Below are 57,671 nucleotides of genomic sequence, written 5' to 3' on the forward strand. Positions count from 1 at the left end.
TTCCCAAGAAGAATGCCAACGCCATGTTTTCGACAAAAATCGCCTTAATAGCAAGACTGATATACTGTTCCATTACACAGCCTCCTTCTTGGTATTTGGAGCCATTTCGAACTCAGGTGCTTCCACCTGCTTTTTATCGTAAGTACGGATAATCCAGATGAAGATACCGATCAAGAAGAACGCACTTGGTGGTAGCAACATCAGACCGTTAGCAGGATACCAGCCGCCATCTGTAATCAGTGGCAGTACTTCGTAACCAAACAGCTTTCCTGAGCCGAAAAGTTCGCGGAAGAATCCAACAAAGATCAAGACCGCACCATAACCCAGACCATTACCAAGACCGTCCATGAAGGAGATACCCGGAGGGTTCTTCATCGCAAACGCTTCTGCACGGCCCATAACGATACAGTTAGTAATGATCAAACCAACGAATACAGAAAGCTGTTTCGAAACGTCATACGCTACCGCTTTCAAGATCTGGTCAACAACAATTACCAACGACGCGATAATTGTCATCTGACAGATGATTCGAATGTTGTTTGGAATATGGTTGCGAATCAAAGATACGAACATGTTAGAAAACGCTGTAACGGCCATTACCGCAAGCGTCATAACAAGTGCTGTATTCAGGTTCGACGTAACCGCTAGCGCCGAGCAGACACCAAGGATCTGCAAGGCGATCGGGTTATTTTTTACAACCGGTGTGGTTAAAACTTCTTTAGCTGCAGACATGATTACACCCCTCCTGCCTTCAGATTAGCTAGGAACGGAGCATAGCCGTTCTCGCCCATCCAAAACTCGATCAGACGTGTAACACCATTACTCGTCAGCGTTGCACCAGCTAGACCATCGATCTGATGCTCAGCGTTCGGCGAACTAGGATCAACCTTGCCTTTCACAAGACCGAGTACAGGCGCAGTCGAGCCTTCATCATAGACTTTCTTACCCGGCCACTGAGCCTTCCAGATAGGATTATCTACTTCACCACCTAGTCCCGGTGTTTCAGCATGTGAATAGAAGCCTAAACCAACAACTGTGTTCAAGTCGCCCTCTAGTGCTAGGAAGCCGTACAGCGTAGACCACAGACCGTAACCATGAACAGGAAGGATAACCTTTTCGATTTTTCCTTCTTTTTCAACAAGATAAATAGTCTGGTAGTTCGCTTGGCGCTTGATAGATGCGATATCTTTGTCACGTGGTAGTGCTTCAGATAGCTGCGGATCTTTTGCAGCTTTACGCGCATCATATGTTTGAGGATCAACAACATCTGTGTACTTGCCTGTCTCTAGATCAACTACCTTGGTAGTGATTTGTTCGAAAGACTCATCAACAGACTTGCTCGGATCCAGCAGACCAGCCGCAGCCAAAATATTGGTGCGCTTGTCTAATAGTTTGTTCGCCTCTTGTTGTGGCTTTAACAGCACAGCAGCCGCGGATACGACAACGGAGCAGATCACACACAAAAGGACAGTAACGGTAATCGTTTTACCGATAGTATCGTTATTAGCCGACATTTCGTGCCATCCTCCGCTTGATATTTGCCTGTACGACAAAATTATCGATCAACGGTGCGAATAGGTTTGCAAACAGAATCGCTAGCATCATACCTTCAGGGAAGGCAGGGTTAACTACACGAATCAATACAACCATTACACCAATCAACGCACCGAAGTACCACTTACCCTTGTTCGTCATCGAAGCTGACACAGGGTCAGTCGCCATGAAGAACATGCCGAATGCGAAACCACCAAGCACTAGGTGCCAGTAGAACGGCATTGCAAACATTGGGTTAGTATCAGAGCCGATAATATTGAACAGCACACTGGTTGCGACCATGCCTAAGAAGACACCTGCAACGATGCGCCAAGCAGCAATCTTAGCGATTAACAGCACTGCACCACCGATAGCGATAGCAAGGGTAGACACTTCACCAACGGAACCTTGGATCGTACCGACAAAGGCATCCATCCACGTCAAGTTCTGCGCGAGGATTGCATCGATACCGCCAGCAGCTGCCAGACCAAGTGGTGTCGCACCCGCGAAGCCATCCACCGCAGTCCAGATCGCGTCACCAGACATCTGCGCAGGATAAGCGAAGAACAGGAACGCACGGCCAGTCAAAGCTGGGTTGAGGAAGTTCTTACCTGTACCACCGAATACCTCTTTACCAATAACAACACCGAAGCTGATGCCTAGTGCTACCTGCCATAGAGGAATCGTTGGTGGAAGGATCAATGAAAACAGGATAGAGGTTACGAAGAAACCTTCGTTAACTTCGTGACCACGCTTCATCGCAAAAAGTACTTCCCAGAAGCCACCCACTACGAATGTTACTGCGTAGATAGGTAACCAGTAGGTCGCGCCATGGATGAAGTTATCCCAAATACTGGATGCATCATAACCTGCTAATGCAGTGATGATAGCACCACGCCAGCCTTCAGCTTCTGCCAAACCCATCTGAGCCATAGCAGTATTTGCTTGAAAACCAACGTTATACAAACCCGCGAAAACAGCTGGGAACGTACACATCCACACCATGATCATCATGCGCTTGAGGTCGATACCGTCACGCACGTGTGCAGACGCTTTTGTCACGCTGCCAGGTGTATAGAAAATGGTATCAACCGCTTCGTAAAGCGCATACCAATTTTCGTACTTGCCGCCTTTGTGGAAATGCGGCTCCATCTTGTCAAGAATATTTCTGATGCTCATATGGCGCCTCTTAGGCCTCTTTTTCGATGCGCGTCAGATTGTCACGAAGGATCGGACCGTACTCGTACTTGCCTGGGCAAGCGAACGTGCAAAGTGCCAGATCTTCTTCATCCAACTCCAAACAACCCAGTTGCATCGCAGTGACGATATCGCCAGTAACTAGCGCGCGCAGCAATTGAGTTGGCAGAATGTCTAGCGGCATAACCTCTTCAAACTGACCCACCGGTACCATCGCACGCTCAGATCCGTTGGTTGTCGTTGTGAAGTTAAATGTCTTGCTAGATGACATAGACGACGTAAAGATATTGAGGATCGAGAACTTGTTGGCGCCAGGTGTCAACCAACCCATAAATTCGCGCTTATCACCCTCTTCCAGCACAGACACCTGTGTTGAATAACGACCTAGGTACGCTAACGCACCCGCCGCTTTACGACCATTCCAAACGGATCCGCTGATAACACGGTTGTTATCACCTTTCAATAAACCACTGGTAAGATCATCTAAGCTCGCACCTAAACGAGTTTTTAAGATAGCTGGCTTATCTACTTGCGGGCCGGCAACAGCAACAAAGCGTTCAGTAAAGATACGACCTTCTGTGAACAGCTTGCCGAACGCTACAACATCTTGGTAACCAATTGTCCAAACAGTCTTAGCTTGAGACACTGGGTCCAAGTAATGAATGTGCGTTCCAGCGTTACCTGCAGGGTGCTTACCCTCAAACTCCTCAACTGTCACACCTTCAACAGAAGGGATATCAGCATTTGGTGCTTTACACAGGTAAACAGCCTTATCTGTCAACTTAGTCAGTAACCGCAGACCATTCTTAAAGTCTTCAGAATACGCAGCAACAAATAGTGCTGGATCACCCGCTAGAGGGTTTGTATCAATAGCAGTTACAAAAATAGAAGACGGCGCGCTATCGGTAGCAGGCACTCTGCTAAAAGGACGCGTACGTAACGCTGCCCACAGACCTGACTCGCTAAGTTGTGCTACAACCTGCTCGCGCTCTAAAGCGTCCAGCTGCGCTGCATCCACTTTAGCAAACTCAACGGCCTCTTCCTCTGCGTCCAATTCAATAACAACGGACAGCAGACGACGACGTTCGCCACGATTAATTTCTTTGACAATACCAGCGCCCGGTGCCGTATAGTGAACACCTTCGGTTTTCTTGTCGGAAAAGATCACTTGACCGAGTTTTACTCGATCACCCACCTTAACGGCCATTGTCGGCTTACAGCCAACATAGTCTGGTCCGCATACGGCAACCGATCGAACTACCGGAGTTGCAGCAGAAACCGCTTGCTCCGGAGCACCCGTTATCGGTAGATCCAGACCTTTTTTGATCTTGATCATACACCTCACCCAATCACGATTAAACTTGTTCGAGATTTGGTTCTCACCACCACCAGATTATGGATCACAGGAACACTGTGCCTGCCACCCTTCTGATTTTGTTATTCGGAAAACCTTAAACCCCACCAAAAAACTTTGTAAGTATACCTGAGCCACAAGCCTCGAATCCACTCAGTGTCACCTTAAAATTGTTGCGACATTGTGATTAGCGCGCTTTTTTTATTTTTTTGGGGAAGTATCAGCTTCGTACTTGGTGAGAATATGACCAACAGCCTAGAGAGAGCCCACAAAAAAGGGCTGCATTATGCAGCCCTTTTCTTTTAAAACAGCAAGTTAGCCATTCTTTTTCGCTTTCGGGAACGCCGGTAGAGTCACGTTCGCCATTTTTTGCGCCATACGAATAACCTGGCAGCTATAACCGAACTCGTTATCGTACCAAACGTACAATACACAACGATTTCCGTTCACGATTGTTGCTAGCGCATCAACAACACCTGCCGCACGCGAACCAACAAAATCAGAAGAAACTGCTTCTGGAGAGTTGCTGTAGTCGATCTGCTTTTGCAATGGAGAGTGCAGGGCAACTTCGCGCAGGTACTCGTTTAGCTCTTCTTTGTTCGTTTCTTTTTCAAGATTCAGGTTAAGAATCGCCATAGAAACGTTTGGCGTTGGTACACGGATTGCGTTACCCGTCAGTTTACCTTCCATTGCTGGAAGTGCTTTAGAAACCGCCTTCGCAGCACCCGTTTCCGTCAGAACCATGTTCAAGCCAGCAGCACGACCACGGCGATCACCTTTATGGTAATTATCGATCAAGTTCTGGTCGTTAGTGTATGCGTGAACAGTCTCAACGTGGCCGTTAGCCACACCAAAACGCTCATTGACTGCCTTAAGAACCGGCGTAATAGCGTTTGTTGTGCAAGAAGCGGCAGATAGCACGCGATCTTCATCATCGAAATCGTGATGGTTTACACCCATAACGATGTTCTTCATACCCTTACCAGGAGCTGTCAGCAATGCGCGCGCAACACCCTTAGATTTCAGGTGAAGAGACAAGCCTTCTTGGTCACGCCAGATACCCGTGTTATCGATGACGAGCGCATTGGAGATACCGTATGCTTCGTAGTCAACCTGATCAGGACCATCAGAGAAGATAACCTGAATTGGGTTGCCGTTTACGATCAGCAAATTACGCTCTTCATCGACTTGGATAGTACCCTTGAAAGAACCGTGCACTGAATCACGACGCAGTAAGCTAGCACGCTTCTCAAGATCGTTCGCCGCTTTACCCTTACGTACTACGATAGCACGCAGACGCAGCGACTGACCGCCACCTGTACGCTCGATCAACAAGCGCGCCAGCAAGCGACCAATGCGACCGAAACCGTAAAGTACGACATCAGTACCTTCACGAGAGCCTGTACCAATAACTGGAGCCAACTCTTCAGCCAAAAAATCTTCCATTGAGCGGCCATTCGCTTCTTTGGAATATTTAACAGCTAATTTACCGATATCAACGTGAGCTGTGTTTACGTCTAGCTTCTGCAGCGCTTCAAGAACTGGGTAAGTATCTTTTACAGTCAGCTCTTGTGCTTCAACTTGACGCGCAAAGCGGTGTGCTTTTAGTACGTCAATAACAGAACGCTTAACGATGAGCCTACCGTAAACGGATGTCTCAATATTGCGGTCACGGTAAAGGCTGCCGATCATAGGAATCATTGCTTCAGCGGTTGCTTCGCGGTCTTTCCAATCAGCGAATACTTGGTCTTGGCTCACGGTTATCTCCAACATTTACGTCAGTATAAAAAACTGCGGCGTATTATCCTCTTTTCTGACTCTCCGGGCAAATCGGGGCCTTCTAGACTTTAGCAGTGTCAGAAATCAGCGACTTATATCTCTTTTAAGCCACAACAGGTAACATACGCAACCGCTGATAACTGTGATGAAAAGGAGTATGTCCGTGACACAACTCAACTTTCCCTTACCGCAAAAAGCAGGGGATACGAAATGGGTCGGTCAAGTTCACGATAGCGCCATAGGCTTATTAGTTGCACAAGCCGCAAGCAAGCACGCCGCCCCGACGCTGGTAATCACACAAAATAGTGAATCAGCCGCGTTGCTAGAGGCCGAGATCCGCTTCTACGCTGGGGAATCGCTTGAAATTCTGCCCTTCCCTGACTGGGAAACGCTGCCATACGACACCTTCTCCCCGCACCAAGACATCACATCGGCTCGCATTAGCACTCTGCATCGATTACAGCAGCTCAAGCAGGGCATAGTTATTGTCCCAGTGAGCACCCTGCTGCACCGCATCGCGCCCAGCGAGTTTCTGGCTGGCCACACACTTATGCTAGATACTGGCCAGCAGCTCGACATAGATGCACTACGAACTTCGTTAAGCAACGCCGGCTACCGCGCCGTAGAGACTGTTTTCGAGCACGGCGAATTCGCGATCCGCGGCTCGATCATTGACCTTTTCCCGATGGGTTCAGACACGCCCTATCGTATCGACCTATTTGATGATGAGATCGATACACTGCGCACCTTCGACCCTGAATCGCAGCGCTCGATAGACAAGATAGATAACATCCGCTTACTGCCCGCGCGTGAGTTTCCGCTGACACCTGCCGCGATCTCTCGCTTTAAACAAGCTTGGCGCGAGGCGTTTGATGTGGATCATCGCCGCTGCCCAACATACAGTGATGTCAACAACGGCTTCGCTCCGCCGGGTATCGAATACTACCTGCCGCTTTTCTTCAGCGACACTGCAACGCTCTTCGACTATTTACCGAACAACAGTCTTGTGATTAGCGAAGGCAACTTAGAAACATCACTGAAGACATTTTGGGCGGATGCCGAGAGCCGATATGAAGACCGCCGTCACGATATCGAGCGCCCAATACTGGCACCACTGGAGATCTTCTTACCACAAGAGGAGTTTTTCAGTGCACTGAAGCAGTTTTTCCGTCTACAAACGTTTCAAGACGCACAACCGGACACTGCCGGACACACCAACCTCGCCTGCAAGAAGTCGGAAGAGCTGTCAGTTAATGCACAATCCGCCACGCCACTGGCGGCATTGGAGGCAAACCTTAAGCACAATAAAGGCGAGAAAGTGATTTTCTGCGCCGAGTCCGCCGGGCGCCGGGAAGCGTTGCTTGAGCTACTCAAGCGCGCTGATATCACACCGACCGTGTGCGAGTCATGGCAAGCGTGCCAAGAGAGCGACCAATCGCCGCTCCTAACTGTGTTCCCACTCAGCAGGGGGCTACACCTGCCGGGTATCGTACAGGTGATTGTCGAACCCCAGCTATTCGGTCAGCAAGTATTCCAAAGCCGCCGCCGAACCCGAGAAAAAGACCAATCTGATCTGGTTGTTCGCAACCTTGCCGAGCTTGCTGTTGGCGCGCCGGTAGTCCACGTCGATCACGGCGTTGGGCGCTACATCGGCTTGCAAACGATCGAGCTAGACGGCCAAGCTAACGAGTTTGTCGCACTCTCTTATGCGAATGATTCAAAACTTTATGTACCAGTCTCGTCACTTCACCTTATTAGCCGCTACTCGGGCGCCACGGACGAGCTTGCCCCGCTACACAAACTTGGCACTGAGCAATGGAGCAAAGCTCGCCAAAAAGCGGCTGAGAAGATTCGTGATACGGCAGCCGAACTGCTCGACATCTACGCTCGCCGAGCTGCGCGAAAAGGCTTCAGCTTTGCTGATCCAGACCAAAGTTATGCTCAGTTTGCGGCTGGCTTCCCGTTCGAAGAAACACCTGATCAAGACCTTGCCATCCAAGCCGTATTACGCGACATGACCTCTGCACAGCCGATGGATCGCCTCGTATGTGGTGATGTCGGTTTCGGCAAAACCGAAGTGGCAATGCGTGCAGCGTTTATGGCGGCAGCCTCCAATAAACAAGTAGCTGTGCTTGTTCCAACAACACTGCTTGCCCAGCAACATTTCGAGAACTTCCGCGACCGCTTTGCTGATTGGCCCGTAAACGTTGAGCTTATTTCACGCTTTAGAACCGCTAAGCAGCAAGATGCCGTTATCCAAAAACTGCATGATGGTCAGATCGACATTATTGTGGGCACCCACAAGCTACTCCAATCGAGCGTCCAGTTTAAAAATCTGGGCTTAGTGATCATTGATGAGGAACACCGATTTGGTGTCCAACAAAAGGAGCGCCTAAAGTCACTGCGCTCGGAGGTTGATATCCTCACAATGACCGCCACCCCTATTCCACGCACGCTAAACATGGCCATGTCTGGTATGCGCGATCTCTCGATTATCGCCACACCGCCCGCACGACGCTTAGCCGTTAAGACGTTTGTCCGCGAGAGCGACCCTGCCATCGTGAAAGAAGCCATCTTGCGTGAACTGCTGCGCGGCGGGCAGGTTTACTACCTTCACAACGAGGTCAAATCGATCGAGAAAACCGCTGAGACCCTGCGTGAGCTTGTCCCCGAAGCACGCATTGGCGTTGGTCACGGTCAGATGCGTGAGCGTGAACTTGAACAAGTGATGTCAGACTTCTACCACAAGCGGCACAATATTTTGTTGTGCACCACGATCATTGAAACCGGGATCGATGTCCCGAACGCCAACACCATTATCATTGACCGCGCCGACAAGTTTGGCTTAGCACAACTGCATCAGCTGCGTGGCCGTGTGGGGCGTTCCCACCACCAGGCCTATGCTTACATGCTGACACCACACCCGAAAAGCATCTCCAGCGATGCAAAAAAACGCCTTGAAGCGATCGCACAAGCAGAAGATCTCGGTGCCGGCTTCACACTGGCAACACACGACCTAGAGATCCGCGGCGCAGGCGAACTGCTTGGTGAAGAGCAAAGCGGCCAGATTCAAGGCATCGGTTTTACGCTTTACATGGAGATGTTAGAGGACGCCATACAGTCGATCAAAGAGGGCAAAACACCCAATATGGATAAGCCTCTGCAGCATGGCTCAGAGGTTAATTTACAACTTCCGGCACTAATCCCCGACGATTACCTCCCGGATGTTCACAACCGCCTGATCATGTATAAACGGATCGCCAGCGCAGCAACCGATGCTGAGTTGAAAGAGCTACAGATCGAGATGATCGACCGCTTTGGAATGCTCCCTAATGCAACTAAGAACCTGTTCAGGCTAACTTCGTTAAAACTCTTGGCGGATGCATTGGGCATCATTAAACTGGAAGCTGGCTCAAAGAGCGGCAGAATCGAGTTCGACAGTGACCCCAAAGTGGATCCGTTCACGCTCGTCACTCTGGTGCAAAAACAACCACAAAAATATAAGCTCGAAGGCGCTAGCCAACTGCGCTTCTCGCTCGATATGGATGACTCAGAACAGCGCTTCGCAGCCGTTGAGTCGTTACTTAAGGAACTCGGCAAGGTAAACGGATGAGAACTCTAATTCACAGCATTACGGTTGCACTACTTCTCTTAGCTAGCGCAACCGCCAGCGCGGCAACATACTACGGCATTGAAGTGATCATTTTCAGCCGCGACAGCAGCATGACTGATGAGCTGTGGCCGGCACCACAGCAAACACCTGCGTCAGGGTTTAGTCTTACAGATAGCGGCTACCGCGAGCGCTCACCTGCCAGCTTCTTTTTAAAATCCACCAGCCGCCGTATCGAAAACGCTGCCGGGCATCGCATCCTGTACCACGGTTCATGGTCTCAACCGGTGCTTAAAAGCCGCAACTCCAAGCCGGTTGCCATTCGAGCGGGCTCGGTAATGCCAGATGGATTCTATGAAGTAGAAGGCGCTATCACTGTGGATCGCGGCCGCTATCTTCACTTCAAACCTAACCTTCAACTGCGTCGAAATGTTGTGATGGCAGATGGGTCAACACAAATGATCACGACCACGTTAGATCTTCCGCGTCGTATGCGCTCCAAAGAAGCCCACTATATCGATCACCCGTTATTTGGCATGGTTGTATACGCCGTACCGCTAAACTGAGTTGAACATCAGACACAAAAAAGCCAGCGAATTCGCTGGCTTTTTTATTACTGCTGAATATCAGCCCGCTCTAACGATAATGCCTGAGCCTGCGAAACCCCCTCAACATGTAGCGTTTGTGTTGGGAATGCAACTTCAGCGTCGTGCCCTTCAACAATCGCCATAATTTGTAACAGCACATCCTGCTTTACCTCGTGGTACTTCACCCAGTTTGTGGTTTTCGTGAACGTGTAAACGAAGAAGTCCAGTGATGAAGGGGAAAACTGATTGAGGTTGACGATCAGAGTCTGGCGCGTATCGATCTCGGGATGGTTCTGTAACATCGTCTTTACATCAGACACGATGGCCTGAATCCGCGTAACATCACAATAGCGCACGCCAACCGTCTCGTAGATGCGGCGGTTTTTCATTCGCGATGGGTTTTCCACAGAGATACTTGTGAAGGTAGCGTTAGGCACATAGAGCGGCCGCTGATCAAAGGTTCTGATTCGTGTGAGGCGCCAACCAATATCTTCGACCGTACCCTCGATATTTTGGTCGGGCGAACGCACCCAGTCTCCTACTTTGAATGGTCGATCGAGATAGATCATCAAACCGCCAAAGAAGTTTGCCAGCAGATCCTTTGCTGCAAAACCTACCGCCAAACCGCCAATACCACCAAATGCCAAGACACCAGAAATACTATATCCGAAGCTCTGCAACACCACTAATGCGATTGTGACCACCAGCGCTAGGCGAATAAGCTTACCAATCGCGGAAACAGTGGTTTCATCCATCGAAGTATCGATACCCTGAGGGTCAATCAATGCGGTTTCTGCGCGCTTAACGAAACGCACCAAGAACCAACCGATCAGTACAATAACCGCCACTTTACGTAGCGGATCGATAATATCGAGCAGTACCGTACCCGTTTTAGCATCGATGATATCAATGGCCCAGCTACCGCCTAACACCCAGACCAACATCACTGCAGGGCGGCGTGCAGCCTCCACTAGCAAGTCATCCCACACATTGCGGGTTCTCAGGAGTTGTTGGGCAAGCTTAAAGAAGAACTTTTTAACAAAGAGCGCGACAATCGACGTGGTCAAAATGACGACAAACACACTCAAAACCCAACTATTTTCCTGTCCAAGCGCTAGGTTATCGACTAACCAAGTGGTCACAGTGTTCAGTATCGCTTTTGCATCAGCATCCATGTTTCACTCCTTTGCAAACAGAAAATCTCGCGATCAATCCAATAGGCTCGCCGCTATCGCCTTGGCGCGTCTATAACGGCTCTCATCTTTTACTGCCAACGCAGGTTGGTAACGCATACGAGCAATACGGCTGGCAGGGCTAGCGTCTGGGTTTTCCTGCAGGTAATCAAGCACCTCGACTGCAGCTTCTGGGTTGTTACATACCAATACCATGTCACAACCCGCCTCTAGTGCAGCTTTGGCACGGGATGGATAATCACCAGCAACGCGCGCGCCCTCCATGGTGAGATCATCGCTGAAGATCACACCATCAAAACCCATCTCCCCCCTGAGCACTTCTTGCAGCCAAAACTGCGAGAACCCAGCAGTGTTCTGATCCACCTGCTCGTAGATCACATGAGCAGGCATGACAGCTTCCATACCTGCATCCACCAATGCACCAAACGGAACAAGATCGGCACCGCGCAACTGCTCGAGTGAACGCTCATCGCGCGGGATATCTAAATGCGAGTCGGCCACAACCCAGCCATGTCCCGGGAAGTGCTTGCCTGTAGACGCCATGCCTGCTTCCTTCATACCCGCTATAAACGCAGTAGTTAGCACAATGACCTGCTCCGGGTTATCACCAAACGCGCGATCACCAATAATTTCACTGCGCCCCCAATCCAGATCAAGCACTGGCGCAAAGCTGATATCGATATCAAGCTGGGTTAGCTCAATCGCCATCAGCCAAGCCAGCTCTTTTGCGGCGGCACACCCTGCCGCTTGATCTTGCTGCCATAAGCGCGCGACAGCAGTCATTGGCGGAATCCGTACAAATCCGTCGCGAAAACGCTGCACGCGCCCGCCTTCATGGTCAACCGCGATCAATATGTCGGGAGCAATGTTGCGGATGTCATCAACCAAAGCCTTCAGCTGCGCTGGGCTCGAATAGTTACGCGTAAATAAAATTAAGCCGCCGACTTCGGGGTGAGCTAAGAGTTCACGTTCGCGGGGTGCGATCTCTGTACCAACGAGATCCAACATTAAACGTCCGGCAGGCATAGTTACTCCTCAATAAAAACTTCAGTACCTACGGGCACCAAGTCAAAAAGTGTGATGATATCGGCGTTGCGCATCCTGATACAGCCATGGGATAGCGGCACACCCATCGGCTCGCTGTCTGGCGTGCCATGCAGGTATATGTAACGGCGCATCGTGTCGCAGTTTTGCAAACGGTTGAAGCCAACCTCGGTGCCACTCAGCCATAAAATCCGCGTTAGAATCCAATCTCGCTTTGGGAACTGCTCAGCCAGCGCTTCAGAATAAACCTCTTCGGTAAAACGGCGGCCTACGAAAACCGCTCCCTCTGGCATTTGCGCGCCAATTTTAGCCCGAATAATATGTGCGCCACGCGGCGTGCAACCACTACCATTTTGCTCGCCTGCACCATTTAGGGCCGTTGAGACAGGAAACGTTAGAACCGAACGCTCATTTAGCACCAGCGTTAGCGTTTGGGTAGGGATCGAAATTCGGATATACATTAGATACGGCTAACAAACGTGCTCTCTGGCCGCGCGAGAAATCCAGCCGTTAAAACAGGGATCATACGATGTAAGACTCGCTCAACTTCGATGTCTTCAGCGTCTTTTGAGCCGCCGAGGCCGGCTAAAACTCGGTAGTTATTCAAAGTAAAGATCATGGAGCCTAATAAGAAGTGGATTCGCCAGAAGAACTCGTCATCATGCATCGGTGCGGCGTCTTGACGAAGCAGCAGAATAAAGTCGTCCAAGCTCTCACGGTACTTTGAGGTAAGAAACTCTCGAAATTCGTCTTGGCCTGGCGCATAGGAGAGATCGAGCAGCCTAGAGAAGATAGCTAAGGCATGGCCGTTAGTTTGGTGCACTTTGAGCAGCGCACGCATGAGCATCTCGAGCAGCTCTTCGGTAGCAACCGTGGTGCCCTGATGGGTGTAGCGCGTTGTACAGACAGCATCTTGTAGGTAGCCCACAAACGGCGCTACGTATTTATCAGCCACTGACTCAATCAGTCCCTGCTTTGAGCCAAAGTGATAGTTCACAGCTGCCAAATTCACTTTCGCAGCTGTGGTGATCTGCCGCATTGTTGTTTCACTGAACCCTTGTTCGGCAAATAATGCTTCTGCGGCCTTCTGTATTTGCCGAGCCGTTTTCGATTGCTGCAACCCTCGCCTCCTTTCGAACGTGTTTGAAACACCACTATTAGAAAGGAATTAATCCAAGCAAGCAACTATTAATAGATTTCCTGTGAATTCAATAGCTAGCGAGAGATAAAACGACTGTTAGCAAGACGCGACAATGCTTTAGTAAAAAGGCCGTCTGCTGTTTTAATCGTCATGTCACTGATGCGCTCTTGCAACGTCTTTTTGACCTCGTAACGTACGCGGTATACATCAGATTCTTCGCACGCTTTCATCAGGTAATCGTCGCTCGTTGTTAGCTCATCCACCAACTGCTCAGCCAGAGCACGCTTGCCAAACCATACTTCACCGGTGGCGACTTTTTCGATATCTAGTTGCGGACGATACTGGCTCACAAACTCTTTAAACAGCGCGTGCGTATCTTCAAGCTCTTCGATGAACTTTTCTTTACCCTTTTCGGTGTTTTCACCAAACATAGTGACTGTGCGCTTGTACTCACCCGCGGTGAACATCTCATAGTCAACATCATGTTTTTGTAATAGGCGGTGGAAGTTAGGTAGCTGCGCCACAACGCCAATCGAGCCGACAATGGCAAACGGAGCCGCCAGCAGCTTATCTGCCAAGCACGCCATCATATAGCCACCACTAGCCGCGACCTCATCAACACAAACAGTCAGTGGAATATTACGCGCTTTAATGCGCTCCAACTGCGATGCAGCCAAACCATAGGTGTGTACCAATCCGCCGCCACTTTCAAGGCGAATCACCACTTCATCTTCAGGGCGCGCAAACGTTAGCACCGCCGAAATCTCCTCACGTAGCGGATCCACTTCAGATGCTTTGATGTCACCATCAAAATCCAAAACATAAACACGCTTACGCTCCGCCGACTCAGGCATACTGCCTTGCTTCAGCGTCTTTTTACGTTTCTTGCTCTCTTCTTTATCCTTCTTTTTCTGCTCTTTGGCGAGCTGCTTGTAAGCCTCACGATCAAGCACGGCAGCTTCGATGGCGTCCTTCATATCATCAAACTGATCGTTCAATGATGTCAGCTCTACCTCACCTTCTGATGCATCGCGCTTATTACGACCACCCAGCACGCCAACACCTACAACGATCAGCAGAATAGTGATTAGAACAGTGATCGCCTTCGCTAAAAAAAGGCCATATTCAAAGAAAAAGTCGGACAAGTTATTTCTCCAGAAAGAGTTCTCAGCTTGAAGCGAGCTAATGTAACATAATACGCCTACTCAGCAACCGCCTAAGGACCCCAAGAGACCCCATGAGCGATATCACTGTAGATAAAGTCATCGAGAAGTTGCCTCATCGCTTTCAAGCCGATGCTGCTCAAGATCTAGAGACTGTTTTTCAATTTATGCTGGATGACAGCACCGACTTTTATATCGAGATAAGAGATGGTCAGTGCCGCACGGAAAAAGGCGAGCATCCTGACCCAAACGTTACCTTGATTACGGACGCAGACACTTTTATTCGCGTTGTAAACGGTGAGCAAGACGGTATGGGTGCCTTTTTGAAAGGCCAGCTTCGTGCCGAAGGCAATGTTATGTTAGCCACGAAGCTAGGCAAACTATTCCGGCGCTAGGCTAAACCTCCCCTTTGATGAAGCGCTCGATCAGTTTATATGAGATAGCGAACGAAGGAGGCAGATCAGGTAGCGTTTCACGCGTGAACCAATGCGCCTCCTCAATTTCGATACCATCCGGCGCCAACTCACCTGAATCGTAGTCAGCGATAAAGCCGAGCATCAGTGAGTGTGGAAACGGCCAAGATTGGCTTTCCATGTAGCGGACATTCTTAACTTCAATGCCGACCTCTTCGCGCACTTCACGGTGCACCGCCGCTTCAGCCGATTCACCAGCTTCAATAAACCCTGCCAATGTACTTAAACGCCCCGGCGGAAAGTGCGGAGAGCGAGCCAGTAAGCATCGTTCACCATCAACCACTAACACGATAATGCATGGCGAAATGCGCGGGTAATGGACGAGCTTACAAACAGGGCAATGCTTCGCGAGATCCTTCACATGGTGCTCAGTCTTGGTGCCGCAGCGTCCACAGAATTGATGATGACTATGCCAAGTGACTAACTGCACAGCCCTCGAGAGCAACATATACTCTGTCTGATCCTGAGCTTGTGCTAATACTTGGCGCATCTGAATGGGTTGATAAGCCTCAGGTAAAGGGTCGCTAACAATAGCGAGAGTGACTGCAACTCCATCGCGCTCACCGACCGGATAGCTCGCTTCAATTTGCTGATTAGCCAAGCCACTATCATCAAGATAAGGCCGGTTTTCAATACCGATAAGTGCACCATGATAGCCAACCAGCACGAAATTTTTCACACAATTCCCCTACAAAAGATACTATAATAAGTTTTCAGAAATTAATGAAACTACCTACTATAGAGCAAAAATTTAGTAAAATAGACCACACAAAGCACACAAATCATCACTTATTGTTTATCATGCTGCCGAAAACAACGCTTAATAATAAAATTTCGTTTTCCCGCATTTTGCATTATCCACTGCTGAGTACCCTGACCCCATAAGCGAGGGGAGGTCAGATAAAGGAATACAACCAATGACAATCTCTTTCCCGCAGGCAATTATGCAGAATTTCCTCGGAAATTCTCCTGTTTGGTATAAGCAGGCCATAATTGGCTTCCTCATCCTCAACCCTATCTTGCTGTTTGTTGCAGGCCCAGCTGTTACCGGCTGGATTCTCATTTTTGAATTTATCTTCACCCTCGCTTTGGCACTCAAGTGCTACCCCCTGCAACCTGGTGGCCTACTCGCCATCGAGGCCGTAGCGATCGGCCTTGCATCACCTGAGTCGGTTTACCATGAAGTCAGCGGCAACCTCGAGGTTCTTCTGCTCCTGATGTTTATGGTAGCAGGCATCTACTTTATGAAGAGCATGCTGCTTTGGATTTTTACTAAGATCCTACTTAAAGTTCGCTCCAAGTCGTTACTATCTTTACTCTTTTCATTATCTGCGGCGGTTTTATCAGCTTTCTTAGATGCACTAACTGTGACCGCAGTTCTTATTAGCGTTTGCGTCGGTTTTTATGCGGTATACCACCGAGTAGCCTCAGGAAAAAAGAATAGCTCCGAACACGACCATGCGAATGACGATGGCGTCGAGGTTGATAAACGCAAAGACTTAGAGGACTTCCGCGCGTTCCTACGCAGCTTGCTAATGCACGGTGCTGTCGGTACTGCGTTGGGTGGTGTGTGTACACTTGTAGGAGAGCCACAGAACCTGTTGATCGCACAAAAAGCGGGCTGGGATTTCGTCGAGTTCTTTGTCTTGATGGCTCCAATTACCATGCCTGTATTGATCGCAGGCTTGGTAACGTGCTTTATGCTCGAGAAGCTGAAGCTTTTCGGCTACGGCTCTCAACTTCCTGATAGCGTGCGCTATATCCTCGAAGACTTCGCAGCAGAGGAAGATCGTAAGCGCAGTACGCGTGATAAGGCTCAGTTAGCCGTACAAGTTGTCGTTGCGGTGTTTCTTGTCGTCGCGTTGGCGATGCACCTAGCTGCTGTAGGTTTGATCGGGCTCGTCATTATCGTGTTCTTAACGGCTTTCAACGGTATTGTTGAGGAGCATCAAATCGGTAAAGCCTTTGAAGAAGCCCTGCCCTTCACAGCACTACTAGTTGTATTCTTCGCGGTGGTATCGGTGATCCACGAGCAGCACCTTTTCCAGCCTATTATTGCGGCGGTCTTAGCGATGGACGAAGCATCTCAGCCAGGCCTCTTCTTCGTGGCAAATGGTGTGCTATCAGCCATCAGTGACAACGTATTCGTAGCAACGGTCTATATCAATGAGGTTGTTGATGCGCTAAACGCAGGCACAATCACGCGCGAACACTTCGACGCTCTTGCTATTGCGATCAACACAGGAACAAATATCCCAAGCGTCGCAACACCTAACGGGCAAGCGGCATTCTTGTTCTTGTTAACGTCGGCTCTGGCACCGCTTATTCGCCTCTCCTATGGGCGCATGGTCATTATGGCATTCCCATATACCATCGTGATGAGTCTAGTCGGCTACGTTTGCGTTAACTTAGCTTTAGGTGGCTAAAAAAGTATCGCTCAATAAAAAACCTCGCCTAGGCGAGGTTTTTTATTATTAAAGCGGCAAGATAGCACTTATCGGTCGCCATCAAGCATACGGCCAATCCCGCCTAATACCGAGCCTTCACCTTGGCTGCTACCACCTGCTGATGGCGCATGAGCCAAGATACGGTCCGCCATGCGGGAGAATGGCAAGCTTTGCAACCACACAGTACCAGTACCAGACAATGTAGCCAAGAAAAGGCCTTCACCACCGAACACCATTGACTTGAGGCTACCGGCACGCTCGATGTCATAATCAATTTGGCCGGAAAAGCCCACCAAGCAGCCCGTATCTACACGCAATGTCTCGTTATTTAGCTCTTTGCGAATCACGGTGCCGCCTGCTTGGATAAACGCCATGCCATCGCCTTCGAGCGTTTGCAAAATAAAGCCCTCACCACCGAAAAGACCACTCCCCAAACGGCGGTTGAAAGTGATGTCTATCTTAGTCCCTAGCGCAGCGCACAAGAACGCATCTTTTTGGCAAGTGACACGGCCTCCGATCTGCGCCATATCGAGCGGCACAATGTTGCCAGGATAGGGCGCAGAGAAGGATACGCGGCGCTTTCCTACACCATTATTGGTAAAGTGCGTCGTAAAGACAGATTCGCCTGTTACCATACGCTTACCTGCTGAAAACAGCTTACCCATTAGGCCTTGATCAGGCTCCGAGCCGTCGCCCATACGGGTTTCAAAACCAATGCCCTCTTCCATGTAAGTCATTGCACCAGCCTCGGCAACAACTGTTTCACCCGGATCTAGTTCAACCTCAACCAGTTGCATCTCCGCGCCAAGTATCTCGTAATCAACCTCATGACAACGCATGAAATCTTCTCCCTCTGTCTGACTGCTTAAATCTTAACGATACTAATATACAACACGGCTGACACTGCCGCGTTTTAGTATGCGGACGTTATCGCCCGAGCGGAAATAACCGCTCTCACCCACCTCTTGAACGACAGACACAACATCACCGCTACGCAAGCGCAGCGTGATCTCTTGTCCTTGCTTGCGAGTCGCATCCTTCTGCACTTTTTCGCCGATGATACCGCCTGCCACCGATCCAATAACCGTTGCCAAAGCTCGACCACTACCACCACCGACGGTGCTGCCTGCAATACCACCCACAGCAGCACCCGTTAAGGTGCCTACTGCCCCCTCTTTACCTTCAATCACAACCGGCGTTACCGACATCACCGTAGCGTAGCGTACCCGCTGCTCGCGCTGAGCTTCGCCATAGCTGTAGGTATCTCCTGTCAAACGTTGCGAGGAACAACCCGTTGCAACCACCAGCACCGAGACTGCGAGTAATACCGCTTTTATTTGCTTCATCTTCTTATCCACCTATCTAATACCTGCAGATTAAGACTACTAAACCACCGTTTAAATTCCCTGATGCTGACCATAAAGTCGCGCATAGAGACCATCAGAGTCGATCAACTCATCGTGCCCACCCTCTTCTGCGATGAGTCCGTCCTCAAACACATACACATGATCAGCCTGCTTCACGGCACTCAAACGATGGGCAACGATAATCGTGGTTCTACCAGCTAAAAATGCCTCTAGTGCTTTATGTAACGCACGCTCGGTTTCGGTATCAAGTGCCGATGTCGCCTCATCCAAGATCACGAGTTTTGGATCCGACAGCACCATACGAGCAATCGCCAAGCGCTGGCGCTGACCTCCGGACAGGCGCACCCCTTGACGCCCAACTACCGCGTCCAGTCCGCCATCAAGCCCATCGATAAATTCAGCCAACTGCGCAACGGTTAGTGCCTCCCAAAGCTGGGTATCAGTGTAACTTTCACCCATGCACAGATTGCTGCGCACCGTACCGTTAAATAAGGCAGGGTGCTGCAACACGGTGGCTACGTTATCGCGAATGAGCGGCAAACCAATCTCTTGCGTTGCGACACCATTGAATTGGATCTCACCACGAGTTGGCGTATACAACCCCAACAACACCTGAACCAGTGTCGACTTACCACCGCCACTTGCTCCCACCAGCGCTATTTTCTGGCCTGCAGCGATGGAGAGGTTAATACCACGCAGCACTTCAGTGCCATCTCCATAGCTGAAATGGACATCCCGCATGGAGACCCCAACAGTCGGCTGATCTGTGAACGGGTTGGTGGTTGCGGGATAATCTGGCTCTTGATCAAGCTCGATTAAGCGGTTTAAACGCGTTAGCGCGGCTTTTGCACCATAGAACGAATACTGAATCCCGAGTACCTCTTGGACGGGGCCCATCATAAACCATAGGTAGCCGAAGACCGCCATCATCTCACCAACCGACAGGTCAGAGAAGACCACCATCAGCATCGATACCGCACGGAACAGATCAAATCCAACCAAGAAAACCAAGAAGCTAAAACGGCTCGCTGCATCACTTTTCCACTCAAACGCACACGAATCATCGCGTACTTGGCGTGCTTTACTCACCAGACCCGTTAGATAATGTCGCTCGCGATTACCGGCACGAATCTGCTGGATCGCATCCAATGTCTCGGTTAAAGCCCCCTGAAAAACCTCGTAAGCTTTGTTTTCATGCTTCTTGAGCTCTTTAACGCGCTTCCCTATCACCGTTGTAAAGTAGATAACTACCGGGTTCAAAAACATGATGAAGAGCGCTAACTGCCAATGCATCCATAGCAAGATGATCGCGGTACCAAGAATGGATAAGGTGGCTACCAACAAGCGGCTAACCGAACTTCCGACAAAGCGGTCGACGGTATCCAAGTCAGTCACAAAATGGGAACTTACGGCACCACTGCCCAGCGTTTCGTACTCCGACATTGAGATACGGCCCAAACGCTTCAGCAAAGTGCTGCGCATACGGAAAATAATATCTTTCGAGATGATGGTGAACTGCCGCCCCTGCCATACATTAAGCGCCAGCGCGATCACCCTTAAAACGACCGTGATAAAGAAGATGGCAAAGATATATAAAATCGGGCCGTGCCAACTTTCTGGGAACCATGGATTAATAGTGGCAATCAGGGTTCCAGGCGTATCAAGCAACACTTCGTCAACAAGCAGTGGCATTAGCAACGGAAGTGGTACCGAAAAAATCGTCGCTAATATCGCAACAAGGTTGGCATAAGCCAGCTCACGCTTGTGTTGTTTTGCAATAGAAAAAATATACTGCCAACTGAACTTTGGGCTTTGCATAACACCTCATAAATCATAATGAGAAACATTCCCAAAAATACCATATACACGGCCCATTTGTCTGGACTGAAAACAAAAACACCCGCATTTAGCGGGTGTTTGATCTCGTGTATTTAAAGGCTATTTTGCGGCACGTAACATCGCGTAAAGCTGATCTTTCAAGTGCAAGCGCTTCACCTTGAGCTCTTCCTCTACCTTCGTTGCTACAGGCTCGATCTCCGCTTCCATTTTCTCAACCTGTTTAGTCACGACATGGTACTCGTCGAACAGCTTAGAGAAGTGAGCATCGCTCATTTTTAGTTGATGAATCTCTTCGCGAAACTCAGGTAGCTCATGAACTAGATCGTGATGTTCGATAGACATATTGTGTTCCTTCTCGGTAACGGACTCTTAATTTCTTTAGTTTCAGTATCTACCTGAGTCAGTTAAGAGACATTGATACTTATCAACTAATTAACCGGGAATCGTAAGAATCGATCAGACGTTCACACTCTGAATGAGCTCTTTTGATGTATCTGCCAACTCTTGGCTGGCAGCCTCGGCTTCTCTGGCCGCAGCCAACGCCACATCAGCCGACGCCTTAGCCCGGTTGATCTCTGTATTTAACGACTCAGCAGAGCTACTTTGTTGCTCAAATACGCCCGCGATCGACGTATTCAGCTCCGCTATATTCGACACACTGTGCGCAATTGCCTCTAAAGCGCTGCCCGCATTATGGGCCTGTTCCACACAAGCTTGCGCTTGCTCGCCACCCTGCTTCATTTTGCTGATGGCTTGCGAAGATTCGGACCCAAGGCGTTTGATTGCCGCATCGATATCACGGGTGGATTGCTGCGTGCGTTGTGCTAACGCTCTTACCTCGTCCGCTACCACTGCAAAGCCCCGGCCCTGCTCACCTGCACGTGCTGCTTCAATCGCCGCATTCAAAGCCAGCAGGTTAGTTTGATCAGCAATATCGCTAATTACCTCAGTGGCGTTAGTGATATCGTGAGTGGCGGCTTGTAGGTTATCTAGCTGCTCAGATGCCTCTGATACCCGTTGCGCCATGCCACCAATCGCTTCAATCGTATCTGTAACGGCAGTCTGCCCATAACACGCTTTTTCCAGCGCATCGTGGGTGTTCTCTGAAGCATTGCGCGCTGAGCTTGCAGCTTCCTCAATTGAACTTGATAACGCACCAACGCGCCCAACGATAGAATCTAGCTCCGATACTTGATCAGTGATCGCCTGCTCAGCAGAGCGGGCAATCCCAATTGTATGGAGCCCCTGCTCCTCTAGTGCATTGGCCGAGTCGCCAACCCGCACATTCGCCGAGCGAATACGTGCTTTGTTTGTTAGAGCGGCCAAATAGATCGCACCGGCTTCGGAGCGCGAATTGCCGTAGACTTCCTCCAGTAACTTACTCTTAATCACCTTGTGGGAGCGCTGTTCAAGCATTTTGATCGGTTTAAAACTGTAAGCAGCCAACCCACTGAAAAGCACGGCAGATACCACACTAGAGGCCGCTACCCATGTCGCAGACCAATCGGTCAGAACACCTACCAAAAGCGGCACCGTGGCACTCAGTGCAGGAATGAGCATCACCTTTTTAGCGATCTGGATATCATGAAACGATACACGCCTACGCCCACTGTTGATGCGCGCAAATACATCTTTCGCACGGGCAACTTGCGCTTTAGTGGGGCGCGTACGCACCGATTGATAACCAATCGTCGTGCCGTTATCTAAAATTGGCGTGACATACGCATTCACCCAATAGTAGCCGCCATCTTTACAACGGTTTTTAACCACCCCAATCCATGGTTTGTTTTCTTTCAGCTTCTCCCACATATCGCCGAACGCAGCCGCTGGCATGTCAGGATGACGCACAAGGTTGTGAGGCTTACCGATCAACTCCTCCGGCGTAAAGCCAGAGATTTCGATAAACGCATCATTGACTGAGGTGATGCGGCCTTTGAGGTCGGTCGTGGAGACCAGCGGGGTGTTATCGCTAAAGGTACGTTCAGTGTTGTTTACGGGCAGGTTCTTCTTCATTAAAACATCCGTCCCTACTGCTATTTTATTGTTGTTCTTTGAGCTTAGTGCTTGAACGATTCAGTGAATCTCAAGCCTTTAAGATAATCATTTAAACAGTAAGTTTATATCAAGATTTAATAAGCGGATGTGAATATATAAAAAAGAGCAAAATTTAATCAAAAGGGATAGATTTTTCGCGGATAACTCGACCTGAGCAGCAACTCAGGCTACCTTATAGCCCCCGCATTCATAAGCTGATTATTGAGTACGTAATTGATGGATAGTTTAACGCTGCAACCGATCCACTCTGTTGCTGGAGAAGTACAGATTCCAGGTTCCAAAAGCCTGTCAAATCGCATTCTACTGCTAGCTGCGCTGGCTGAAGGTACCACTACAATCACTAACCTTCTCGACAGTGATGACGTTCGCCACATGCTGGCGGCGCTCAGCAAGCTAGGCATTCGCTATGAACTATCCGACGACAAACGTACCTGCAAAGTCACTGGCGCAGCCGGCGCGTTAGGCACCAGCGATCTGCCGCTTTTCTTAGGCAATGCTGGCACCGCTATGCGCCCATTAACTGCGGCCCTATGTCTCGGCCAAGGCGAGTACGAACTCACTGGTGAGCCGCGTATGTACGAACGCCCCATCGGCGACCTTGTCGATGCGCTGCGCGCGCTGGGTGCTGACATCGAATATCTCGGTGATAAGAACTACCCACCACTGAAGATACGCGCGAATGGCTTGGGCGGCGGTGCTGTTAAAATCAAGGGCAACATCTCAAGCCAGTTTCTGACAGCACTTCTCATGGCAGCACCACTGGCAAAAGAAGACCTCACTATCACAGTGGATGGGGAGCTGGTCTCCAAGCCCTACATCGACATCACACTGCATGTGATGTCGCTATTTGGTGTTGATGTTAAAAATAACGATTACCAAAGTTTTGAGATCGCCGGACAACAAACCTACCATAGCCCAGACACCATTATGGTTGAGGGTGATGCTTCGTCAGCATCTTACTTCTTAGCCTCAGCTGCGATTGCAGGTGGTACAGTGCGTGTTTATGGCGTTGGCGCAGATAGCGTACAAGGCGACAAGCGTTTTGCCGAAGTCTTGGAAAAAATGGGCGCGCAGGTAACCTATGGCCCCACTTACATTGAGGTCACCCGCGGCGAGCAACCACTAAAAGCGGTGGATCTTGATCTTAACCATATCCCCGATGCTGCGATGACCATTGCCACAACCGCATTGTTCGCCGAAGGCACAACCGCGATCCGCAATATCTACAATTGGCGGGTAAAAGAGACCGACCGCCTCAGCGCGATGGCAACAGAGCTGCGCAAAGTGGGAGCCGATGTTGTTGAGGGCGAAGACTTTATCGAAGTCACGCCACCACAACAGCTGCAACACGCCGCAATCGATACCTATGATGACCACCGCATGGCAATGTGCTTCTCATTGGTAGCCCTGAGCGATACACCCGTAACAATTAACGACCCAGGCTGTACAGCAAAAACGTTCCCCGAGTACTTTGATCTGTTCGCCACAATCGCGAAGTAACTCAAGCTCCCGAGATACGAAAAGCAATGTATCTCGGGATTTCACATACTAGTCATCTTTTATGATTGAAGAGCGACGATACTCATCCTCTGGAAAAACTCTCCCCGATTCTAAGCACGAAAAGATATGCTTAAAAACTTCACCAGGCTTACCCTCTTTGATGCCTGAACGGAAGTACGAGTGACCCTTAGGCATATCGTATTTATTGTTAACATCGTCACAGTCGACACTAAAAACATTTTTCGGCGTTTTATCGATATTTTCAGGTCCGGTGTGGCCCAAACGGCGTGACGCTATTTTGTTTTTAAGGTTAGAAGCTTTACTTGCTCGTAAAGCGAGATCATCTGAAGCGTGGTAAACAACAACATTTCGGGAAGCATGACAAATTAGCTCTCCGGGTTCATCCTCATGCAGCGTCTCATTGACAACATCCGCAGCGACTAGAAAGGAATTTCTAAATATCATAGGAACACCTTGCGGAAGGTCGTATTTTCTCCAAGCTAAGAGCGTCTGACGATAAACTCGATTTCCCATCGAATGAGCTAGTACATTCAACCTTTTCAAGCACGGCTCATTCTCAGGATTTAATTTCTCGTCGTTACGCCAGGCTAAAAACTTTTCCAAGACCCTAGCAAATGAAAAAGCACTCTGGTCCGCTGCTTTTTGGTCGTCCCAGTAGTCTTTGACGATTCCTAAGTCATTGTCACAAGGCCAAATTAGCGGAACCACTAAAACTTCATTTTTCTTCTCTTTGTCGCATAGTTTTTGAAACTCATTTGCCGCGGCTAGCACATCATCGGGGAGATTTGAAAAACCATGAATGTAAATTAAAAGCTGCTGATACTTTGATTGCTTCAACCTCTCTAAGAATTGCTGACTTCCCAGCTCTTTGTAGGACGCTTCTGCAAGTTGCTCACAAAAATAAACAGAGTTACTCGCTGCATTGTTGCCAAGGTCAAAATCAAACTTACGGCCAACTTTCGTACGGATACTTTGCTTGGGAAAACGGTTAGTAATAAAAAGCATAAAACGACTCCTTGTTTTATCTTACGGATGTAGAGACAAGTTTTAGATTGCATCACCCAAGGGCCAGGCAATCATAAAAAATGACCCTGTCTGGATATTAGCTTTTCCCCCCATAACAGCACATCCCAATTACTCGCATAAAAAAAGCGCCGACTGGCGCTTTTTTTATTTCAGATTGATTAAAGCGTTAGCCGCCAATCAGCCAAATATTCAAGAAGTAACCACCGAAGATCAGCAGTACGAACAGAATCAGTGCAAGAAGGATTGGCTTAACACCGGCTTGTCGCATTGTCTTCCATTGGGTTTGCGTGCCTAAAGCTGCCATCGCGATAGCCAGTAGTAGTTGGCTTGCAAGTTGAAGGCCGGTCAGCATAACCTCAGGAATCGCAATAACACTATTGATCCCTGCTGCAGCTAAGAAGCCAAACACGAACCAAGGGATCGTGATTTTACCCTTTTCCGCATCACCCGTTGCTAAGCGCATCATTGCGGCACTCAAGATCACGATAAAGGGCGCCAGCATCATCACGCGGATGAGCTTCACCACAACAGCGTTCTCAAGAGCAGTAATACCCGTTGTATCACCTGAGGCTAACGCTTGCTGCGCCACAGTATCGCCAGCGGCCACCGCTTGAGCCACCTCATGAACCGTACTACCGATATAGATACCGAAGGCTTCTGGCGACATGCTAGAAAGCTGGAAGATAAACGGGTAGCTGAACATCGCAATAGTGCCAAACAACACCACGGTACCCACGGCTATCGTGACGCTTTGCTGGCGTGCTTTTAGCGCTGATTCAGTTGCAAGTACGGCAGCTGCGCCACAAATCGCACTCCCTGCGGATGTAAGGATGGCCACTTCGCGGTCAAGCTTGAACACCTTGATACCTAGGTATGCACCAACGCAGAACACCGTTGTGATAACAATCGCATCCAATATTACCGCTTCCCAGCCGACTGCTAAAATCTGCTGAAAGCTTAAGCTAAAACCAAAGAGGATGATCCCGCCGCGCAGCAACTTCTGCTGACAGAACTTAGTGAACTTCATCTCTTTGTCCGTCGCGGTGCGACGCGAGATATGCCCCCAAGTGATACCGATAATAATTGCTAGCGGCAGCGCGCTAAGGCCAACTTGAGCGATCTCTGGCACACGCGAAAGGAGCAGAGCCGAGATTGCGATAATAGGTAGTGCGATGATAAGAGACATGATTGCCCCCGAAGTTTCTTATTAGTTAATGAATGGGGCTATGATCTTCTCCTACCATTTGTTAGTAAAATGGATTATTTTTAAGTAAAACATAAGTAAAACCGAACAATAAAATGAGCTTAAATCTACGCCAGTTAAAACTCTTTGAAGCCACAGCGCGGCTTGGCCGCCTGACCCACGCAGCAGATGAACAAGCGATCAGCCAGTCTGCGGCTAGCCAAGCGATTAAGGAGCTTGAATCACACCTCGGTTATCCGCTCTTTCAGCGAGTGGGGCGCGAGCTGAATATGACGCCCGCCGCGCATGACGTATTGCCGCGTGTGATTCAGATCATCGAGTTAACAGACAGCCTCAAAGCACCCGAGGCTAAGAGCTTGTCAGGCATCCTGCGCATCGCAGCCAGTGTGACGATCGCCAACTACCTGCTACCAGAGCTGGTTGCAGAGTTCCTTGCAGATCATCCGCTCGTGACGCCCGACATCGCCATTGCTAACACATATGGCGTGATTGAAGCCGTAGAGCGCGGGCAAGCGCATCTGGGCTTAATTGAAGGCCCAGCGCTGCATCGTCAATTAGCCATTACCCATTGGCGTGATGACGCCTTACAGGTGTTTTGCGCCCCTGATCACCCACTGGCATCACAAGGCCGCATTGATGCCGATGAGGTGGCCACACAGCGCTGGATTCTGCGCGAAGACGGCTCGGGCACGCGGTTGATTTTTGATGCTGCGGTACAGCAGATTAAACAGCAGGTAAAAGTGGCTTTTGCACTCAACCGCCAAGAGGCGATTAAACGCTCGGTGCGCGCAGGTTTGGGGATTGGCTGTTTATCGCGGCTATCAATTGCCGAAGAGGTTGAACGCGGGGAACTGGTAGTGATAGAGACGCCGCTTGAGCTATCACGGCGCCTCTCGATTGTTGCGCAGCCTAGCGCCTCGACTAACCCATTGGTGGAAACCTTCGAGGCGTTTATTCAGCGCAGCAGCTCAGATCTATAAAAGCCTAGCTCTAGACAAGCTCAGTACGTTAAAAACTAGATCTGTGCAAACGTAGCACAGAGAGTTATTGGTCGGCTTTCGAGCCGCCCAAACAGTTAGGCGATGGCATCACCTCAGCATTGCGTGCTTGCCACTCCTCTGCGGTGTAAAGGTGCATCGCTAACGCGTGTACTGGGCCTGCCAGCTCATCGGCAAGCACACGGTAGATAAGTTGATGGCGCTGTACCAACCGCTTGCCCGCAAAACCTTCTGACACCACCACCAACTTAAAGTGGCTGTCAGTTGCAGGGCCAGAGTGCATATGGCTCTCGTTCTCGAGCTGTAGGTGCGTCACCGCCAATTCCGCACGCAATTTATTTTCGATTGTTTCCGCAATTGTCATTTTTTCTTCGCCTTATTACGCGCCATCTCGTCTGCTAAATCGGCGCTACGTTGCTCTTTCGCCAATGCGAGAAAGTGCTTATGGATCTTACGTGTTGCTAACCATACACCGGCGATCACCACCGGTACCGAGATGCCCACCGCAAGGTTTTTATCAAATTCAACGCCCGCATCATACAGGGCTTCAAGGACAAGTTTAATCAGGCCAACACTGTAATAACTGATCGCCGCGACTGAGAGGCCCTCCACAGTGTGCTGCATCATCAGTTGTATTTTCGAGCGTCGATCCATTGAGGCCAATAGCTGCTGGTTTTGCGCCTGAATCGACAGCTCTACCCGCGTACGCATCATATCCGAGACTCGGTCGATACGCTTCGACATATCTTCCAAACGCTCACCTACCGACTGACAGGTTCGAACAGCCGGTGTTAAGCGGCGCGTAAGAAATTCGGTGAGGGTTAAGTGGCCTGAAACCTCATCTTCGCGCAGCTCCGCTAAGCGCTTCAATACAAGGTCATGATAGGCGCGTGTGGCTGAAAATCGGAACGTGGTGTGCGCTCGATAGTCTTCAACACGAGCCGCCATATCCGTTAATTCTGCAAGGATCGCCGGCTCATCCAAACCACCGCCTTTAGAGAGGCGTGCGGTTAGGTCTGCCAGTTGCCCATCCATCTCGCTAAGCGCCGGTGCGCAGTGTTTCGCATCTGGTAGCGCGATCAGCGCCATTAAACGGTAGGTCTCGATCTCCATTAAACGCTGGCACAAGCGGCCGATCTGGCTATCACTCATGCGGCGATTACAGATCAGAAAACGTCCAAAACCATCATCGTGTAGCTGGAATGAGGTCCAAACCCGTGCATCGCCCTGTTGTGGGCTACTGCCGACTAAGCGCATCCCTTCGAAGTGGCGTTTAACTTCGGGGATCATGAGTTCATCGGATTCATCACTGCGCTTGACCGAAAGGTGGATCGCTGTAACGAGCTGCCCCGGCAAACCGCGCAGCCACCCATCTGGCAGCGGTGTGACTCCCGTGGTTGCAAACGGGTTTTCGTCGTCTGTTGCTGAAAAGTCGATGAAGGTATAAGTCGTAAATTCAAGGTGCTTCTCGCGGCGCACTCGAAAACTGCCAATGTCCTCTTGGATACAGACATCATCGATCACCGGTGGAGCCACGCCCAACGCCGTAAATAACTGCTGAAAATGATGGAACTGCTCATCGTGCCCGCCAGAGCTGTTCAACACACTGATATGGCTGATACGAGCAGGGCTGGTGATCACCTGAAACGGCCGCGAGTGCATCTCTTGATAAAGTGCATCGCGTAACGGGTGGAAAGCTAACTGCGTCATGGATTACCTCAACACTTAAAACGCATCCGACAGCGGCGCGACCAGCAATGTATCGTCGGCTAAATCGAATGTCATAAGCTGAGGCTTCACCTCAAACCACTCGGCAAACAGTTCAGCGCTTAGTGGGCTGGGCCAGGCATCACCAAATTCATCCCACGCCGCTAGCTCGTTCTCAAAGATCGTTTGCCAACGCTGACCAATCGCTGCTGTTAGGTCTGCTTCATCCTCAACTTCGTCGATAAGATAAACATTACCCTCTGCGAGTAAGCTCTCTCGCGAAACAGGGCCTAGTGGCGCGTCTTCATCTGCGGGCAGCTGGAGCACCCAGTCAGCGAAAGGCGCTTTGGCGTGAATGGCCAGCGCGGAACGATTCAAGAGTTTCATGATACGGGCTCAACCTTTATACTCGGGTGAAATTTACTTCATACTATAATGATGCATATTCCCGTTATAAATCAATTAGAAACACGTGAGGAATGGGTACGCTTTCTGCGCCGAGAGCGCTCTTACGCGTATATTAGCGCGCCATTGTGTCTAATAGATTTACAAACGACCTACCTACAGATCACCCTGCTAGACGAAACCATGCTCGATGGCCGCCAAGCGATTAAGTACAGCTTGGGATCCAGTGAAACGCTAGAACCAGCATGGCAACTGATCAAAGGGTGTGAATGGCGCTTATCGCGCATTATTACAGGCCTTGAAACACTGGACTTCAACACAAACGCACGTGATAACGACTTCGCGAATCAACTAAGCGCCCTATCGGTGCGTAAGTTCTATGCCAAAGATAAACGCCTACTGGCCCCCTCTTTGATCGGCGGCTTAGCGCCACTCACCAAACCGCCTGAGCAGTGGAGTATTACCGCAGCTATTGCTTTGTTAAGTAACGAGCAGTTTGAGCAGCCCCACTACCTAGCTCGGCCCGATAAACGCGCCCCCACTGAGCAACTGCTGCTGCAGATGCTTGACTCACCGGAAGGATGGGATATCACCACAAACGGCGAAACCATCACCCTGCTCTACCACCAAAGCCCGGTGTTTAGTTGCCGCATAAAGCTGGACAACTACACGCCAAGGTTAAAGCGCTAGCGGTTTGGATTAGAGCGCAGAGGCAATAAGTTTTATGCAGTTAAAAATCGTTAAAAGTAAGAACTGATGCTGCTTATCACCAGTTCATGATGGATAGGCAGTTTAAGAAAGTCCTACTTTTCAGCTTTGCTTCCCAGAAGATTATCTATCTTTTCTATAATATCAAAAGCCTCTTGAACTATGCTTTTTCTATTATTCTCATCCAATAAAAATCGAATATTTTCTTTTGATAAGCTTTTATAATTAATCTGAGGAGAAAGGTACTTATAGCATGGCCACCAAATAGTTTTTCGATAACCAAATTCCTCAGAGAAAGATAGCAATATTTCCTCATAACGATCTTCATAACGAGCCTTCTCACAACGAACACCTGCAATAATTCCATTTCCTTGCATTTCCACAGAAAACTCTTCATCTCCATAAGGAGATGAAGAGTAAACCCCAAAGTAAGTACTATTTCGAGAGCCTGCCAAGAATTTTGTAAGAGTGTCCTTACTCTGCTCTTGAGATAAAATAGAGTCTTTTCCTGGTTCGCCATACTTTTCTTGAAGCAAGGCATTTACCTTATTCCAGACGTCAACTTGCAAATCTACAACAGCTGCGCTGAAGGCCTCCTGTAAATCTAAGAAGTTCTCGAGGTTCTTATCTTGAAGCAGCAGCTTTTTCAACTCTTTCATATATTTAACGCTCGTCACTTTATTCGTTAACTTTTTAATCAGGTCTTGATACTGTAAAAGACTTTCGCGAACAGCAGGGTTCTCCAGCGATTTGAACAGGCACTGCTCGATCCATTGATACACATGCTCTTTATAACTAATACAGATAACATCTTTATCTAAGCCAGCCACACTCTGTTCAGAAGGATCTCGGCCATCTAGCGTCAAATAGATGATACAAACCTTTTTCCCTTTAGATCGTGCTTGGTTGTAATACCTTGCTAGCTGCTGTTCTTGATCCCCGGCAAATATCTTGTTTTCAATTACAATAATCGTATCGGGCGTGACGATCTGAATATCAATATTATCTTTTTCGACCAGTATTTCAGTGCTTTCTATATCCAAACTCTTAGGAATATCATCACCGGGTACTACATCTAGAAAAAGAGATATAAAATCGAAACCATGAGATCCATTAGGATTTAATATCTCGGCTAGAAACCGAGAGTGCAATCTTACCTCGTCCGAGTCACTACGTAAGACTGAGAACAAGTTAAATCGCGGAACCTCAGAGTATTTCTCATTGAGCGCATTAACGTAATTAAAAAATATTGAATTATACAAGCGACTAACTCCATTTATAAAAACTCGTATCATGCAGGTATGAAAATAATCCTTCGTATGAAGCACTCACACTAACAGAGTGACCGCATACAGCCTAACTAGATTTTCCACCCTACAACCCTCTCACGCTCCGGTGGTTTACAGGAGCGTGACTTTCCTCTCGGGGTTTTATGCGCGCTTTAGGGGAAGAAAAGGCAAATAAAACTCAACTAGCCAGCTACCTTTCGATTGCTACCGCAAAAAAAAGCCCCGATCTCTCGATCGGGGCTCTTTAGCGGTCTTTATGTTATCGCACGGTTTTTTAAACCAGCGCTTCCATATCCGCTTCTTCAAGACCGGCTTCTGCCATTAGCTTGCGCGGGTTATCGGAGTTAAGCAGCTCTTTGCCCTTCTCTGTGGGGAACTCCACATCGATATCCACCACACGGCCGTCGCGACATACGTTGATAATGGTGTCCATACAGGATGAGAGGAGCGAGTACTTCTCGTCCGGAGCGGCAATGATGGTTTGTAGGCCAAGGTCGGTCATAAAACCGAGCGATGTCACGGTGTTTTCAGAGTCCAGTTTGTTAAATGCCTCATCAAAGACTGACAAGCTCATTCCACCCACCGGTTTGCCATCGACACCCTCTTTCAAGCGGTATGCCGCACCCATCGCTGCCGCCATGGCAACATAGAAAGGCACTTGGTGCTCACCACCAGAACCGGTCTTAATCCGCTGAGACAGCGTGGTTTTACGGTTGCCGTTTAGGTCTTTCACCACCAACTCAAAATTGTAGAAGTTACGGTAGTCCTGCAGCAGGCTACTCTCGCCTTCATCTTTGAGTACATCATGGATCTTCGCCAATGCATCTTGGTGTGGGCGGTTTTCGTCATACTTCATGTCGAATAACGACCCCACATTCGCTTGATCTAGGCGCGTGTAAGCTTCAACCAGTTCTAGAATATCTTTCAGCTCTGGATTTGGCATCATCTCAAAGGCGTACATTTCCCGATGGAATGGCCGATGTTTGAGGTGGTTGTTCAGCTCGCGAATAAGATCTTTGATCTTGTTGATCTGATCATTCAGGTGCGCCACAAAGTCCGAACGGAACGCGGTTTCCGCTTCTAAACGAGCGCGTTCAGCTTTCTGCGTGTATTCTGCAAGCTCTGAATCACGCAGTGCTTGTAGTGTCTCATGTACGTACTGTTCCAGCTGATCGTGGCTTGAGTCTGGGCCAATACGGTCCAGCTCTTGATGGCTCAACCCACCGCCGTGGAATTTCGCTTTGTAGTTTGCAACGGCATCGCGTACGGAGTATTTCTTCTTCTCGTGTAGCGATAGCTCAGACTGCGCTTTTTTAGCCGCTTCAAAGATGATGCGCTCTAGCTCACCGGCGCAGCTTTCATCAAGATAGTCACGCTTCTCTTGAGCTGATTGAGCATCGAATACGGCGTTATCTTCGCACTTGGCACGCGCTTGAGCGTGCTCTGCCATCTCTTGGGTCAACACTTCTAACGCTGCGTTATCTTTGATCATGTTGGTACGCGCGCGCTGTAGCTTATCCATCAAGACGCGGTTTTTCTCTTCAGCCGCTTTTTGCTGCTCCGCCAGCTCAGCAATACGCTGCTGAATACCTGTGTCGTCGTGGTTGCGTAGATCGGTGATCGCTTGGCGATAGCCGTCGATCTCGGTGTTTAGCTGGGTACGCTGGTGCGATAGCTCAAAGACGCTCTCAGTCGCGCCAGCTAGGCTCGTGGTTAGGTTGATCAAGTTGTCGCGCAGCTTTTCGAGCGCTTCATGGCGTTTACCCAACTCGGTAAACTCAGCCATCATCTCGTCCACTTGCTTGCCTTTGCTGGCCAACTGATCATCACGGCGGCGGATGCCCATAATGGGTGATTGTTCGTTAATCGCGGTGGTGGAGCCTTCCGATTGCAACATACAGTCGTAAGTCAACGCACGCTCTTGGCGCAGTAGCTCGGCTTCTGTTTCCACGGCAATAACGCCGCCCAGCGCACGGTTCATGTAACCTAGCGCGTGGCGATCATCTGTTTCGATAAACTGCGCCAGTGAGTTGTGTTTCGCGCGGTCGATCCAATCACTGGTGCGCGCCGTGTTGACGATACGGCAGCCTTTCAGGTGGCGGCCTTTGCGGCGATACAGAGTGACTGCCTCTTTCACACGGTCCGGGTCAACAATCAATGCTTCACGGCGGGCGCCAAGGAAGGATTCAATCGCGATACGCCATTTGTCATCGTTGATATCCACCAGCTCACAGATCGGTGTGGACTCGATACCATAGTCAGCAAGCAGCTCCATCAACTCACGAGTATTGTGGCGCACTGGCGCACGGCCTTGCTTGAGCTGCTCCACCGCGCCTTTATGGCTCTGGATATTGGTGCGCAGCTCGTTGATACGAATCACCGACTCTTCAAACTTGCGGCCAATATCACGGCGCACAGAGTCCACGCTCTCTTTAAGCTCATCGAGCGTGTTGTCTACCTCAACCGGCTCAGGCGGCCATACATCCGCCATCATATCTTCACCGGTGCGCCATAGATCAACCGACTTTTTCACCAGCGGCACAAAGGTGTCTGGCAGTAGGTTTTCATAATGGGAAAAGCCCACGGTGGTGCGGAATAGGTTGTAAACGTTTTGGATCTTATCTTTTACAACGCTCTCTTCATGCTGTTTGCCCGCAATCGAGTTTTCTAGCGCTTTGATTTGGTGAGCCGTATCGGAGTTATTCAACTGTGCCCGCGCATCGGCCAGCGCTTGCATTACGCCGCTCATCTCGGTGGCGTGTGCTTCAATCGCGGTTTGTACTTCGTGCTCTTTTTCGCGGTTGGTTTCTAAGCGCTCTTGGGCATCTTCTTTCTTGAGGTCTGCGTTTTCAAAGCGTGTCTCATGTACCACCCACTCATATTCGGCGGCGTTTTTCACATTACGATGGATCCCTTTACAGAGATCTTCAATACGCTCTAGTTCTTCAATACGGTGGGAAACCTCCTGCATTTTAGTTTCCATCGCGCGGTATTCATCAAGCGATTTACGAAACGCACCCACGTGAACGATATTCTCGTCGAGTACGAAGTCACGTACGAACTTAGTAGGGCTATCAATGGGCACAAAACGCAGGGCATTCTTGAAGTTTTTAATAAACTTCTCGTCGTCGTTGGGCATTTGCGGGTCGTGGCTGAGTGTTGTCACAACCTCGCGCACAAAGCGTGCTGCCCGCTTTTCTAACAACATATCGGGGCACTGTTGCATCAGTTCAGCGCGCACCGTGTTCCAAGGCTTAGGTAAACGGCCATCGCCTTCACGTACCGAGAAGTCATCTAACCCAACGGAGAAATTAGGCAGAATAAAGCGCCCTAGCACCTCCTCGTCAGGGGAAGCAGTCGAGGCAGCAATCGCTACGCCAATACAGGTTTCCTGTGCTGTTTCGGTATCAAAGAAGCTCAAGGCCATATAGCTGATGCTATCTTCACGCGCCGTGGCTTTCTTCGCGCCATCATCCAAGTAACCTAAGCAGTAGGTTCGCAACGAGCGCTCGCTCTTTTGTCCTGCCGAGGCGTTGAAGCTCAAGTGGCGTTTGTGGCCACCCATTAATACGGTTTGGATGGCGTCCAATAACGATGATTTACCCGAGCCGTTCGGGCCAACGATGGCAACATTGCCCTTAATTGGCACCTCAACAGCGCCCAGTACGTACCAGTTAACCAGAACGATGCGGTTAAGCTGTTTCATTGTCTGTCTCCTGCTCCTCGGCTTGCTCTTCTGTTTCGTTCAGCGCATCTCGGCTATTTTCGGTATCACACAGCGCTTCTAGCTGGCCTATATAGTCCTCTACAACGACCTGACGGATCGTTGGCAAAATCGCGAACAGGATATTTTTAGGTTCCGTCTCATTTGGCTTCCCGCGCTCAATCACACCGTGGCGGGCAAACAACGCCAAAATCTCTTTAAGACGCGTCTCGTTGGGAATCTCTTTGCCGGTTAGGTTCTCGTATAACGAGAGCAGCGCATTACTCGAGGTGAATGCACGGCCACTATCAACCTCAAAGTTTTCCAGCTTCTCTTCATATTGTTGGCGCAAACAGAGCAGCAACAAGGATTCGTCAAGGCGCAGCTTCAAGTTACGCTCTTCACCTTGCGGCAAGATGCCAAGGTAGGCTTCATCAGGCTGATAGATCACCGACCAGCCAATCGCCTCAAAGAGGTTTTTGAAGTAGTCGATATGCGATGCGATCAGAAAATAGCTATCGCGATGCGAAGGCCGATCTGCATGCAGGAACTGGTGAGTCAGCAGCAGGTTAGCCGCGTGTGTGAAATCACCAGCAGCGTATTTGTCACTGCGGCTTATAATTTTTTGCAGGTCCCCAAGCATTAGCTTTTCCTATAAATCACAAAGTCTCGACACTCAACCATTTCGGCGACTTGAGTGTACTCATCGTTAAACTGAATATTGAACTGCTGCGCCGTTTTCTTCGCTTGCTTACCCAGCGATGCCAAGTGGCGAATGTAACTAAAGCAGATGTAGTCCTCGATTGTTTCGATAGAGAACTCACTGGCTTTTACTTCGTCGCGGCCCTCAAAGTGGCGATTTAAATAAGCATCGATCCGGTCAATTTTAACCTCACGGCGCTCCTTAAACTCTTTGAATAGCTCGCGCATCTGGATAACGCGCGGGTCGATCACCTGTTGGCGAATCACCTTCGGCTCCGCTTGAATACGGCGTCTGACCGGCGAACGAATACTCGATGGCGAGATAAAGCCCACCTCCTCAAGAGAGTCAGGTAGCGGCAAGTCATCACGCTGGGCCACCTCAGCGATCACCCGTGACAGGCGTGATGCCAGCCCCGGCGTGGTTTTATCCATGTAACGCACAGTATCGGCAACGCGCTTCTCAAGGCGATAACGGAAATCGTCGATAATATCTAAGCGCTGATCCACCGACTCAAAGATGCGGATAATACGGTTGATGTGGGTATGCACCATCGCTTCGGCATCTTCATAACTGCACTCAAACTGCTCTTGATAGTGCTTTATCAAGCTATCGAGCTTGACGGTGTCGAACTGAAGATCACGCAGCAAGCTGAGTATCTGGCGGCGGAAACGGAACGGGTTATTTTTGGTTTTAAGCGTTTTGTAATCAGATACCAAGATATGCTCAACAAAACGATCAAAGAACCCCCGTACCACCTCTTGCGGGCTGCTCGACTTTGCCAAGCTGATCTTCAGCTCACGCAAGCCCAGCATCATATCGGTTAGGTGGGCACTGAATTCTGCCGCCGTCGTTGCAGCCTCCGATAGCGTAATGCCGCGCCCTACAGGATCATTGACCGCCGACTCTAACGAGCTCAGCACGTTAAGCACCGCGCCACCGTAGGAGCGCTTCTCCAGATTCGAGATTGATACTAACGAGCGCAGCAGGAAGCTGATCGAAGGCGAGATCAACACGAAGGTTCGGTAGATCCGCTGCTCCTCTTCCAACCAACCCGTCACGACTAAACGTCGATAGATACGGTTGGTATATTCAGCCGCTGAGCGCGGTGCATCTTCTTCGCCCTCCTCTTCGGGCTCCCAACGGCGTACACCTAAGCGCACCACCGCCTCTTCAATGGAAGAGCGCACCAAATCTTTAGGTACGAAAGGGTCGATAAGGTCTTCATCGAAGAAGAGGTCTGCTAGTTTCAGCAGAACGGCTTGGTAGATATGGCGGTTCTTTCCCGATAGGGGTAAGAAGAGATCATCCGGTAGCTTATTGAAAAGCATTAAACACCCAGTCCTAGCCTGTGCCGCCCCGTCTCGTGCGGCGAGCAGTTAGTGAAGTAAACGATGAATTTTAGCCTAGCTAGACAGAGGGATAAAGGCAGGATGCAGCTAACTTGTGTTTAGCGTGCAATTGTTTGTTTTTACAGCGCGTTTAACGCAAAACGGGGAGCCTGGCTCCCCATTGTTCGGTATGACTGGCGCGTTTAGTCGATAGACGTTGATTCGATTTTATGGATACTCAAATCAGCACCGTTAAACTCTTCCTCTTCATCGAGGCGAATACCGCTAACGGCCCGGATACCACCATAAACAATACCCGCACCCACGACAGCAATCACAATACCCGCAACCGTGCCAATAAGCTGAGACATGAACGATACGCCACCCAGGCCACCCAGCGCTTCAGAGCCGAAAATACCCGCAGCAAGACCGCCCCAAACACCACACAAACCATGCAAAGGCCACACACCTAACACATCATCGATGCGCCACTTGTTTTGCGCCAACGTAAAGACGTAAACGAAGATGGCACCCGCAATACCGCCGATAAACAATGCACCGATCGGGTGCACCACATCAGAGCCTGCACAGATCGCAACTAAGCCTGCCAACGGGCCGTTATGGATAAAGCCTGGGTCATTTTTACCAAAAATGAGCGCGGTAATAATACCGCCAACCATCGCCATCAAAGAGTTCACAGCCACCAGACCAGAGATGCCATCAAGTGTTTGCGCACTCATGACATTAAAACCAAACCAGCCGATACACAGAATCCACGCGCCTAGCGCCAGAAACGGAATGTTCGAAGGCGGGAAAGCCATCAAACGACCATTGCGATAGCGCCCTTTACGTACACCTAGCAGCAACACCGCAACCAAGCCGATCCAACCGCCCACGCCGTGCACAACAACAGAGCCCGCAAAATCGTGGAAACTTGCACCAAACGTGGTCTCAAGCCAGCTCTGGAAACCAAAATTACCATTCCAAATAATGCCCTCAAACAGTGGATATACCAGCGCCACACACAAAGAAGATGCAATCAGAATGGGCCAAAACTTGGCGCGCTCGGCAATACCACCTGAAACAATCGCTGGGATTGCCGCAGCAAAGGTCATTAAGAAGAAAAACTTAACCAGCTCATAACCGTTGCCCTCGGCCAGCGTCGCTGCATCGCTAAAGAAGGTGATGTCGTATGCCACCCAGTACCCGATAAAGAAGTATGCCACGGCTGAAAAGCCAAAGTCGGTCATAATCTTAACCAGCGCATTCACTTGGTTTTTATGCCGTACGGTACCGACTTCGAGGAAGGCGAAGCCTGCATGCATAGCAAACACCATAATGGCGCCCATCAGAATAAAAAGGGTATTCGAGCTTTGAATCAGTGTTTCAACGGCACTGTTAACTGTATCCACGCAGTGGTCCTCCTCTGGCGCGACGCAAGATCGCACTTGTTTGGTGCATTTTTGTAGTTATTGGAACCAAGTCGGTGCGCAAAAAGCGCGGCACCGAAACAGTGCGAAGGCTATCCCATAACAAAAATATTGTAAGCTATTGATATAAATGAAATAGTTTTTAGCACTCTTGGAAATATCTCGAATCGATCTATTAAAAAACCAATTCACTCACCAAAGAAAAGCACAGGACGTGCCAAAGTAGTGCCGCGCACTACTTTGGTGTAACAGAGAGGAAAATTAAGGCCAGCGCACCTCAAATGCACTGTGGATTCGCGTGTTACGTTTAAAGTCTGGATCAATTGTCTGCGCAGAGATTTCGGTCACATCAAACATCGCCAGCGCCTCATAATCCATCTTGAAACGGCGGTAGTTATTGGAAAAGATCAGCTTACCTTCTGGGCGCAGCAGACGCATCGCTAACCGGATCAGTTCAACATGATCGCGCTGAACATCGAGTACATCTTGCATACGTTTAGAGTTTGAGAAGGTCGGCGGATCCATAAAGATCAGATCAAACTGCGGCTTACGCTGCTTTTTCAACCAAACGAGACAGTCAGACTGAATAAAGTGCTGATGCTTATCACTAAAGCCATTAGCCGCCATGTTCTTCATCGCCCACTGCAAATAGGTCGCCGACATATCCACGCTAGTGGTGGTTTTGGCGCCACCAACGGCTGCATGAACACTCGCGGTCGCGGTGTAACAAAACAGGTTGAGAAAATCCTTACCTGCCGCTTCCTGCTGGATCATGCGGCGAACAGGGCGGTGATCAAGGAAAACTCCGGTATCCAAGTAGTCGTGCAGATTGACTCGTAAACGACAGCCCGCCTCTCCTACTTCAAAAAACTTGCCCTTAGCACCCTGTTTCTCATACTGATTGGTGCCTGTTTGGCGCTTGCGCTGCTTCAAGACGACGCGACTAAGGGGAACCTCCAGTACCTCAGGAATGGCCGCCATTACATCTTTAATACGGTCAAATGCACGCACTTTGTCGACCGATTTTGGCGGTGCGTACTCCTGAACGTGCACCCAGTCCCCATAAAGATCAACCGCTACAGCGAACTCAGGAATATCGGCGTCATATAGGCGATAGCAATCGATATCGTTCTGCCTCACCCATTTGCGCATCGTCTTTAAGTTCTTCTTTAAACGGTTCGCGAACATCTGGGCTTGTTCCGATAGCTCTTGGCTCTCTGGCTCTTCGGCTTGCGCCAACTGCTCAGCACTTTTGCGGTACAGCGTATACAGGAACAGCTGGCTATCGATGGGGCCGTTCTTCAGCTTATAAACACGATCAGTTTTGAGGCCAACCGCTTGGCAAAGGTCGGGGTTACCGGTAAAAATTGCCGCACGCCAGCCGCCAAAGCGCGACTTGAGCGCATCACCGATGCCACGATAAAGAAACATCAATGCCGACGCTTCACCCAAACGTTCACCGTATGGCGGGTTCGTAACCAATAAGCCACCTGCCTCGTTAGGCGGTGTCATATCCTTCACATCGCGACGCTCAAAGGTAATGAACGCGCTTAAACCCGCTCGCTCCGCGTTAGCACGAGCCATGTTCAATACTTTCGTGTCGATGTCCGAACCAAAAAACACCGGCTCTAACGAAGCTAATCCCGCCTCTCTGCGCTGCTGTGCATTATCGAGCAGAGTTTGCCAAAGCTGCGCATCATGTTGCTTCCAGCGCTCAAAACCGTGTTCAGACCGCAACAGCCCCGGTGCAACATCAGCCTTCATCAACGCAGCTTCTATCAAAATGGTGCCCGAGCCGCACATAGGGTCCAGTACCGAGGGGTATTCAGTTGCGCATTTGGGCCACTGAGCACGATACAACAGCGCCGCAGCTAAGTTCTCTTTAATCGGTGCCGCACCAGATTCCGTACGATAATCACGTCGGTGCAGACTCTCGCCCGATAGATCAATAGACACCACCAAGCGACCACGATAGATATGCGCATGAACACGTAAGTCCGGCTGGTCACGGTCCACACTAGGGCGGCAGTTAAAACGATCACGGAACTGATCAACAATCGCATCCTTAACTTTGAGCGACGCAAAATGTGTATGGTTGATCGATTTTGTCGAGCCGGTGAAGTTAACGCTGAGCGAGCCTGACTGATCCAGATGCTCTGACCAATCCACCTCTTGCACTGCCGCATATAGCTGCTCTGCCGTTTCTACTACTGCCTCAGCCACCGGCATCAGCACGCGGTTTGCCAAGCGCGACCACAAACAAGCGGCATATGCGCTTTCAAGCGAACCGCTAAACTCAGCGCCCGATGCGGTTTGCTTCACCTCTTCTGCACCAAGTGCCGTTAACTCATCGACTAGGAGAGGTTCAAGCCCTTTTGGGCAGGTCGCAAGAAATTTCATTGAGAGTCCACATTAAATTAGCTGTTATAAGGTGAGAGCATAGCCGACTCACCGTTCGATAGCGAAACTGCACTTCTTTACCATTCTATGAAATTATTTCACACAGCCTTTTCACTTGAAGAAGCAAGGATAACTACATGAAAAATTCATCTTTTTGCATCCGCTAACAATTAAAAGTTAAAGTTTGATTACTTTTTTAAATTACAAACTCTATTTTTTTTTCGATATGAATGGGGTCTGTGATGAGCCACAAGGACGAGTCACAGCATTCTTGGAGAATATCCGGTCTCAGATATTCACTCACGTCTTTAAACCAACGTACGAGAGGCGATTTTTTTATGAAGAGACAGAAACGAGATAAAGCTTCAACTCTTTTCAATCGCGGATTCCAAGCAGGTATCGATGGCAAATCGCGCGACACATGCCCAGTTACCGTCACGGAGCTGCGCAGCCACTGGATGAGTGGCTGGCGCCAAGGACGAGAAGCCCATTGGGGCGGTATGACCGGCGTGTCTGCGATTCAGGCTCATCCGGCATTACACTAGAACGTGTTCCCCTTTTTACAACAATCCATGCTCCCCACTTCGTGGGGAGTTTTTTATTTTGGCAGTGCCTGAATCGCGCGAATTGAATCAGTTACCAGCGATGGGCCGCGATAGATGAAACCCGAATAGACTTGTACCAAACTTGCACCCGCCTCAATTTTCTCAGCGGCGTCAAAGCCCTCGGTAATCCCGCCTACACCGATAATGGGTAGCGCACCATCCAAGGCTTGCGAAAGAGTGCGAATTACTTTAGTTGACTTATTACGCACCGGCGCACCGCTTAAGCCACCCGCTTCATCTTTGAGAGGAGAGCTCTCTACCCCTTCACGAGACAGCGTTGTATTCGTTGCGATCACACCATCCATCTCGTAAGTTTTGAGAGCATTGGCAACCATATAGGTCTCTTCCTCGTTCATATCTGGCGCGATCTTCACCGCGATAGGTACGTAACGGTCGTGCAGATGAACCTGCTTAGCCTGCTCATTTTTGAGCGCCTCTAGCAAGGTGTTGAGAGACTCACCGAACTGCAATGTACGTAACCCGGGCGTGTTTGGTGACGATACATTCACCGTGATGTAACTCGCACGTGAGTAAACTTTACGCAGGCAGTAGATGTAGTCATCATTTGCTTGCTCGTTCGGCGTATCTTTGTTCTTACCAATATTGATACCCAAAACACCGTTGAAACGCGCTTTATCAACATTGGCTAGCAAGGCGTCTACACCCGCATTATTGAAACCCATACGGTTGATAATAGCGTTGTGCTCAGGGATACGGAAAAGACGCGGTTTCGGGTTACCCGCTTGCGGGCGTGGTGTTACGGTGCCGACTTCGATAAAGCCAAAGCCCATCGCCGCCAAACCGTCGATCGCTGAGCCATTTTTATCAAGGCCAGCCGCCAAACCCACACGGTTGGGGAAACGAATCCCCATCACCTCGACCGGATCTTCTAGTGTTTGCGCGCCCATCAAGCTCGGCAAGCCCAACGCGGCCGCTGCATTCATGCCACCTAATGCAAGATTGTGAGAACGCTCTGCGTCCATTTGAAACATCAAAGATCGAGCGAGATTGTAAAACATAGGTGGCTCCTGCTAAAAAGTTGCGGGCATTATATCCACCTGCTCACTTTTTTACAGCCAGTATCTGCACCGCTCCTGTCTATACAACGCGCCGAATGCCGGAAAACTTACCCGCAGCATCAAACTCAATACAAAAGGTGCCACGAATACCACTGTGTAACAGAAAGGGTTTGAGGATATTGGCAGGAAACTGCACCCGGCGACCATCTCGCGCACGCGTGTTCACCACACAACCGGGGCGTTGATATTGGCGAACGTATTGATCAGGAGAGATATTTAAGTCAATTAGGATTTTGTTCATTCTTAACACACTGTAAAAGCCACCACTGCCGCACCCGACCACACCGAAAACGCATGCATCAGCAGCGCTTACTAAAACTCACATGCCTTGCTCGACAAGTCGTTGATATCAATAGTAGCTTGCTCAATAATGTGCTGACTAGTCTGTCCCTTTACAGGAAATGGAATGCGCTCCTATTTGTTCTTGCTGATTAGCCTATTGGCGCCACTTTGCCACGCAGAGGTAAACACTTACCTAAGCCGGTACACCATTGCTCAGCAAGAAACAGTCCGCCTCACTATTGAGGTTACGCATCAAGAAGCGATCTCTCGTCCGGACCTAAGCGGTCTTGGCAATGATTTTGTCGTGGTAGGTAGTAAGAAAGTCACTATCTCCAACCGCCTGCGCAGCGGCAGCCAAGCCACGACTCGCTGGCAAATTCTCTTGCGACCACGTAAAAGCGGCGAGATCACCATCGCTCCGATCGCCGTACACGGAGAATCATCTCTGCCGCTCACACTCAAGGTGATTGGCCCAAGAGTTAGTATTCGCCGTAACAGCTCGCTGCCTGCGCCAGAGCCTGAGCAAACAGCACCTGCGGCACTGATGCAAACCGAGGTGGAACACCGCCAGGGGTATGAGGGCAGTGAGTTTCATTATATCGCCAAGTTTTTGCATCAAGCGCCTCTTTCAAACGATCAACTGCTGCGCGCGCCCTATCTCGATAAGGCTCTCATCCTCGAAAATGGCACACCGCAAGAGGAGCAGGTGATCTACCGTGGCCAGCCCTACTACCAAACTCTCTATCGCTATCTGATCTACCCAGATAGCACAGAGGAGAACCGTATCGAGCCTCCGCGCTTCACCGGAACGTCCACCGACGGTACATTTTACGATGCCCGTGGCGAGACCATTAAGTTAGATGTACTACCACGGCCACAGAACAACTCCCGCGGTTACTGGTTACCCGCAGATCGCTTAGAGCTATCCGATTCGTTTCAGCAACCCGAACGCTTAGAGCCGGGCAGCACGCTTATTCGCACACTCACCTTGCAAGCCTTTGGCCTTCCCGCGGAGCGGCTGCCTTCACTGGCACCGTTGCAAAACGAACTTGCCGAACTCACTCTGCTGGATACCGACCTATCAGAGACATTTACGCCAGAGGGGCTTATCAGCACCCGTGTCGAACGCGTACAAATTACGGTGAAAGAGCGCGGTGAAGTCACACTTCCGCCCATCGATATCTACTGGTGGGATACGTATGAAGACCGTGGAAAAGTCGCCTCACTGGCGCCTGTAATTCTGCGTGTAGCGCCATCCTCAGGTGACGCACCGCCACAGGTATCGTCTACGTTGACCGATACGAACCCGGCAGCAATAGCGACCGGCACATCGAGCACTACTGTTCCTCAAAGCGCACCAGCGCCCGAGAGCACTGATACAGAGGCCAACACAAACGAAGATCGTTCCAGCTTAATGCCGTTGGTCAGTATTTTGGTATTGATCAGTATTATCTCCTCTTTGGGCTGGCTCTATACCTTCAACCGCCTTAAACATCGGGCACCTAAGACAGATGACGGGCACTCACCGCGCCCTGCGCCTGAAGAAACCCGCCGCCGCTCGCTTAAGCTCGCTGAGCACAATGCCTATAGCGCTCTGGCGCAAGCGTGCCAAAACAACCAAGTGGACTTAGCTAAAATCCGCTTGATCGACTGGGCCCAACGTTTTTGGCCAGAAGCGCAGATCAATAATTGCGAAGGCATTAGCAAAGCAGCTAAGAACCAAACGCTGGACTTTCTTATCATCGACCTTGAGCAACACTTTTATCGTGATGATAAAACCCAGTGGCAAGGTGACCTGCTGTTGCAAGCGATCGAAACGCTGAGACGTCGCCGCAAGCGCCAAATGGATACGGGCGAGGAGCGCGTATGACAAGTCCAGCCATAGACAGACACTCCGCGTTTTTAAGCCGCATCGGCTTGGGTGGGGTGGCCGATGACGAGAACAAGCGGGCCAAAAAGTGTGCGCGCCTGCTGGAAGTACCCATGATACTGGTAGCTCTGTGGATCATCATCGATTGGTATCTTGAGGCAAAGGGCTACCCTGTTAACGCGCTTGAAGGTCTCACCGATTGGATCACGTGGCTCAGTTTTACCGCCGAGGCGGCGCTACTGCTTACCCTCGTTGATGACCGTTGGCGCTATATCAAGCAGAACTGGCTCAACTTGATGATTGTAGCGATGGGACTACCGATCATTTGGGGCGTTGAAGTGTTCTATGCAGCGGGCCTACGTACGCTACGCATGTTCATTATGCTGAGCATTTTCGTCAGACTCTCAACCGATGTGCGGCGGGTATTATCCAAGCACCACCTTGGCCTTACCTTGTTTATCTGCTTCTGGATCATGGTCTTTTCAGGGCTGCTTATCTCCGGTATCGACCCGGCTTTCGAGAGCGCCTCTGATGGTATTTGGTGGGCGTGGGTAACGGTCACAACCGTAGGTTATGGGGATCTTGTTCCCAGTACACCGGAGGGCCGCATCTTTGGTGCGCTGCTTATCTTGATGGGTATCGGCCTGTTCTCAATGCTCACAGCAAGCTTCTCGGTGCTGTTTATCACTCAAGATGAGAAAAAACTACACAAAGAGCAGCTGAATAGCATCCGCCGCGTTGCCGATATCGAAAAGCGCCTCGAACGCATCGAACAAAAACTTGAACAGACACTCGATAGGCTCGACAGAGGGCCCTAGCTCAGTTTATCAACTAAACCGATGCAGCCAGCGCCTCTTTGAGTTCAGGGTATTTAAAAGTAAAGCCCGCTTCCAACAAACGGCCCGGGAAGACTCGTTGTCCTTGGGTTAACAGCTCACTGGCTTCACCCAGCATTAACTCCATCACTACCGCGGGCATCCGTAGTTTGGCAGGACGATTCACGGCGCGCCCCAGTGCGTGACTGAAGGTCTCATTGGTCACCGCACCCGGTGCGGTCAGATTAAATGGCCCTTGCAGCGTGTCGTGCGCCACCAAGAACTGAATGGCAGCCACCTCGTCGTCAAGATGAACCCACGACATCCATTGCAAACCATGCCCTATTGGGCCACCCAGCCCAAGCTTAAAAGGCGTTATCATTTTCTTGAGTGCACCGCCATTAGGCCCGACAACAACACCCGTTCTGAGCGTACACACTCGGCTGCCCAGTTTAGTCTGCGCGCTTTGCGCAGCATTTTCCCAGTCACGACACAGATCATGAGTGAACCCGGGTGCAACCGAGCCCTGTTCATCCAAGGGCGAACCGCCCGAATGGCTGCCGTAGAAGCCGATTGCCGAGCCACTAATAAAACAGCTTGGCTGTGCACCAATCGTTTCTAAATCGTTGATAAGCTGCTCAGTAAAGGCGATTCGGCTATCACGCAACAGCGCTTTGCGGTGCTCACTCCAGCGTTTGTCAACAATCGGAGCTCCTGCCAAATTAACAACAACATCGATGTTTGCATCGAGCTCTTTGATATCGTCTGGGCTAACAGCGTGTACCTGCTGGCCCAGCAGCTTAGCCACCTTGTGAGGTTGTCGAGAAACAACGGTCACAGTGTTCCCTGATTTAATCAGCTCTTTAACAAGCTGCTGTCCAATAAACCCTGTTCCACCGGTCACCAGATAGTTCATCTTCACTCCTCGAGATGTGAGTATTTTTTCGTTTTATACGTTATCCTTTGCGCTTCAGATTTAAAGCGTTGGAGATAGAAAGACTGCCTATGTTTACAGGTATAGTGCAAGGTAAAGCGGAAGTCACTGCAATTGAGCACCGCGAGCAGTTTATGACGTTGCAAGTTAAACTCCCGATGGAGGCAGCGAACAACCTCCAGACCGGTGCGAGTATCGCTATTAACGGCACCTGCCTGACAATCACGGCGTTCAAAGACACGTTAGTCTCGTTTGATGTGATCTCAGAGACCCTTAGAGTCACCAACCTTGGCAAGCTGCAACTCAATGACGTGGTGAACTTTGAGCGCGCTGCGAAATTCGGTGACGAGATTGGTGGACATCTTCTGTCTGGACATGTCTCTGACCAAGCGGAGATCACAGCGATCGGTCGGGATGACAATAACTGTATTCTGTGGCTAAAACCTGCCGCGGCTATGTTGCCTTATATATTGCCTAAAGGCTTTGTTGCTTTGAACGGCTGCAGCCTGACCATTGGCGAGGTTCGTGATCAGCAGTTCAATATCTATCTCATCCCTGAAACGCTGGCCGTTACAACGTTTGGAGAGGTAAAAGTTGGTGATAGGATCAACCTAGAGGTTGATCCCCAGACCCAAGCCGTTGTCGATACGGTTAATCGCTACCTCGAAGCCAATCCAATAGGATCCAAATAAAGGGACTCTCTCGATACTATGTCAGCGCTAAATACCCTTGACCTGCTCAAACAAACGTTCTTTTTCTTCCGCCGTAACCTAGCGGCGATAGCAGCGATCCAGTTGCCATTTTTGATCGCTTTGAACCTGCTCGCCTCTTGGATCGAGAGCAATGCGGGTGAATCAACCGACCTCAGCCAACAAATGGCCTATCTTGCCCTGCTGCGACTAACACTTTTACCGATCTTCTGGGGCGCCACTATTCTCTACATTCAGTCTAAGGTCGACGGTAATGATTACTCGCCATCGCAAGCTGTGTTCGCAAGCTTGCGATTCTGGCGAAGCTTATTGCTCGTGTTCCTTCTCTCTGGCATGGCTATTTTTACTGGCTTGATGTTCTTCATCATCCCTGGCATCTACATCGGCGTGCGCCTAGCGTTTGCTGACTTCATCTGCGTCGTAGAGAGAAAACCCGTATTTGAGAGCCTAAAACAGAGCTGGGAAGACACCAAAGATTACTTTTGGCTGCTGCTACAAGGCTTACTTATTCTGTATCCGGGTTTGCAAATCGCCGAACTATACTTCGCGCAAACCTTTGCTGGCGATGGCAGCTCCAATTGGCTGCTGGAACTGGTCATCTTTGTGACATTAGACCTACTGAGTGTGCTAGCGCTTATTTACGGTTTCCGGGTTTACTGCGTCATGCGCGATGAACAGCGGCCAGAAAACCGTATCAGCAACCCTGATAATGACTCAAATCAGTAACAGTTAGCATTGCTCGGCGCCATCGAAACAATTTATAGTGCGCGCACTATAATGTAAGCAGTACCCAATTTTCGGGAATATTGATGTCGAAAATAGCCTCACTTGGTAGCCGGGCCACAAAGATGATCCTGTTTGACCCTGAATCAGCACAGGTAAACTGGCCGCAAATGATCACCCGTGTCGGTAAAGCATGGGAGATCTCGCGCATCGACCATGTTGATCTGTTAATTGAACAGGTTGCGCATTCACAGGTCGATGCAGTGTTTGTATGTAAGTCTTTGAAGGGGTTGATCGAGATCGACCTTTTTCGCCGCCTTCAGGAGATCAGCCCGACCACTCTGAGATTCCAGCTGGGTACATCGATCGAGTCGCCGCGTTCACTCGCGCAAAAGCTTGAGTTGACTCACCGAATCTTTGAGCGTCCAGACGACGTCAGCCAAGTGGTCGGCACTGTCAACTATCTGCTCAAAATCAGCCGCTTAACAAGCCGCAGCAAGCTACGCCAGTTTCTGAGCAAAGAAAATGATATCGCATCGGCTCCTAAGGTATACCACGACCTCAATATTGAGCTGAACGCCGAGGCTACACATGCATCGCGTATCGCTGCGATCATCGAACAAGACCCCGCGCTAACTGCCAAAATTATCAAGGTCGCTAACTCGCCCTTCTTTGGATTACCGCGCCCTATTAGCCAGATCCCCGAGGCGATCTCCATCATTGGTATTCGCAAACTAAGAGCGTTAGTAGTTTCGAGCTATATCTATGGGCACTTTCCACCGCACCCAAAATGGGGCCACTTCTCGTTCGAGGATATGAACGCTCGCGCAATACTCGTTGCACGCTTAGCGATGGATATTGCCAAAGAAGCCCGGGCGCCAAAAATCATCGCCGAGCAAGCGTATCTGGCAGGGTTGCTGCACAATATTGGTATTATCATCATGGCTTCTCAAGCACCTGGACTGTACCAAAAGGCCTTGCAGTTAGCGGCCCACGAAAACATGCCCTTACATGCTGCCGAACGCAAAGTTGCAGGGTTCTATCATGGTGAGATTGGCGCGACATTGATGGCTATGTGGAATATTCCACCACGTGCGGTTGAAGCGATACTGCTGCATTCAATACCAAAGTTATCTGAGGAGCGCGGCTTCCAACCGCTGACTGCAGTACATGTCGCTGATGCGCTTATTCCCGCTAAAATGGGCAATACCAACCTGCCCATCAACTCCCAACTGTCAGAGGCGTATTTAGAACAAGCGGGTGTTAGACAAGATCTACATAGGTGGCGCCTGATGGCTGCTGACTACCGGCAAAAGATCCATACAGCAACCAGTGATCAGACCAACAGATAAACAGGGGCCCAATAGCCCCTGTTTATGGACGAGCTAATTAAATCGGTTGCTGAAAAGTATCGCAGGCAGCCATGTTGCCCTTCTCGAAACCACGCTTGAACCATTTAACGCGCTGCGCCGATGAGCCATGCGTGAAAGAGTCTGGGGTCACATAGCCACGTGACTGTTTTTGTAATGTGTCGTCGCCAATAGCGCTTGCCGCTCTCAGGCCCTCTTCAAGATCGCCAGGCTCAAGCATCTTACGCTCATGGTGAGCTTTGTTTGCCCACACACCGGCTAAGCAATCCGCTTGTAACTCTTGGCGCACAGAGAGCTGGTTAGCACGTGCTTTATCGACACCGCGTTTCGCTTCATGAACTTTCGCTGAGATCCCTAGCAGCGTTTGAATATGGTGGCCCACCTCATGCGCCAACACGTACGCTTGCGCAAAGTCACCCGGTGCTTTGAAGCGTTGGCTCAGCTCGGTATAAAAGCCAAGGTCGATATAGATCTGTTGATCGGCGGGGCAATAGAAAGGCCCGACGGCTGACTGCGCCGTACCGCAAGCCGACTTCACAGCATTGCGAAATAGCACTAAGCGCGGCTCTTTGTATTGCCGCCCACTCGCGGTAAAAATCTGCCCCCACGTATCTTCAGTATCCGCCAAAATAACCGATATAAACTCCGCGAGCTCTTGCTCCTGAGCAGTCTGCTGAACCGACTCAGGGGCGCTTTGCTGAGGCATCGGCTGCCCAGTCAAAACCGACAAAATCGTGCCAAGGTTGCCCGTCATCAAGCCGTAGCCGCCAACAACAACGGCCAAAACAAGCGTCCCCTTAACACCTAAAAATTTAATAAGCATCGGTAGCAGCCTTAATGCGCCACCACCGGCAACCCCCATAGAGGGTGGTTGATCCCCTCGTCTATCCTCAACGTTTTCACTTGATCGATTGCCACGCCAGCGCATCACAGTGTCCTTTTTATCGGTTAGAGATAGTTAGCATACGCCTAACGCGCCAAATATTAACTGAATTATCACCACGAGCCACACTGCGCCCCAACCTACTTGATACGTCACAAAAGCGTCACCATTTGGTCAAATAGTGGTCATGTGATCACCATACTCTGAAGTCTTATCTGTTTGTGAGTAGGTAATATTCGTGATCAACGTCGAAAAAGTGATAACCAGCAAATACCCTTCTTTCACCGCAAAGCCCACACCGGTCAAAAAATCAGCACTCTACTTCCTGCGCAAGCTTGTTCATGAAGATGAGATCAATAGCTTTCTGGAAAAGCATGATGGTGTATCAGGTTTTGAGTTTGTTGATCGCGTCCTCGAGTATTTCAATTTCAGCTACAGCCTCAGCCATAACGATCGGATGAACATTCCATCGTCTGGGCGCGTTGTGATGGTCGCTAATCATCCCCTCGGTGCGCTCGATGGTCTCGCACTGCTCAAAATGGTGGGAGAGGTACGCCGCGATGTAAAGATCATCGCTAACGACGTGCTAAGCCATTTTGATCAGTTAGAGGGGCTCTTCCTGCCTGTCGACAACCTCGGTAAAAGTACGCGCAAGCGCGATATCGCCCGCATTGTTTCTGCACTCCAGAACGAAGCAGCCATTATCGTATTCCCCGCCGGTGAGGTCTCCCGCGCGGGCATGACAGGCATTAAAGACGGCAAGTGGAACTCAGGCTTTTTGCGCTTTGCAAAAAAAGCAAATGCTCCCATTTTGCCCATTTACGTCGGCGGTAAGAATTCATCGCTGTTTTATGGGTTGTCCTACCTGAATAAATCAGCTTCGGCGTTATTGCTCCCGCGCGAAATGTTTAATAAGCACTCCATCACATTGCCGATACGGGTAGGCGAAGCGATCCCTTTCAGCCATATCGATAACCTCCCTATCTCCACCGCAGAGAAAACCAAGCTGCTGCGCAAACACCTGTACCGAGTCGCTAAACGCAAAAGTCCGCTCTTCGTTACCGAAAAAACCATCGCGCACCCGCAAGATCGCCGCGACCTCAAACAAGAGCTAAAAGCGGCTGAGTTACTTGGCGAAACAGGCGATGGTAAGAAAATCTATCTCTTCGATGCTAGTCCAAATTCGGCTGTGATGCAGGAGGTTGGGCGCCTGCGCGAAGTCTCGTTTCGTTGCGTCGGTGAGGGCACCGGTGAGAAGAAAGATCTCGATAAATATGACCAGTATTATCGTCATCTCATTCTTTGGGATGACGAGGATCTAGAGATCGCTGGCGCTTACCGACTAGCGGAAGTCCATAAGTTAATTCATGACCCCGATAGCCCTATCTACAGCAGTACACTATTTCAATTTTCAGCCAATATGCAAAGTTACTTTGCGCAAAGTATCGAGCTCGGGCGAAGCTTCGTGCAGCCGCGCTATTGGGGTAAGCGCAGCCTGGATTACCTTTGGTACGGTATCGGGGCTTACTTACGCAAACATTCAGAAGTACGCTACATGTTCGGCCCCGTCAGCTTAAGCAATACCTACCCTGCACCTGCGAAAGATATGCTGGTTTGGTTCTACTCACACTATTTCAAAGATGAGCAAGCCAGAGCTGTCGCAAATGCTCCTTATAAGATATCTGTGCAAAGCGAGTCACACCTGCGTCAAATATTCAGCGGCGATGACTACAAAGGCGACTTCCGCATCTTGAAAGAGCAGTTAGATTACATGGGCGTTTCCGTACCGACACTCTATAAACAGTACAGTGAGCTTTGCCACCCCGGCGGTGTGCAGTTCCTAGACTTCGGCGTCGATGCTGATTTTAACTACTGTGTCGATGGGCTCGTTGTGGTAGACCTTGACTATGTGAAAGAGAAAAAATACCAACGCTACATGGGCATCGAAAAACCGGTACGAGCAGCAGCGCCACTTAATAGTTAACCCCTCGAGGGTTCTTGGGTACACTAGAACGCTGAAACGATTGTTTTCTGGAGTGCTATGAGCCCTTTTCTTCTTATCGTATTGGGTGCGTTGGTCATCGCCGGTTTTCTATGGTTCAACGCACAACCTGTGGCGCGCAAAGGCGCTGCAGCCTTCAAACTGATCTTTCTCGCCGTTGTGGTCACACTCGTCGTCTTGACCGTTTCTGGACGTATCCATTGGTTAGGCGGCGCATTTGCCGCGCTGCTTATCCTATTTAAGAAATATGGGTTTCTGATGCGCTTCGTGCCGGTGCTTAATCGTCTGTTTAAAGCCCGCAAAAGCCCACCAAGCAACACCACAGAGATGTCTCGCACCCAAGCGTTAGACATTCTTGGGCTTAAAGAGCCCTGCAGTCGTGATGATATTATTCAGGCGCATCGCAAGCTGATGCAGCGTTTACATCCTGACCAAGGAGGAAATACTTACCTTGCTGCACAACTCAACGCTGCACGCGACTGCCTGTTAGAGGATCAAAGCTAGCTGCCGCTATTCAGAGCGGCTCAAACGCAGACTATCCCGGCCAAAGATGTCAGAGTAACCGGCCTGTACAAACTGCCCGCTGCGCCCGCGCTTAAGAATCAGAATCGCTTGCTCTGGCTGCTGATCGCGTTCTGAAAAGAATAGGTGCAAACGTCCATTGCCTTTTAGCTCCCAGCGGCCTTTCATCACACTAAGTGGTTCTCCGTTACGGTAATCCAGTAGCATTTGTACACGGCTGTCAGGCAACAAATCCATAACCACAAAGGTCATCGCATCGTCTAACTCATTTGAGTAGCGGCCCTGTAAAGCCCGCTGCGACACATCACCTGCTCGTGCGCAGCCAGAAAACATTTCACCATCCAATGTCATTGTTGCACGCCACGGCGACCAAATGCCTTGCTCATCCGTACACCCTTGTGAGAGCAAGCTCAGTTGCAAGGAATGGCTTGCATCTGCGCCAGCCATGCGGCTATCCCACTCAAGCTGGATGCCATCCAACTGATCGATTGGAAATTTTAGGGTCTTCCGCTCTTTGGGGTAGCTCACCGTTATCTGCTCTTCACCAATATCTGCCAACCAGCGCGGCGACCATCCTTGCGCACGATAGTGCACATGACGCAGGGCACGATCACAGGCATTGACGGTATCGCCAGCCAGCATAACGTTGGATACTTGCCAGCTTAAATCAGACTGCGGAGCTCCCATAAGCTCCATATAGATAGGCAAACCGGGGGCGGGAGTATGCTCAAGATAACGAGCCTTTAGCGCAGAACTTGATCGCAGTTCACGCTGCTCTTTGCTAAAACAAGGCACCAGATAAAAGCGATCACCTTCACTGCGCACCGTACCACGCATAAACTCCTCAGCTCCCGCATTCTCGCGCTGAATCGGCATACATCCAGCTATGAGAAAAGTCACTAGAAGCGTAACAAAACCTGACTTGAAACAGTGCCGCATAGTTGACGGAAAACCTCTTATGTACCATAACTAATTGATAAATAATGGCAGTGTCAGAGAGAGGATACAAGCATGGCCCGTCCTGCAGAATTTGACCGAAACGATGTACTAGACAAAGCCATGGCAGTCTTTTGGCGTACCGGATACTCCGCGACTTCCGTGACCGACTTAGTGCGCGCAACCAACCTAAAACCGGGGTCCCTTTACGGTGCTTTCAATAGCAAGCGCGGACTCTTTATGGAGGTTATAGATACCTACGCGGAGCGTAGCTTAGCGCGCATTAACGATTGCATTGCAGAGGCGGAGTCACCACTTGAAGCGGTGCATCGTTTTGTTTGGCGAATCGCCACCGAGGTGGGTAAGGATGAGATAGGCAAAGGTTGCTTAATGGTTAACACCCTACTTGAGCTCGCCACAGAAGATGAAGAGATCCGTATCATGGTGACCAGCTATCTGGCTAAAATCGAGGAGCGGTTGCGGCAGACGATCTGCCTAGCTCAAGAGAACGGTGAACTATGCGATGACGCCGATAGTGCAGCGCTCGCAAAACTTCTGATGACCGGTATCTGGGGACTGCGCGTGATGAGTACCACACGCCCAGACCCTGCCATCTATCCAAGTATTGTCACTCATATGCTCAGCGCCCTACCGCAAACGTCGCAAAAAACATACACTCTAAGCCATTGATTTTATTTGTTTTGTACGTTTTCTAAAGACTCCTGTCCCCATTCAGTCTCACTTTGCTGACATGGGGACACTGAGTAAGATTCATGACTCAACAAAAACACCATAACTATTTGATTTTTATATAAGTTTTAAAAAATGAAACACTTTTTGCTCTAAGTACTCCCTCTGACATATGGAATGCTTTATGGCAACGCTAACTCAAAACCTCATCACACTTTCAATCCTTACACCACTGACACTCAGCGCAGCAACCGAGCTACCCGAACACTGGCATAGCCGGATGCCCGAGATCATACTCGCCGCTCTAGATAAAAATGAAGACCAACTGATTAGCTTTTCTGAAGCGCTCAAACACCCTAGACTCTCCGGGCGCTTTCTCGAGATCGATACAGATGGTGATGGATTTATCGCTCCAGATGAGCTCCATACAGCGAAGTTATCTAATCCCGCTTTGCTACAAAATCTAATGTCTTTGGCGCAGCTAAAATCAATCTAAGGTTTACCCGCTCACACAACTTGGGCCAGAATGAACTATCCAAAAGTATGAGAATCAACGTCCCGTGATGGCTACTCGCATCGGCTCCCTCAAGCAGCTTGTCTTCATTGCCTTCCTGCTCATCATCTCACCTATTGGTTTTCTGCTTTATAAAACCAGCGCCGTGCTAGATGAGCAGCTAAAAAGCAGTTACGAGCAGACACAAACGGCCATCGAACTTGGCCAGCAGAACAACATTCTTGAGCGAATGGCAGAGGATATTGTGCGTACTGCTCAGCAATATCGTATTGTCCAAAACTCGGCCATTTTAGAGCGGTTGCAAGATAACATTAACACCTACCGAAACCGTCTCGCGGTACATAAGTTCTTGGCCGAAACCAAACCGGACCATAACGTTATCAATGACTTGCTTACCATTATTGAGCGTGACCCAAAGGGTGCCGAGCTTTCGCCTCTACCCTTGCTAACCTACCAACTCACAAACCGCAGCCATGCTCAAATGCTCGCCGCTCTGGAAGAGCTGCAAAAAGAGGCTCGTGCCACCCGCACAGCACTATGGCAACAAGCGGCGTTGTTAATTGTTGCCACAGCCGTTTTAATGCTGCTGATGACCACGCTCATATCACGCCCCATCGGACAGTTGGTGCGTCGTATTCGCAGCGTTGGCAAGCGTGAGCCACTCTCTCATAAGCCACTGCGCGGCCCGCGAGAAATTGTGCAACTTCAGGATCAGATTATCTGGTTAGATGAGCACTTAAGTGAACTGGAATCGGTGAAGGCAGAGTTCTTCCGACATATCTCACACGAGCTGAAAACGCCACTCACCACACTACGAGAGGGAGCCGACCTGCTTGCAGAGGAGGTGCCGGGCCCGCTCAATGATCGCCAACACCACGTCGTTTCATTGATTCAAAGCGGCAGCGTCAGCCTGCAAAAATTGATCGAGCAGCTACTCGATTACAACCGCGTACAACAAGTACACCTGCTCTCTCTTGAGCCCGTTAATCTGGATGCAATTATCAGCGAAACCACTCATACGCACCAACTCCAGATCATCGAAAAATCACTCGAGATAACAACACCGAAAGAAAGAATGTCTGTAAAAACAGATACTGAAATGCTAAAGCGGGTGTTAAATAACCTGATCTCAAATGCCGTCTGCTACAGCGATACAGGAGGCGCCATTACGATAACAACAAAACGTACTAACCATATGATGACAGTCGACGTTAGCAATACTGGCTCAGCGATACCGGAGAACGAAGTCGGTAAAATCTTCGAGCCTTTCTTCCAAGGTACGCGCAAACGTCATGGCCCGCTCAAAGGGTCGGGTATTGGCCTCAGTATTGCTCTTGAAGCCGCGCTGGCGCTCAATGGAAACCTCTGTATAGCCGAGAACATACAGGATAAAATAACGTTCCGCTTTACTATTCCCTTGGATCCATCATGAAAAAAATAGCAGGTATTATTGCACTCGCCCTCTTCACATATGGCTGCCAACCCATGACGAAGCCTTCAATCGAGGTCGAACCTCTACCTCAGGATGAGCCTGCTTGTTTTCTAGACAACGATCTCCTACATCAACTCATGGCCGACGAGCACCTTTTCATCACGCTCAGTGAGGCAGATCAAAAGTTGATGCTCGAGAGAACTCAAGAACCCACTCGGCTTGCAAATTTACTCAGTATTTCAGGCAGTGATAAGGCAGCATTAAGCAAGGCCAAAGAGCTCTTTACTCAGGTATCACTCTTCCCTGAATCGCACTGCCCGAGCGATCAATATCTTTATCTAAGGTTCAGACATGCTCAGGCAAACTTGGCGGCACTTAACAAGTTGGGATCAACCCAACAGGCAGTTCAAGAGCGCGACAGAACCATCGAAACTTTGCGGCAGCAGATTGAGGCGCTCACTCAAATTGAGCCTGCTATTACCCGTCAAAGAGAGGAACAGTAGACCATGACGCAGTACCCCCGAATTCTTCTAGTCGATGATGACGATAGCGTTTTGTCGTTGCTTTCGATGCGACTCGAGGCGTCCGGATACGAAGTGGTGACGGCATCCAGCGGACCGGAAGCGTTGAACGTTCTAAATAGCAACACAACGGACTTGGTGCTCACAGACCTGTGTATGGACGAAATGGACGGCATGGCGCTTTTCAAGCAGATTCAGCAAAGCTGGCCAGGCCTTCCCGTTGTTATTATCACGGCACACGGCACTATCCCAGAAGCCGTTGCAGCTACTCAACAAGGTGTATTTGGTTTCCTAACCAAACCAATCGACAAGGTACAGCTACTCGATACCGTAAGAGCAGCATTGGTTTCAGCTGAGCGTCGCCAAGATTCTGCATGGCGCGACGATATTATTACCAGCAGCCCGATTATGCAGCAGATGCTTGATCAAGCGCACCGAGTAGCGGCATCCGATGTTAGTGTACTTATCACAGGCCCTAGCGGCAGTGGTAAAGAGCTGATGGCTAAGGCTATTCACCGTGCGAGCCGCCGTGCCGACAAGAAGTTCGTTGCGATAAACTGCGGCGCATTGCCAGAGCAG

53 protein-coding genes (2 of these 53 running past the window's edge) are annotated in these 57,671 nt (G+C 49.9%); 20 read left to right on the plus strand and 33 right to left on the minus strand.

What is annotated here, in order from left to right:
• The 6 genes from nqrE to E4L36_RS03200 form a co-directional block, all read right to left on the minus strand.
• Positions 1-73 carry the 5' portion of an NADH:ubiquinone reductase (Na(+)-transporting) subunit E gene (nqrE, locus tag E4L36_RS03175; RefSeq protein WP_127692673.1) on the minus strand. 536 nt of this gene lie to the left of the window's left edge, so 73 of the gene's 609 nt are visible here — the first part of the coding sequence; its start codon is at positions 71-73; its stop codon lies beyond the left edge, outside the window.
• Entirely contained in the window at positions 73-732 is a 660-nt protein-coding gene (locus E4L36_RS03180) for an NADH:ubiquinone reductase (Na(+)-transporting) subunit D (RefSeq protein ID WP_136679178.1), read from the minus strand. The genes nqrE and E4L36_RS03180 overlap by 1 nt, the downstream gene beginning before the upstream one ends.
• Positions 733-734: 2 nt before the next feature.
• A complete protein-coding gene (locus E4L36_RS03185; RefSeq protein WP_136679179.1) occupies positions 735-1,514 on the minus strand; it encodes a Na(+)-translocating NADH-quinone reductase subunit C in 780 nt (259 codons plus the stop codon).
• A complete protein-coding gene (locus E4L36_RS03190) occupies positions 1,504-2,712 on the minus strand; it encodes an NADH:ubiquinone reductase (Na(+)-transporting) subunit B (RefSeq protein ID WP_127692670.1) in 1,209 nt (402 codons plus the stop codon). The genes E4L36_RS03185 and E4L36_RS03190 overlap by 11 nt, the downstream gene beginning before the upstream one ends.
• Positions 2,713-2,722: 10 nt before the next feature.
• Positions 2,723-4,066, minus strand: a complete 1,344-nt coding sequence (locus E4L36_RS03195) for a Na(+)-translocating NADH-quinone reductase subunit A (RefSeq protein ID WP_136679180.1) — start codon at positions 4,064-4,066, stop codon at positions 2,723-2,725.
• A 333-nt stretch (positions 4,067-4,399) separates the two neighbouring features.
• Positions 4,400-5,842 carry a glyceraldehyde-3-phosphate dehydrogenase gene (locus tag E4L36_RS03200; protein ID WP_136679181.1) on the minus strand — a complete coding sequence of 481 codons (1,443 nt, stop codon included), beginning with the start codon at positions 5,840-5,842 and terminating at the stop codon, positions 4,400-4,402.
• Between the two features lie 178 nt (positions 5,843-6,020).
• Here E4L36_RS03200 and mfd point away from each other — a divergent pair, with 178 nt between their 5' ends.
• Together mfd and E4L36_RS03210 are read left to right on the plus strand one after the other, a co-directional pair.
• The gene (mfd, locus tag E4L36_RS03205) at positions 6,021-9,476 is read left to right on the plus strand and encodes a transcription-repair coupling factor (RefSeq protein WP_136679182.1); all 3,456 of its coding nucleotides are present in this window, start codon (positions 6,021-6,023) and stop codon (positions 9,474-9,476) included.
• The gene (locus E4L36_RS03210) at positions 9,473-10,039 is read left to right on the plus strand and encodes a CsiV family protein (RefSeq protein WP_136679183.1); all 567 of its coding nucleotides are present in this window, start codon (positions 9,473-9,475) and stop codon (positions 10,037-10,039) included. Before mfd ends, E4L36_RS03210 begins: the two co-directional genes overlap by 4 nt.
• A 47-nt stretch (positions 10,040-10,086) precedes the next feature.
• On the opposite strand, the gene E4L36_RS03215 is transcribed toward E4L36_RS03210, so the two are convergent.
• From E4L36_RS03215 to sohB, 5 genes are all read right to left on the minus strand, one after another.
• The gene (locus E4L36_RS03215) at positions 10,087-11,235 is read right to left on the minus strand and encodes a mechanosensitive ion channel family protein (protein WP_136679184.1); all 1,149 of its coding nucleotides are present in this window, start codon (positions 11,233-11,235) and stop codon (positions 10,087-10,089) included.
• Between the two features lie 33 nt (positions 11,236-11,268).
• Positions 11,269-12,279 (minus strand): beta-N-acetylhexosaminidase, encoded by a 1,011-nt coding sequence (gene nagZ / locus E4L36_RS03220; protein ID WP_240770660.1) that lies wholly within the window; start codon positions 12,277-12,279, stop codon positions 11,269-11,271.
• A gap of 2 nt (positions 12,280-12,281) precedes the next feature.
• On the minus strand, positions 12,282-12,758 hold the full coding sequence (locus tag E4L36_RS03225; protein ID WP_136679185.1) for a L,D-transpeptidase: 477 nt from the start codon (positions 12,756-12,758) through the stop codon (positions 12,282-12,284).
• The gene (locus tag E4L36_RS03230) at positions 12,758-13,417 is read right to left on the minus strand and encodes a TetR/AcrR family transcriptional regulator (RefSeq protein ID WP_136679186.1); all 660 of its coding nucleotides are present in this window, start codon (positions 13,415-13,417) and stop codon (positions 12,758-12,760) included. The genes E4L36_RS03225 and E4L36_RS03230 overlap by 1 nt, the downstream gene beginning before the upstream one ends.
• Before the next feature lie 95 nt (positions 13,418-13,512).
• Positions 13,513-14,583, minus strand: coding sequence for a protease SohB (gene sohB, locus E4L36_RS03235; RefSeq protein ID WP_127692661.1), 1,071 nt, complete (start codon positions 14,581-14,583; stop codon positions 13,513-13,515).
• A gap of 92 nt (positions 14,584-14,675) precedes the next feature.
• Between sohB and E4L36_RS03240 the strand changes: the two genes are divergently transcribed.
• Positions 14,676-14,996, plus strand: a complete 321-nt coding sequence (locus E4L36_RS03240; RefSeq protein ID WP_206064490.1) for an SCP2 sterol-binding domain-containing protein — start codon at positions 14,676-14,678, stop codon at positions 14,994-14,996.
• A 1-nt stretch (position 14,997) separates the two neighbouring features.
• On the opposite strand, the gene nudC is transcribed toward E4L36_RS03240, so the two are convergent.
• On the minus strand, positions 14,998-15,753 hold the full coding sequence (gene nudC, locus E4L36_RS03245) for an NAD(+) diphosphatase (RefSeq protein WP_136679187.1): 756 nt from the start codon (positions 15,751-15,753) through the stop codon (positions 14,998-15,000).
• A 238-nt stretch (positions 15,754-15,991) separates the two neighbouring features.
• Between nudC and nhaB the strand changes: the two genes are divergently transcribed.
• Positions 15,992-17,500, plus strand: coding sequence for a sodium/proton antiporter NhaB (gene nhaB, locus E4L36_RS03250; protein ID WP_136679188.1), 1,509 nt, complete (start codon positions 15,992-15,994; stop codon positions 17,498-17,500).
• 68 nt (positions 17,501-17,568) lie between these two features.
• Here nhaB and E4L36_RS03255 read toward each other — a convergent pair whose 3' ends face one another.
• From E4L36_RS03255 to E4L36_RS03275, 5 genes are all read right to left on the minus strand, one after another.
• Positions 17,569-18,360, minus strand: a complete 792-nt coding sequence (locus E4L36_RS03255; protein ID WP_127692658.1) for a TIGR00266 family protein — start codon at positions 18,358-18,360, stop codon at positions 17,569-17,571.
• Between the two features lie 42 nt (positions 18,361-18,402).
• On the minus strand, positions 18,403-18,867 hold the full coding sequence (locus tag E4L36_RS03260) for a glycine zipper 2TM domain-containing protein (RefSeq protein WP_127692657.1): 465 nt from the start codon (positions 18,865-18,867) through the stop codon (positions 18,403-18,405).
• A 51-nt stretch (positions 18,868-18,918) separates the two neighbouring features.
• A complete protein-coding gene (locus tag E4L36_RS03265) occupies positions 18,919-20,706 on the minus strand; it encodes an ABC transporter ATP-binding protein (protein ID WP_136679189.1) in 1,788 nt (595 codons plus the stop codon).
• 120 nt (positions 20,707-20,826) lie between these two features.
• Positions 20,827-21,069, minus strand: coding sequence for a DUF465 domain-containing protein (locus E4L36_RS03270; protein WP_127692655.1), 243 nt, complete (start codon positions 21,067-21,069; stop codon positions 20,827-20,829).
• Positions 21,070-21,183: 114 nt separating this feature from the next.
• Positions 21,184-22,740, minus strand: coding sequence for a PAS domain-containing methyl-accepting chemotaxis protein (locus tag E4L36_RS03275; protein ID WP_136679190.1), 1,557 nt, complete (start codon positions 22,738-22,740; stop codon positions 21,184-21,186).
• Between the two features lie 258 nt (positions 22,741-22,998).
• Between E4L36_RS03275 and aroA the strand changes: the two genes are divergently transcribed.
• Positions 22,999-24,282, plus strand: coding sequence for a 3-phosphoshikimate 1-carboxyvinyltransferase (gene aroA / locus E4L36_RS03280; RefSeq protein ID WP_136679191.1), 1,284 nt, complete (start codon positions 22,999-23,001; stop codon positions 24,280-24,282).
• A gap of 48 nt (positions 24,283-24,330) precedes the next feature.
• On the opposite strand, the gene E4L36_RS03285 is transcribed toward aroA, so the two are convergent.
• Complete coding sequence (locus E4L36_RS03285; protein WP_136679192.1) at positions 24,331-25,308, minus strand: alpha/beta hydrolase; 978 nt, start codon at positions 25,306-25,308, stop codon at positions 24,331-24,333.
• Positions 25,309-25,495: 187 nt separating this feature from the next.
• Complete coding sequence (locus tag E4L36_RS03290; protein ID WP_136679193.1) at positions 25,496-26,515, minus strand: putative sulfate exporter family transporter; 1,020 nt, start codon at positions 26,513-26,515, stop codon at positions 25,496-25,498.
• Between the two features lie 113 nt (positions 26,516-26,628).
• Here E4L36_RS03290 and E4L36_RS03295 point away from each other — a divergent pair, with 113 nt between their 5' ends.
• Complete coding sequence (locus tag E4L36_RS03295) at positions 26,629-27,513, plus strand: LysR family transcriptional regulator (RefSeq protein WP_136679194.1); 885 nt, start codon at positions 26,629-26,631, stop codon at positions 27,511-27,513.
• A gap of 64 nt (positions 27,514-27,577) precedes the next feature.
• On the opposite strand, the gene E4L36_RS03300 is transcribed toward E4L36_RS03295, so the two are convergent.
• The 3 genes from E4L36_RS03300 to E4L36_RS03310 are packed head-to-tail and all read right to left on the minus strand — an operon-like array spanning position 27,578 to position 29,625.
• Positions 27,578-27,895, minus strand: coding sequence for a BolA/IbaG family iron-sulfur metabolism protein (locus E4L36_RS03300; protein WP_136679195.1), 318 nt, complete (start codon positions 27,893-27,895; stop codon positions 27,578-27,580).
• Entirely contained in the window at positions 27,892-29,241 is a 1,350-nt protein-coding gene (locus E4L36_RS03305; RefSeq protein WP_127692649.1) for a DUF3422 domain-containing protein, read from the minus strand. The genes E4L36_RS03300 and E4L36_RS03305 overlap by 4 nt, the downstream gene beginning before the upstream one ends.
• A gap of 15 nt (positions 29,242-29,256) precedes the next feature.
• The gene (locus E4L36_RS03310; protein WP_136679196.1) at positions 29,257-29,625 is read right to left on the minus strand and encodes a hypothetical protein; all 369 of its coding nucleotides are present in this window, start codon (positions 29,623-29,625) and stop codon (positions 29,257-29,259) included.
• A gap of 144 nt (positions 29,626-29,769) precedes the next feature.
• On the opposite strand from E4L36_RS03310, the gene E4L36_RS03315 reads away from it, so the two are divergent.
• Positions 29,770-30,333 carry a hypothetical protein gene (locus E4L36_RS03315; RefSeq protein ID WP_206064491.1) on the plus strand — a complete coding sequence of 188 codons (564 nt, stop codon included), beginning with the start codon at positions 29,770-29,772 and terminating at the stop codon, positions 30,331-30,333.
• Between the two features lie 113 nt (positions 30,334-30,446).
• On the opposite strand, the gene E4L36_RS03320 is transcribed toward E4L36_RS03315, so the two are convergent.
• The 6 genes from E4L36_RS03320 to rlmKL form a co-directional block, all read right to left on the minus strand.
• Complete coding sequence (locus tag E4L36_RS03320; protein WP_276606058.1) at positions 30,447-31,646, minus strand: PD-(D/E)XK nuclease family protein; 1,200 nt, start codon at positions 31,644-31,646, stop codon at positions 30,447-30,449.
• 268 nt (positions 31,647-31,914) lie between these two features.
• A complete protein-coding gene (locus tag E4L36_RS03325) occupies positions 31,915-35,346 on the minus strand; it encodes an SbcC/MukB-like Walker B domain-containing protein (protein ID WP_127692645.1) in 3,432 nt (1,143 codons plus the stop codon).
• On the minus strand, positions 35,333-35,986 hold the full coding sequence (locus E4L36_RS03330) for a DUF4194 domain-containing protein (protein ID WP_127692644.1): 654 nt from the start codon (positions 35,984-35,986) through the stop codon (positions 35,333-35,335). Before E4L36_RS03330 ends, E4L36_RS03325 begins: the two co-directional genes overlap by 14 nt.
• Positions 35,986-37,374 (minus strand): Wadjet anti-phage system protein JetA family protein, encoded by a 1,389-nt coding sequence (locus E4L36_RS03335; protein ID WP_127692643.1) that lies wholly within the window; start codon positions 37,372-37,374, stop codon positions 35,986-35,988. The genes E4L36_RS03330 and E4L36_RS03335 overlap by 1 nt, the downstream gene beginning before the upstream one ends.
• A gap of 203 nt (positions 37,375-37,577) precedes the next feature.
• A complete protein-coding gene (locus E4L36_RS03340; RefSeq protein WP_136679199.1) occupies positions 37,578-38,786 on the minus strand; it encodes an ammonium transporter in 1,209 nt (402 codons plus the stop codon).
• 279 nt (positions 38,787-39,065) lie between these two features.
• Positions 39,066-41,204, minus strand: coding sequence for a bifunctional 23S rRNA (guanine(2069)-N(7))-methyltransferase RlmK/23S rRNA (guanine(2445)-N(2))-methyltransferase RlmL (rlmKL, locus tag E4L36_RS03345; protein ID WP_136679200.1), 2,139 nt, complete (start codon positions 41,202-41,204; stop codon positions 39,066-39,068).
• 338 nt (positions 41,205-41,542) lie between these two features.
• Between rlmKL and E4L36_RS03350 the strand changes: the two genes are divergently transcribed.
• Positions 41,543-41,749, plus strand: a complete 207-nt coding sequence (locus E4L36_RS03350; protein WP_127692640.1) for a ribosome modulation factor — start codon at positions 41,543-41,545, stop codon at positions 41,747-41,749.
• A gap of 53 nt (positions 41,750-41,802) precedes the next feature.
• On the opposite strand, the gene E4L36_RS03355 is transcribed toward E4L36_RS03350, so the two are convergent.
• Complete coding sequence (locus E4L36_RS03355; protein ID WP_136679201.1) at positions 41,803-42,828, minus strand: quinone-dependent dihydroorotate dehydrogenase; 1,026 nt, start codon at positions 42,826-42,828, stop codon at positions 41,803-41,805.
• A 79-nt stretch (positions 42,829-42,907) separates the two neighbouring features.
• Positions 42,908-43,129, minus strand: a complete 222-nt coding sequence (locus tag E4L36_RS03360; RefSeq protein ID WP_127692638.1) for a DUF2835 domain-containing protein — start codon at positions 43,127-43,129, stop codon at positions 42,908-42,910.
• A 165-nt stretch (positions 43,130-43,294) separates the two neighbouring features.
• Here E4L36_RS03360 and E4L36_RS03365 point away from each other — a divergent pair, with 165 nt between their 5' ends.
• On the plus strand, positions 43,295-45,040 hold the full coding sequence (locus E4L36_RS03365) for a BatD family protein (protein WP_136679202.1): 1,746 nt from the start codon (positions 43,295-43,297) through the stop codon (positions 45,038-45,040).
• Entirely contained in the window at positions 45,037-45,858 is an 822-nt protein-coding gene (locus tag E4L36_RS03370) for an ion channel (RefSeq protein WP_136679203.1), read from the plus strand. The genes E4L36_RS03365 and E4L36_RS03370 overlap by 4 nt, the downstream gene beginning before the upstream one ends.
• A 13-nt stretch (positions 45,859-45,871) precedes the next feature.
• Here the strand turns inward: E4L36_RS03370 and E4L36_RS03375 are convergent, their stop codons facing one another.
• Positions 45,872-46,771: a TIGR01777 family oxidoreductase gene (locus tag E4L36_RS03375; protein ID WP_136679204.1), complete on the minus strand. Its 900-nt coding sequence runs from the start codon at positions 46,769-46,771 to the stop codon at positions 45,872-45,874.
• An 89-nt stretch (positions 46,772-46,860) separates the two neighbouring features.
• On the opposite strand from E4L36_RS03375, the gene E4L36_RS03380 reads away from it, so the two are divergent.
• From E4L36_RS03380 to E4L36_RS03390, 3 genes are all read left to right on the plus strand, one after another.
• Entirely contained in the window at positions 46,861-47,481 is a 621-nt protein-coding gene (locus E4L36_RS03380) for a riboflavin synthase subunit alpha (protein ID WP_136679205.1), read from the plus strand.
• 18 nt (positions 47,482-47,499) lie between these two features.
• Complete coding sequence (locus E4L36_RS03385) at positions 47,500-48,225, plus strand: YciC family protein (protein WP_136679206.1); 726 nt, start codon at positions 47,500-47,502, stop codon at positions 48,223-48,225.
• Between the two features lie 83 nt (positions 48,226-48,308).
• The gene (locus E4L36_RS03390; RefSeq protein ID WP_127692632.1) at positions 48,309-49,574 is read left to right on the plus strand and encodes an HDOD domain-containing protein; all 1,266 of its coding nucleotides are present in this window, start codon (positions 48,309-48,311) and stop codon (positions 49,572-49,574) included.
• 37 nt (positions 49,575-49,611) lie between these two features.
• Here E4L36_RS03390 and E4L36_RS03395 read toward each other — a convergent pair whose 3' ends face one another.
• Positions 49,612-50,520 carry a neutral zinc metallopeptidase gene (locus E4L36_RS03395; protein WP_136679207.1) on the minus strand — a complete coding sequence of 303 codons (909 nt, stop codon included), beginning with the start codon at positions 50,518-50,520 and terminating at the stop codon, positions 49,612-49,614.
• Between the two features lie 193 nt (positions 50,521-50,713).
• Between E4L36_RS03395 and E4L36_RS03400 the strand changes: the two genes are divergently transcribed.
• Complete coding sequence (locus E4L36_RS03400) at positions 50,714-52,459, plus strand: lysophospholipid acyltransferase family protein (protein ID WP_136679208.1); 1,746 nt, start codon at positions 50,714-50,716, stop codon at positions 52,457-52,459.
• Between the two features lie 57 nt (positions 52,460-52,516).
• Positions 52,517-52,981, plus strand: coding sequence for a hypothetical protein (locus tag E4L36_RS03405; RefSeq protein WP_136679209.1), 465 nt, complete (start codon positions 52,517-52,519; stop codon positions 52,979-52,981).
• A gap of 6 nt (positions 52,982-52,987) precedes the next feature.
• Here the strand turns inward: E4L36_RS03405 and E4L36_RS03410 are convergent, their stop codons facing one another.
• Positions 52,988-53,875: a hypothetical protein gene (locus E4L36_RS03410; protein WP_136679210.1), complete on the minus strand. Its 888-nt coding sequence runs from the start codon at positions 53,873-53,875 to the stop codon at positions 52,988-52,990.
• A 135-nt stretch (positions 53,876-54,010) separates the two neighbouring features.
• On the opposite strand from E4L36_RS03410, the gene E4L36_RS03415 reads away from it, so the two are divergent.
• The 5 genes from E4L36_RS03415 to E4L36_RS03435 form a co-directional block, all read left to right on the plus strand.
• Positions 54,011-54,625 (plus strand): TetR/AcrR family transcriptional regulator, encoded by a 615-nt coding sequence (locus tag E4L36_RS03415; protein ID WP_136679211.1) that lies wholly within the window; start codon positions 54,011-54,013, stop codon positions 54,623-54,625.
• Positions 54,626-54,809: 184 nt separating this feature from the next.
• Positions 54,810-55,121: a hypothetical protein gene (locus E4L36_RS03420; protein WP_136679212.1), complete on the plus strand. Its 312-nt coding sequence runs from the start codon at positions 54,810-54,812 to the stop codon at positions 55,119-55,121.
• A 67-nt stretch (positions 55,122-55,188) separates the two neighbouring features.
• Positions 55,189-56,571: an ATP-binding protein gene (locus E4L36_RS03425; protein ID WP_136679213.1), complete on the plus strand. Its 1,383-nt coding sequence runs from the start codon at positions 55,189-55,191 to the stop codon at positions 56,569-56,571.
• On the plus strand, positions 56,568-57,074 hold the full coding sequence (locus tag E4L36_RS03430) for a hypothetical protein (RefSeq protein ID WP_136679214.1): 507 nt from the start codon (positions 56,568-56,570) through the stop codon (positions 57,072-57,074). Before E4L36_RS03425 ends, E4L36_RS03430 begins: the two co-directional genes overlap by 4 nt.
• A gap of 3 nt (positions 57,075-57,077) precedes the next feature.
• Positions 57,078-57,671 carry the 5' portion of a sigma 54-interacting transcriptional regulator gene (locus E4L36_RS03435; RefSeq protein ID WP_127692623.1) on the plus strand. The gene runs 768 nt beyond the window's last position, so 594 of the gene's 1,362 nt are visible here — the first part of the coding sequence; it begins with the start codon at positions 57,078-57,080; its stop codon lies beyond the right edge, outside the window.

Origin of the sequence: Neptunomonas sp. XY-337 (assembly GCF_004959845.1) — a bacterium.
GTDB lineage: Bacteria > Pseudomonadota > Gammaproteobacteria > Pseudomonadales > Balneatricaceae > Neptunomonas > Neptunomonas marina.

Bases quoted from the DNA above. Each gene is read 5' to 3' on its own strand.
- E4L36_RS03335 (WP_127692643.1), bottom strand. From the start codon at position 37,374: ATGCTTTTCAATAAGCTACCGGATGATCTCTTCTTACCCCTATCGGGA.
- E4L36_RS03385 (WP_136679206.1), top strand. From the start codon at position 47,500: ATGTCAGCGCTAAATACCCTTGACCTGCTCAAACAAACGTTCTTTTTC.
- nhaB (WP_136679188.1), top strand. From the start codon at position 15,992: ATGACAATCTCTTTCCCGCAGGCAATTATGCAGAATTTCCTCGGAAAT.
- E4L36_RS03305 (WP_127692649.1), bottom strand. From the start codon at position 29,241: ATGACGCAGTTAGCTTTCCACCCGTTACGCGATGCACTTTATCAAGAG.
- E4L36_RS03215 (WP_136679184.1), bottom strand. From the start codon at position 11,235: ATGGATGCTGATGCAAAAGCGATACTGAACACTGTGACCACTTGGTTA.
- E4L36_RS03330 (WP_127692644.1), bottom strand. From the start codon at position 35,986: ATGCTTGGGGACCTGCAAAAAATTATAAGCCGCAGTGACAAATACGCT.
- E4L36_RS03410 (WP_136679210.1), bottom strand. From the start codon at position 53,875: ATGCCGATTCAGCGCGAGAATGCGGGAGCTGAGGAGTTTATGCGTGGT.
- E4L36_RS03210 (WP_136679183.1), top strand. From the start codon at position 9,473: ATGAGAACTCTAATTCACAGCATTACGGTTGCACTACTTCTCTTAGCT.
- E4L36_RS03300 (WP_136679195.1), bottom strand. From the start codon at position 27,895: ATGACAATTGCGGAAACAATCGAAAATAAATTGCGTGCGGAATTGGCG.
- E4L36_RS03415 (WP_136679211.1), top strand. From the start codon at position 54,011: ATGGCCCGTCCTGCAGAATTTGACCGAAACGATGTACTAGACAAAGCC.
- E4L36_RS03240 (WP_206064490.1), top strand. From the start codon at position 14,676: ATGAGCGATATCACTGTAGATAAAGTCATCGAGAAGTTGCCTCATCGC.
- E4L36_RS03310 (WP_136679196.1), bottom strand. From the start codon at position 29,625: ATGAAACTCTTGAATCGTTCCGCGCTGGCCATTCACGCCAAAGCGCCT.
- E4L36_RS03360 (WP_127692638.1), bottom strand. From the start codon at position 43,129: ATGAACAAAATCCTAATTGACTTAAATATCTCTCCTGATCAATACGTT.
- E4L36_RS03270 (WP_127692655.1), bottom strand. From the start codon at position 21,069: ATGTCTATCGAACATCACGATCTAGTTCATGAGCTACCTGAGTTTCGC.
- E4L36_RS03225 (WP_136679185.1), bottom strand. From the start codon at position 12,758: ATGTATATCCGAATTTCGATCCCTACCCAAACGCTAACGCTGGTGCTA.
- E4L36_RS03395 (WP_136679207.1), bottom strand. From the start codon at position 50,520: ATGCGCTGGCGTGGCAATCGATCAAGTGAAAACGTTGAGGATAGACGA.
- E4L36_RS03285 (WP_136679192.1), bottom strand. From the start codon at position 25,308: ATGCTTTTTATTACTAACCGTTTTCCCAAGCAAAGTATCCGTACGAAA.
- E4L36_RS03255 (WP_127692658.1), bottom strand. From the start codon at position 18,360: ATGCGTTGTCATGAGGTTGATTACGAGATACTTGGCGCGGAGATGCAA.
- E4L36_RS03370 (WP_136679203.1), top strand. From the start codon at position 45,037: ATGACAAGTCCAGCCATAGACAGACACTCCGCGTTTTTAAGCCGCATC.
- mfd (WP_136679182.1), top strand. From the start codon at position 6,021: ATGTCCGTGACACAACTCAACTTTCCCTTACCGCAAAAAGCAGGGGAT.
- E4L36_RS03190 (WP_127692670.1), bottom strand. From the start codon at position 2,712: ATGAGCATCAGAAATATTCTTGACAAGATGGAGCCGCATTTCCACAAA.
- E4L36_RS03430 (WP_136679214.1), top strand. From the start codon at position 56,568: ATGAAAAAAATAGCAGGTATTATTGCACTCGCCCTCTTCACATATGGC.
- E4L36_RS03260 (WP_127692657.1), bottom strand. From the start codon at position 18,867: ATGAAGCAAATAAAAGCGGTATTACTCGCAGTCTCGGTGCTGGTGGTT.
- E4L36_RS03265 (WP_136679189.1), bottom strand. From the start codon at position 20,706: ATGCAAAGCCCAAAGTTCAGTTGGCAGTATATTTTTTCTATTGCAAAA.
- E4L36_RS03420 (WP_136679212.1), top strand. From the start codon at position 54,810: ATGGCAACGCTAACTCAAAACCTCATCACACTTTCAATCCTTACACCA.
- E4L36_RS03180 (WP_136679178.1), bottom strand. From the start codon at position 732: ATGTCTGCAGCTAAAGAAGTTTTAACCACACCGGTTGTAAAAAATAAC.
- E4L36_RS03425 (WP_136679213.1), top strand. From the start codon at position 55,189: ATGGCTACTCGCATCGGCTCCCTCAAGCAGCTTGTCTTCATTGCCTTC.
- E4L36_RS03275 (WP_136679190.1), bottom strand. From the start codon at position 22,740: ATGAAGAAGAACCTGCCCGTAAACAACACTGAACGTACCTTTAGCGAT.
- E4L36_RS03320 (WP_276606058.1), bottom strand. From the start codon at position 31,646: ATGATACGAGTTTTTATAAATGGAGTTAGTCGCTTGTATAATTCAATA.
- E4L36_RS03185 (WP_136679179.1), bottom strand. From the start codon at position 1,514: ATGTCGGCTAATAACGATACTATCGGTAAAACGATTACCGTTACTGTC.
- E4L36_RS03380 (WP_136679205.1), top strand. From the start codon at position 46,861: ATGTTTACAGGTATAGTGCAAGGTAAAGCGGAAGTCACTGCAATTGAG.
- E4L36_RS03355 (WP_136679201.1), bottom strand. From the start codon at position 42,828: ATGTTTTACAATCTCGCTCGATCTTTGATGTTTCAAATGGACGCAGAG.
- E4L36_RS03365 (WP_136679202.1), top strand. From the start codon at position 43,295: ATGCGCTCCTATTTGTTCTTGCTGATTAGCCTATTGGCGCCACTTTGC.
- E4L36_RS03195 (WP_136679180.1), bottom strand. From the start codon at position 4,066: ATGATCAAGATCAAAAAAGGTCTGGATCTACCGATAACGGGTGCTCCG.
- nagZ (WP_240770660.1), bottom strand. From the start codon at position 12,279: ATGCCTGCCGGACGTTTAATGTTGGATCTCGTTGGTACAGAGATCGCA.
- E4L36_RS03405 (WP_136679209.1), top strand. From the start codon at position 52,517: ATGAGCCCTTTTCTTCTTATCGTATTGGGTGCGTTGGTCATCGCCGGT.
- E4L36_RS03375 (WP_136679204.1), bottom strand. From the start codon at position 46,771: ATGAACTATCTGGTGACCGGTGGAACAGGGTTTATTGGACAGCAGCTT.
- aroA (WP_136679191.1), top strand. From the start codon at position 22,999: ATGGATAGTTTAACGCTGCAACCGATCCACTCTGTTGCTGGAGAAGTA.
- E4L36_RS03350 (WP_127692640.1), top strand. From the start codon at position 41,543: ATGAAGAGACAGAAACGAGATAAAGCTTCAACTCTTTTCAATCGCGGA.
- E4L36_RS03290 (WP_136679193.1), bottom strand. From the start codon at position 26,515: ATGTCTCTTATCATCGCACTACCTATTATCGCAATCTCGGCTCTGCTC.
- E4L36_RS03325 (WP_127692645.1), bottom strand. From the start codon at position 35,346: ATGAAACAGCTTAACCGCATCGTTCTGGTTAACTGGTACGTACTGGGC.
- E4L36_RS03295 (WP_136679194.1), top strand. From the start codon at position 26,629: ATGAGCTTAAATCTACGCCAGTTAAAACTCTTTGAAGCCACAGCGCGG.
- rlmKL (WP_136679200.1), bottom strand. From the start codon at position 41,204: ATGAAATTTCTTGCGACCTGCCCAAAAGGGCTTGAACCTCTCCTAGTC.
- E4L36_RS03390 (WP_127692632.1), top strand. From the start codon at position 48,309: ATGTCGAAAATAGCCTCACTTGGTAGCCGGGCCACAAAGATGATCCTG.